The 57,671-nt window shown below is 72.3% G+C and carries 44 protein-coding genes (2 of these 44 cut by a window edge); 31 read left to right on the forward strand and 13 right to left on the reverse strand.

Annotation, left to right across the window (positions count from 1 at the left end; genetic code table 11):
* The 14 genes from ABZ374_RS06490 to ABZ374_RS06555 form a co-directional block, all read left to right on the forward strand.
* A protein-coding gene (locus ABZ374_RS06490) for an AMP-binding protein (RefSeq protein WP_360307023.1) crosses the window boundary here: on the forward strand, positions 1-1,433 show its 3' portion. It extends 568 nt beyond the left edge of the window; 1,433 of the gene's 2,001 nt are visible here — the last part of the coding sequence; the start codon falls outside the window, past its left edge; its stop codon occupies positions 1,431-1,433.
* A complete protein-coding gene (locus tag ABZ374_RS06495; RefSeq protein ID WP_360307026.1) occupies positions 1,430-2,929 on the forward strand; it encodes an AMP-binding protein in 1,500 nt (499 codons plus the stop codon). The genes ABZ374_RS06490 and ABZ374_RS06495 overlap by 4 nt, the downstream gene beginning before the upstream one ends.
* Positions 2,926-4,143, forward strand: a complete 1,218-nt coding sequence (locus ABZ374_RS06500; RefSeq protein WP_360307029.1) for a beta-ketoacyl synthase N-terminal-like domain-containing protein — start codon at positions 2,926-2,928, stop codon at positions 4,141-4,143. The genes ABZ374_RS06495 and ABZ374_RS06500 overlap by 4 nt, the downstream gene beginning before the upstream one ends.
* Positions 4,143-5,126, forward strand: coding sequence for a beta-ketoacyl synthase N-terminal-like domain-containing protein (locus ABZ374_RS06505; RefSeq protein ID WP_360307032.1), 984 nt, complete (start codon positions 4,143-4,145; stop codon positions 5,124-5,126). The genes ABZ374_RS06500 and ABZ374_RS06505 overlap by 1 nt, the downstream gene beginning before the upstream one ends.
* Positions 5,123-6,328, forward strand: coding sequence for a beta-ketoacyl synthase N-terminal-like domain-containing protein (locus tag ABZ374_RS06510; RefSeq protein ID WP_360307035.1), 1,206 nt, complete (start codon positions 5,123-5,125; stop codon positions 6,326-6,328). Before ABZ374_RS06505 ends, ABZ374_RS06510 begins: the two co-directional genes overlap by 4 nt.
* Positions 6,325-7,395 (forward strand): beta-ketoacyl synthase N-terminal-like domain-containing protein, encoded by a 1,071-nt coding sequence (locus ABZ374_RS06515; protein ID WP_360307038.1) that lies wholly within the window; start codon positions 6,325-6,327, stop codon positions 7,393-7,395. The genes ABZ374_RS06510 and ABZ374_RS06515 overlap by 4 nt, the downstream gene beginning before the upstream one ends.
* Positions 7,392-7,643: an acyl carrier protein gene (locus tag ABZ374_RS06520; RefSeq protein WP_360307041.1), complete on the forward strand. Its 252-nt coding sequence runs from the start codon at positions 7,392-7,394 to the stop codon at positions 7,641-7,643. The genes ABZ374_RS06515 and ABZ374_RS06520 overlap by 4 nt, the downstream gene beginning before the upstream one ends.
* 2 nt (positions 7,644-7,645) lie before the next feature.
* Positions 7,646-8,392 (forward strand): 3-oxoacyl-ACP reductase FabG, encoded by a 747-nt coding sequence (gene fabG / locus ABZ374_RS06525; protein WP_360307044.1) that lies wholly within the window; start codon positions 7,646-7,648, stop codon positions 8,390-8,392.
* A 49-nt stretch (positions 8,393-8,441) separates the two neighbouring features.
* Entirely contained in the window at positions 8,442-9,662 is a 1,221-nt protein-coding gene (locus tag ABZ374_RS06530; RefSeq protein WP_360307047.1) for an NAD(P)/FAD-dependent oxidoreductase, read from the forward strand.
* Positions 9,659-10,651: an ACP S-malonyltransferase gene (locus ABZ374_RS06535; RefSeq protein ID WP_360307050.1), complete on the forward strand. Its 993-nt coding sequence runs from the start codon at positions 9,659-9,661 to the stop codon at positions 10,649-10,651. Before ABZ374_RS06530 ends, ABZ374_RS06535 begins: the two co-directional genes overlap by 4 nt.
* Complete coding sequence (locus ABZ374_RS06540) at positions 10,648-11,886, forward strand: thioester reductase domain-containing protein (RefSeq protein ID WP_360307053.1); 1,239 nt, start codon at positions 10,648-10,650, stop codon at positions 11,884-11,886. Before ABZ374_RS06535 ends, ABZ374_RS06540 begins: the two co-directional genes overlap by 4 nt.
* 65 nt (positions 11,887-11,951) lie before the next feature.
* Complete coding sequence (locus ABZ374_RS06545) at positions 11,952-13,076, forward strand: helix-turn-helix domain-containing protein (protein WP_360307056.1); 1,125 nt, start codon at positions 11,952-11,954, stop codon at positions 13,074-13,076.
* Positions 13,073-15,136 carry an aldehyde dehydrogenase family protein gene (locus ABZ374_RS06550; protein ID WP_360307059.1) on the forward strand — a complete coding sequence of 688 codons (2,064 nt, stop codon included), beginning with the start codon at positions 13,073-13,075 and terminating at the stop codon, positions 15,134-15,136. The genes ABZ374_RS06545 and ABZ374_RS06550 overlap by 4 nt, the downstream gene beginning before the upstream one ends.
* Complete coding sequence (locus tag ABZ374_RS06555; RefSeq protein WP_360307062.1) at positions 15,105-16,148, forward strand: zinc-dependent alcohol dehydrogenase family protein; 1,044 nt, start codon at positions 15,105-15,107, stop codon at positions 16,146-16,148. The genes ABZ374_RS06550 and ABZ374_RS06555 overlap by 32 nt, the downstream gene beginning before the upstream one ends.
* 64 nt (positions 16,149-16,212) lie before the next feature.
* Here the strand turns inward: ABZ374_RS06555 and ABZ374_RS06560 are convergent, their stop codons facing one another.
* Positions 16,213-16,791: a VOC family protein gene (locus ABZ374_RS06560; protein WP_360307064.1), complete on the reverse strand. Its 579-nt coding sequence runs from the start codon at positions 16,789-16,791 to the stop codon at positions 16,213-16,215.
* A 19-nt stretch (positions 16,792-16,810) separates the two neighbouring features.
* A complete protein-coding gene (locus ABZ374_RS06565) occupies positions 16,811-17,770 on the reverse strand; it encodes a phosphotriesterase-related protein (RefSeq protein WP_360307067.1) in 960 nt (319 codons plus the stop codon).
* Between the two features lie 219 nt (positions 17,771-17,989).
* Here ABZ374_RS06565 and ABZ374_RS06570 point away from each other — a divergent pair, with 219 nt between their 5' ends.
* The 6 genes from ABZ374_RS06570 (at position 17,990) to ABZ374_RS06595 (ending at position 25,583) form a co-directional block, all read left to right on the forward strand.
* Entirely contained in the window at positions 17,990-19,711 is a 1,722-nt protein-coding gene (locus tag ABZ374_RS06570) for an acetolactate synthase catalytic subunit (protein WP_360307070.1), read from the forward strand.
* 29 nt (positions 19,712-19,740) lie between these two features.
* Positions 19,741-20,529 carry an IclR family transcriptional regulator gene (locus tag ABZ374_RS06575; RefSeq protein ID WP_360307073.1) on the forward strand — a complete coding sequence of 263 codons (789 nt, stop codon included), beginning with the start codon at positions 19,741-19,743 and terminating at the stop codon, positions 20,527-20,529.
* Positions 20,530-20,726: 197 nt separating this feature from the next.
* Positions 20,727-21,482 (forward strand): alpha/beta hydrolase, encoded by a 756-nt coding sequence (locus ABZ374_RS06580; RefSeq protein ID WP_360307076.1) that lies wholly within the window; start codon positions 20,727-20,729, stop codon positions 21,480-21,482.
* Between the two features lie 152 nt (positions 21,483-21,634).
* On the forward strand, positions 21,635-22,156 hold the full coding sequence (locus tag ABZ374_RS06585; RefSeq protein WP_360307079.1) for an ATP-binding protein: 522 nt from the start codon (positions 21,635-21,637) through the stop codon (positions 22,154-22,156).
* Positions 22,157-22,368: 212 nt separating this feature from the next.
* Positions 22,369-24,681 (forward strand): collagenase, encoded by a 2,313-nt coding sequence (locus ABZ374_RS06590; RefSeq protein WP_360307082.1) that lies wholly within the window; start codon positions 22,369-22,371, stop codon positions 24,679-24,681.
* A 287-nt stretch (positions 24,682-24,968) separates the two neighbouring features.
* Positions 24,969-25,583: an isochorismatase family cysteine hydrolase gene (locus ABZ374_RS06595; RefSeq protein WP_360307085.1), complete on the forward strand. Its 615-nt coding sequence runs from the start codon at positions 24,969-24,971 to the stop codon at positions 25,581-25,583.
* A gap of 17 nt (positions 25,584-25,600) precedes the next feature.
* On the opposite strand, the gene ABZ374_RS06600 is transcribed toward ABZ374_RS06595, so the two are convergent.
* Positions 25,601-26,599: a hypothetical protein gene (locus tag ABZ374_RS06600; protein WP_360307088.1), complete on the reverse strand. Its 999-nt coding sequence runs from the start codon at positions 26,597-26,599 to the stop codon at positions 25,601-25,603.
* Between the two features lie 17 nt (positions 26,600-26,616).
* Here ABZ374_RS06600 and ABZ374_RS06605 point away from each other — a divergent pair, with 17 nt between their 5' ends.
* Positions 26,617-27,024, forward strand: coding sequence for a substrate-binding domain-containing protein (locus ABZ374_RS06605; RefSeq protein WP_360307091.1), 408 nt, complete (start codon positions 26,617-26,619; stop codon positions 27,022-27,024).
* Between the two features lie 96 nt (positions 27,025-27,120).
* Here ABZ374_RS06605 and ABZ374_RS06610 read toward each other — a convergent pair whose 3' ends face one another.
* Positions 27,121-28,584: an aminobutyraldehyde dehydrogenase gene (locus ABZ374_RS06610; RefSeq protein WP_360307094.1), complete on the reverse strand. Its 1,464-nt coding sequence runs from the start codon at positions 28,582-28,584 to the stop codon at positions 27,121-27,123.
* A 159-nt stretch (positions 28,585-28,743) separates the two neighbouring features.
* Here ABZ374_RS06610 and ABZ374_RS06615 point away from each other — a divergent pair, with 159 nt between their 5' ends.
* Positions 28,744-30,060 (forward strand): TetR/AcrR family transcriptional regulator, encoded by a 1,317-nt coding sequence (locus tag ABZ374_RS06615; protein WP_360307097.1) that lies wholly within the window; start codon positions 28,744-28,746, stop codon positions 30,058-30,060.
* A gap of 217 nt (positions 30,061-30,277) precedes the next feature.
* Here ABZ374_RS06615 and ABZ374_RS06620 read toward each other — a convergent pair whose 3' ends face one another.
* The gene (locus ABZ374_RS06620) at positions 30,278-30,460 is read right to left on the reverse strand and encodes a hypothetical protein (RefSeq protein WP_360307100.1); all 183 of its coding nucleotides are present in this window, start codon (positions 30,458-30,460) and stop codon (positions 30,278-30,280) included.
* A gap of 462 nt (positions 30,461-30,922) precedes the next feature.
* On the opposite strand from ABZ374_RS06620, the gene ABZ374_RS06625 reads away from it, so the two are divergent.
* The gene (locus tag ABZ374_RS06625; protein ID WP_360307103.1) at positions 30,923-31,639 is read left to right on the forward strand and encodes a DUF3152 domain-containing protein; all 717 of its coding nucleotides are present in this window, start codon (positions 30,923-30,925) and stop codon (positions 31,637-31,639) included.
* A 99-nt stretch (positions 31,640-31,738) separates the two neighbouring features.
* Here the strand turns inward: ABZ374_RS06625 and ABZ374_RS06630 are convergent, their stop codons facing one another.
* The 3 genes from ABZ374_RS06630 to ABZ374_RS06640 form a co-directional block, all read right to left on the reverse strand.
* A complete protein-coding gene (locus ABZ374_RS06630; protein WP_360307106.1) occupies positions 31,739-33,418 on the reverse strand; it encodes an FAD-dependent oxidoreductase in 1,680 nt (559 codons plus the stop codon).
* 133 nt (positions 33,419-33,551) lie between these two features.
* Entirely contained in the window at positions 33,552-34,964 is a 1,413-nt protein-coding gene (locus ABZ374_RS06635) for an APC family permease (protein ID WP_360307184.1), read from the reverse strand.
* Positions 34,965-35,553: 589 nt separating this feature from the next.
* Positions 35,554-36,432, reverse strand: a complete 879-nt coding sequence (locus tag ABZ374_RS06640) for an alpha/beta hydrolase (RefSeq protein WP_360307108.1) — start codon at positions 36,430-36,432, stop codon at positions 35,554-35,556.
* Positions 36,433-36,545: 113 nt separating this feature from the next.
* Between ABZ374_RS06640 and ABZ374_RS06645 the strand changes: the two genes are divergently transcribed.
* Positions 36,546-38,483, forward strand: coding sequence for an AfsR/SARP family transcriptional regulator (locus ABZ374_RS06645; RefSeq protein ID WP_360307111.1), 1,938 nt, complete (start codon positions 36,546-36,548; stop codon positions 38,481-38,483).
* Positions 38,484-38,532: 49 nt separating this feature from the next.
* Here the strand turns inward: ABZ374_RS06645 and ABZ374_RS06650 are convergent, their stop codons facing one another.
* Positions 38,533-39,561: an alpha/beta hydrolase-fold protein gene (locus ABZ374_RS06650; protein WP_360307114.1), complete on the reverse strand. Its 1,029-nt coding sequence runs from the start codon at positions 39,559-39,561 to the stop codon at positions 38,533-38,535.
* A 189-nt stretch (positions 39,562-39,750) separates the two neighbouring features.
* Between ABZ374_RS06650 and ABZ374_RS06655 the strand changes: the two genes are divergently transcribed.
* Positions 39,751-40,182, forward strand: coding sequence for a MarR family transcriptional regulator (locus tag ABZ374_RS06655; RefSeq protein WP_360307117.1), 432 nt, complete (start codon positions 39,751-39,753; stop codon positions 40,180-40,182).
* A gap of 175 nt (positions 40,183-40,357) precedes the next feature.
* Positions 40,358-40,774 carry a hypothetical protein gene (locus ABZ374_RS06660; RefSeq protein ID WP_360307120.1) on the forward strand — a complete coding sequence of 139 codons (417 nt, stop codon included), beginning with the start codon at positions 40,358-40,360 and terminating at the stop codon, positions 40,772-40,774.
* A 307-nt stretch (positions 40,775-41,081) separates the two neighbouring features.
* Here the strand turns inward: ABZ374_RS06660 and ABZ374_RS06665 are convergent, their stop codons facing one another.
* Together ABZ374_RS06665 and ABZ374_RS06670 are read right to left on the reverse strand one after the other, a co-directional pair.
* Entirely contained in the window at positions 41,082-41,585 is a 504-nt protein-coding gene (locus ABZ374_RS06665) for a GNAT family N-acetyltransferase (protein ID WP_360307123.1), read from the reverse strand.
* A 5-nt stretch (positions 41,586-41,590) separates the two neighbouring features.
* Positions 41,591-42,997: a DHA2 family efflux MFS transporter permease subunit gene (locus ABZ374_RS06670; protein ID WP_360307126.1), complete on the reverse strand. Its 1,407-nt coding sequence runs from the start codon at positions 42,995-42,997 to the stop codon at positions 41,591-41,593.
* Between the two features lie 161 nt (positions 42,998-43,158).
* Between ABZ374_RS06670 and ABZ374_RS06675 the strand changes: the two genes are divergently transcribed.
* From ABZ374_RS06675 to ABZ374_RS06685, 3 genes are all read left to right on the forward strand, one after another.
* Positions 43,159-43,674, forward strand: coding sequence for a helix-turn-helix domain-containing protein (locus ABZ374_RS06675; RefSeq protein ID WP_360307129.1), 516 nt, complete (start codon positions 43,159-43,161; stop codon positions 43,672-43,674).
* 342 nt (positions 43,675-44,016) lie between these two features.
* The gene (locus ABZ374_RS06680) at positions 44,017-44,727 is read left to right on the forward strand and encodes an FCD domain-containing protein (RefSeq protein WP_360307132.1); all 711 of its coding nucleotides are present in this window, start codon (positions 44,017-44,019) and stop codon (positions 44,725-44,727) included.
* Entirely contained in the window at positions 44,724-45,965 is a 1,242-nt protein-coding gene (locus ABZ374_RS06685) for an MFS transporter (RefSeq protein ID WP_360307135.1), read from the forward strand. Before ABZ374_RS06680 ends, ABZ374_RS06685 begins: the two co-directional genes overlap by 4 nt.
* 143 nt (positions 45,966-46,108) lie before the next feature.
* On the opposite strand, the gene ABZ374_RS06690 is transcribed toward ABZ374_RS06685, so the two are convergent.
* Positions 46,109-47,488: an aminotransferase class I/II-fold pyridoxal phosphate-dependent enzyme gene (locus ABZ374_RS06690; RefSeq protein ID WP_360307138.1), complete on the reverse strand. Its 1,380-nt coding sequence runs from the start codon at positions 47,486-47,488 to the stop codon at positions 46,109-46,111.
* 390 nt (positions 47,489-47,878) lie between these two features.
* On the opposite strand from ABZ374_RS06690, the gene ABZ374_RS06695 reads away from it, so the two are divergent.
* Together ABZ374_RS06695 and ABZ374_RS06700 are read left to right on the forward strand one after the other, a co-directional pair.
* Positions 47,879-56,323, forward strand: a complete 8,445-nt coding sequence (locus tag ABZ374_RS06695; protein ID WP_360307141.1) for a type I polyketide synthase — start codon at positions 47,879-47,881, stop codon at positions 56,321-56,323.
* Positions 56,324-56,452: 129 nt separating this feature from the next.
* The gene (locus ABZ374_RS06700; RefSeq protein WP_360307144.1) at positions 56,453-57,346 is read left to right on the forward strand and encodes an alpha/beta hydrolase; all 894 of its coding nucleotides are present in this window, start codon (positions 56,453-56,455) and stop codon (positions 57,344-57,346) included.
* A gap of 43 nt (positions 57,347-57,389) precedes the next feature.
* Here the strand turns inward: ABZ374_RS06700 and ABZ374_RS06705 are convergent, their stop codons facing one another.
* Positions 57,390-57,671, reverse strand: partial view of a helix-turn-helix domain-containing protein gene (locus ABZ374_RS06705; RefSeq protein ID WP_360307147.1) — the final stretch only. Its footprint extends 1,344 nt past the window's final position; only the last 282 of its 1,626 coding nucleotides appear in the window; its start codon lies off the right edge, out of view; it ends in the stop codon at positions 57,390-57,392.

Here is a 57,671-nt window from a genome sequence, read left to right on the forward strand (position 1 = left end):
GCCACTCCTCGGGTACCACCGGCCGGCCCAAACTGGTCACCTGGACTCACCGGCAGAGCGTCGCGGGAACCCGGTTCCGGCTCGCCACCCAACCCGAACCCGAGGATTCGCTGCTGCTGTGCGCGGCTCCCCAGAGCCACGGGGCCGCGATCGCGATCACCTTCTTCGCGCTGGCGGCCGGTCTGCCGGTGGTCTCCTCGGCCGACCGCAGCGCCGCCGGCCTGGCCCGCGCCGCCGCCGCGCACCGGCCGACGACGATCTTCGCGTTCAACCACACCCTGGCCGAACTCGCCGTCTCCGACCCGGACCCGGCGTGCTTCGCGTCGGTGGCGGACTGGGTGAACGTCGGCGACTCCGCCCACGAGGCGCACGTGCGTCCCCTGGTGCGGATGGGCGGGCGCACCGTGGCGGGCCGGGCCGCGGCGGGCTCGGTCTTCAACGACATCCTCGGCTCGTCCGAGCTGGGCTGGGCGGCACTGCGTCGCTCCACCACACCCGACACACCGTCGTCCCCACGCCACCTCGGCCGACCCGGCTCGGCGATGAAGGTGGCGGTGCTGCGCGAGGACGGCAGCCACGCCGACGTGGGGGAGGTGGGCCTGCTCGGGGTCCGCGGCGAATCGGTGACCACCGGCTATTGGAACGACTCGGACACCTACCACCGCAGCTTCCTCGGCGGTTGGTTCCTCTCCGGGGACCTGGTGCGCCGGACCGCGGCGAACCACTACTTCCACGTCGACCGCGTCGTCGACACCATCCACACCGCGGGAGCGCCCGGTCACTCCGTCCTGATGGAGGAGGTGATCCTGCTCGCCCTGCCCGAGGCGGCCGACTGCGCGGTGGTGGGCGCGGGCGATCGCGGTGCGGAGGTGCCGGTGGCGGTGGTCCGGCCGCGGGAGGACGGCGCGGATCCGGCGGCCCTCCTCGATCGGGCCAACACCGCGCTCGCCGCGGCCGGCCAGCCCGCCCTGGCCGCCCTGGAGATCGCCACCGCCGACACGGACCTGCCCGTCGGCGCGACCGGCAAGGTCCTCAAACGGCAACTGCGGGAGAAGTACCGCGACTTGCCCGGCCATCTCGCCACCGTATCAACGCAGTTCGTGGCGGCCGTCGACGAATCGGGCCGCCCGACACGGCAGGAGGAAGCCATGACTCGTCGAACCACCCCGGACGCCGCGGACGTGCGCGCGATCGTCGCCGCGGTCCTGGAGACGGAGGCCGAACGCATCACTCCCGACGCGGCCTTCCACGCGCACCTGGAGATGGACTCGCTCCAGAAGACCGAACTCGTCGCCCGGATCGAACGCGCCTTCAGGGTGCGGTTTCCGGCCGAGGAAGCGGCCGGGCTGGACTGCCTGGCCGATGTGCTCGCCGCGTTGATGCGGCACGGCGTCGACAACGACCCGAAGACCGAACGAGGAGACTCCCGATGAACCCCGTCGACCTGCTCCTGTTGCGGCACCTCGCGGCCGGCCGCGGCGCCCGGACGAGCGTCACCGACCGCACCGGCTCCCTGACCTATGCCGAACTGACCGACGCGGCACGCGAGTACGCCGGCGCACTGGCGGCCGGCGGAATCCGCCGGGGTTGCCGCGCGCTGGTGGTCACCGACGACACGGCGGACGCGATCGTCGCCGTCCTGGGCCTGTGGTGGCACGGGTGTGTGCCGGTCGTGCTCAGCCCGATGCTCCGCGACGCCGAACTCGCCTTCATCGCCCGGGACTGCGCCGCCGAATACGCCGACCTCGACCTGCCGCGCGAGCGCCGCGACGAACTGGCCGCGGCCCTGGGCCCGCTCGGCTTCCGGCACGAACACCTGGACCAGGAAAGGGGGTTCGTCGATCCGGACGCACCGGCGAGGTTCGCCGAGGAAGCCGAGGTATTGGTGCAGTACACCTCGGGCAGCACCGGCCGGCCGCGCGGCGTCCGGCACTCGACGGGCGGCCTGCGCGCCGTATCGACCGGCTTCGGCGGCGTGCTCGCGCTGACCGAGTCGGACACCGTCCTGTCCACCGCCAAACTCTCCTTCGGCTACGGCTTCGGCAACTCGCTGCTGTTCCCCCTCGCGGCGGGCGCCCGCTCGGCGCTGCTCACCGGCCCGGTCGACGCGTTCACCGTGACCGCCGCGATCGACCGGTACCGGCCGACCGTGTTGTGCGCCGTGCCGAGGGTGTACGAATCCCTGTTGGCCGCGGTCGCCGACCGAGGAGCGAGACCGGACACCTCCTCCGTTCGCGTCGCGGTCGCCGCGGGCGAGCACCTGCCCGCCGACCTGGCCCGCCGGGCGACCGAGACCTTCGGATTCCCGCTGGTCAACGGCCTCGGAGCGACCGAGGTCCTGCACATCGTGCTGGCCACCGCGCCGGACGCCCCACCGCACGGATCCACCGGTCACCCGGTACCGGGCGTGACGGCGACCGTGCGGGACGACGACGGACGGTCGGTGCCGACCGGGACCCACGGCCGGCTGCACATCGCGTCCGCGTCCGCCGCGATCGGCTACCTCGACCGGCCCGAGGCCCAGGCGCGCACGTTCGCCGACGGCGGCGTCTACCCGGGGGACGTCGTGTACCGCACCCCCGAAGGGGACTTCCGGCACGTCTGCCGTACCGACGACCTGCTCAACATCGGTGGCCACAAGGTCGCGCCGGCGGAAATCGAGGCACTGCTGAAGGCGACCGAGGGCATCGCCGACTGCGCCGTCGTCGCCGACCGGGACCCGGCCGGCCTGCAACAGGCCGTCGCCTACGCCGTTTTGGTACCGGGCGCCGTGCCGGCGCAGGTCCGCCGGAGCGCCTTGCAGGCCATCCGCGACCGATTGCCGCCGCACCGGCGCCCCTCAAGGATCGAACTCATCGACGCGCTCCCGACCACCTCCACCGGCAAACTCGCCCGCTTCCGGCTGGGCGCCCCCGAGGAGGCCCGATGACCTGGGACATCGTCGGCATGGGTGCGGTCGCCTGCCTCGGGAACGAACCGGAGGCGATCCACCGGGCACTGTGTCGCGGCGAGAGCGGAGTCGCTCCGCTGCGGGCCTTCGACCGTGCCGCGTTCCGGGTGCAGAACGCGTACGAGATCGACGATCGCGCGGTTCCGGGCCGCGACGAGCCCGGCCGAGCCACCCGTTGGCTGCGCGCCGCGGTCGGCGCGGCGCTCGCGGACGCGGGACTGACCGAGGGGGGAGCGGGCGGCGTCGAACGCGGGGGCGACACCGAACGCGCGGGCGGCGGCGAACCGTTGCGGGGTGTGCCGGTCGGCGGGATCGCGGACGTCCCGGTGATCGTCGGAACCACCCTGCGCGAACTGCGCTCGGCGGAACTGTGGTGGCGCGACGGCACCGAACTCGAACCCGCCGACCTGCACTTCGCCCGGGCCATGCGCGAGGCGTTCGGCACCACCCGAACCGAGACCGTGGCCGGCGCGTGTGCCGCGTCCCTGTACGCCCTCGGCATGGCCACCGACCTGATCACGCTCGGCCTGGCCGAGACCGTCGTGGTGGCCGGTACCGACTCGATCACCGAAAGCGCCTTCGGTGGACTCGACCGCGTGCAGCACCCGGCGCCGCACTCGATCCGCCCGTTCGATCGCGACCGCAAGGGCATGGTGATGGGCGAGGGCGCGGTGGCCGTCGTGCTGCGCCGCGCCGACACTCACCACCGCCCGGCGCTCGCCCGGCTGCGCGGCGTCGCGATGAACTGCGACGCCGCGCATCCGACGGTGCCCGACCCGGCGGGCGTGACGGCGGCCGTGCGCGAGGCGCACCGGCGCGCCGGGGTCCGGCCCGAGGACATCGACCTGGTCGTCGTGCACGGCAGCGGTACCCGACACAACGACGTGGTCGAATCCCGGGTCCTGGGCGAGGTGTTCGGGCGATCCGGATCCGGCCCGCGGATCACCTCGATCAAATCCGGGCTGGGACACACCTGCGGTGGCTCCGGCTTGATGAGCCTGGTCGTCGCCGTCCTGGCGCTGCGGTCGGGGGAACTCCCGCCGATCGCCGACCTGTACGACCCGATTCCCGAGGCCGGCAACCTGCGCCTGGTCGTGGGCGAACCGGCCGTCGGCAGCTTCGCCACCGCGCAGATCCACGCGATCGGCCTGGGCGGCATCAACGCCGTCGCCGTGGTGGGGAAGGCGCCGTGATGCCCACCGGAACGCCGCACGAGATGTCACCCGTGATCACCGGCTGTGGGCTCGCGGTCTCCGGCCTGCACGACGAATACGACCTGCTGGAACCGGCCGAGGCCGGGGTCGGGTCCCCGGCCGGAGCCGACCGCGACGGCGACGCCGCTCGCGCCGATGCCGGGATGCGGCACAAGGACCGGGCCTCCCGCCTGGCCCTGCACGCCGTGCGCCGGGCCCTGGCCGGCGCGGCGCTGCGCGACCCCGCGACCACCGCCGTCATCGTCAGCAGCAACTTCGGCAACCTCGACACCGTCTGCGACTTCACCGACACCATCGCCGCGGAGACCGTCACCGGCCTGAGCCCGATCCGGGTCCCGCACATGTCGAGCAACGTCACCGCCGGCTGGGTGGCGATGGCGCACGGCCTGCGCGGACCCAACATCACCCTGTGCAGCGGCACGACCGGCGGCCTGGACGCCGTGTTCTGGGCCGCGGCGCTGCTCGCCGCCGGCCGTGCCGAGGCCGCCGTCGTGGTCGGCGTCGAACCGGACACCGCGCCGGTGGCCCGGTTGCACCGCGAGCACGGCGGCGGGCGGTGGTTGGACGGCGCGGCCTGCCTGGTCGTCGAGCGGCCCGAAGACGCCCGCGGCGTGCGAGCGCGGGCCGTGATCGCCGGATACGGCCGAGCGGCCGGCCGGGCCGAAGCGGTCGGGCAGGCGACGAAGGCCTACGACGGCCCGCTCGGGCTGTGGGTGGCGCCCGGCCACCCCGCGTCGACGCTCGATCTGACCGCCCGACTGGGCCGGTGTTCCGGCGCGCTGGGCGTGCTGCAATGCGCGGCCGGGGCGGCCCGGTTCGACCGGTCGCAGGACGACTTCGTGCTGGCCGTCGCCGGCGACGACCACACCGGCGCGGCCGACGGCGAGGGTGATCCCGGTGGTGTGGCGGCCGTGCTGCTCGGCCGCCCCGGCTCCGGGCCCGGCGGGAGGTGGTCGGCATGACCCCCGGGTCCGACGAACACCGGGCCGTGATGACCGGCCTGGGCGCCGTCTCCTGCCTGGGGGCCGGGCTCGGCGGGTACTGGAACGCGCTGCTCGCCGGTGGCGCCGCGCCGCGCGAGGTCGACTTGCCGCACCTGAACATGCGGGCCAGGCGGATGTATCGGGTGCCCGAGGCCGCCGTCCCCGAGCACCCGCGCCGGCATGCGGGCGTCCCGCTCGGCGCGGTGCCGCGAATGGCGGTGGCGGCTGCCCTCGAAGCGCTCGACGACGCCGGGATCGAGCACCGCGACCGCGCCGACGTGCCGGTGGTGCTGGGCTGCGAAATGGGCAACGCGAGTGTGCAGGAGGAACGACGCGGCGCCGACGGGGCCGGCCATCCGCAGTGGACACCGCTCGCGGTCGCCGCTGCGGCCGTGGGATCGGCCATCGGCTCGCGGCGCGGCAACATCAGTGTGGGCAACGCCTGTTCGGCGGGCGGATACGCGCTCGGCATCGCCTCGGACCTGATCCGCTCGGGCGAGGCGTCCGTGGTCCTGGTCGGCGCCGCGGACGGGGTGACCCGGGTCGGCATGGGCGGCTTCGACCGGCTCGGCGCGGCCGACCCGCACAGTTGCCGCCCGTTCGCCCGGGACCGGGCCGGCACCGTGTTCGGTGACGGCGCGGCGATGGTGGTACTGGAATCGGCGGCGCACGCCCGACTTCGCGGTGTCCGTGCGTACGCCGAACTCGCCGGGGTGGCCTGGAGTTGCGACGCCCGACACCCCACCGCGCCCGATCCGGACGCGACCCAGCTCGTGCGCGCGATGCGCGAGGCCCTCGCCGACGCGGACTTGGCTCCGGACCGGGTGGGCTGCGTCCTGCCGCACGCGACCGGGACCCCGCTCAACGACGCGGTGGAGAGCCGTGCGCTGCGCCGGGTGTTCGGCCAAGTGACGGACCGGCTGCCGCTGTTCGCGCTCAAGGCGATGATCGGGCACACCTCCGCGGCGGCCGGGATCTTCGCCTGCCTGACCTCGGCGTTGATCCTGTCCCGAGCGCGGATCCCCGCGAACGCACCGGTGGAGCAGGACCCGGATTGCGAGGTGTGGCTGCCCCGGGAGGCCGCGCTGCGGCCGGCACGCCCGGCGGTGCTGGTGAACACCTGTGCCTTCGGCGGCAACAATTCGTCCTTCGTGCTCGCCGGGCGGGGGTGGCCGGCATGACCGCCCCGGCGCGGATGCGCGTCACCGGCCTGGGAGTGATCGCTCCCGGCGTGGACCGACCCGATCGGGCGCTCGGACCGCGATCCGCGCCCCAGCCCGGCTGGTTCGAGGTCGCCGCGGCCCTGCCCGGACGCGGCTATCGTCGGTTGCCCGCCGGCTGCCTCCACCTGCTCGCCGCGGCCAGGGCGGCCGTGATCGACAGCGGCCCTCGGTTCGCCGAGGTGCCCGCACACCGCCGAGCCGCGATCGTGGGAACCAACAACGCCGGGGCGGCCCTGATCGAGGAGTTCGACCGGACGATCATCGATCTCGGCGCCGCGGAACTGCCGCCCGGCCGCGTCCCGTACATGGCGACGAGCATGTTCGCGGCCCGATTGGCACCCGAACACCTGCTGCGCGGCTTCGACCTCACCACCAACTCACCGGCCGTGGCGGGGCTGGACGCCCTCCAGAGCGCCGCACGCGCGCTCGCGGCGGGGCGCGCCTCGGTCGTCCTGGCCGGCGCGGTGGAGGAACCGCCCTCGGCCACACAGCGGTCCGGGGCCCGGTTCGCAGCGGCACCGGTCGACATCGGCGCCGCGGTCCTGGTGTGCGAGCCCGAGGAGGTGCCCGCGGGCGGTGCCGCGGGGTACGGCTGTTGCTCGACGTACAGCGCGTTTGTTCCCGGCGCCGGCGCGGGCGCCGATCCCGACCGCGCGCGGGCCGTCCTCGCGGGGTTGTGGAGCCGACTCGCCGACGACGGCCCGCCGCGCCGGATCGATGCCGTGCTCGACGACTCCGCGCTCGGCGCGGCCGTCGCCGCCTGGTTGCCCGCATGCGCCCCCGACAGCGAGATCACGGCCGTCCCGGCGGCGATCGGCGGCGGTTGCCTGACGCCGGTGCGCCGTGTCGCCGGTCGGCTCGCCACCCCCGGCGGCCTCACCGATCGCGTCGCGGTCGTCGCCGCCTCCGCCCACGGCCACCTCTCGATCACCGACCTCACCCCGGCCGCCGCCGGCCCCGGGCACCGCACGCCGCCGGTCGACGACCGGACGACACCGGCCACCACGAAGGGACACCGATCATGACCAGGCCCACCCCCACCCGCGAGGAACTGCGCGACTTCTTCGTCGAGGAACTCGAACTCGCCGACGAGATGGTCGCCTACGACAGCGAGTTCGCCGTCGACCTCGGCATCGACTCGCTCACCACGATGGAGCTGATGGTGCAGTTGGAGAAGCGCTACGGCGTCCGGCTCGCCGAGTCCGAATTCGCCGAACTCACCTCGGTGAACGCCGTACACGAATTCCTGTCGGCCCGACTCGGGGCGGCCTGAGCATGGCGGACACCCGGCGGCCGGTCGCGCTGGTGACCGGAGGATCGCGCGGCATCGGACGAGCCGTGGTGAACCGGCTGGCCGCGGACGGATTCGACGTCGCCTTCTGCTACCGCTCCCGGTCGGACGCCGCCGCGAAGGTGGTGGCCGAGGCGGGCGCGGCCGGCGCGACCGTGCTGGCCCATCGGGCCGACGTCTCGGCCGCACCCGAGGCCCGCGCCTTCGTCGCCGTCGCCGAGGCGCGACTGGGACCGCCGTCGACCCTGGTCACGTGTGCCGGCGTCGTTCGGGACCGGCCACTGGTGCGGATGTCCGACCACGATTGGGACGAGGTGATCCGCAACAATCTCGACGGGACCTACCACGTGTGCCGTGCCGCCGCCCTCGCGCTGATGCGGCACGGCGGCGGCTGCATCATCACCGTGTCCTCGGTCGCCGCCGCGCACGGCAGCGCCGGACAGAGCAACTACGCCGCGTCCAAGGCGGGCATCGTCGGCTTCACCACGTCGCTGTCCCGGGAACTCGGCCGCTTCGGGGTGCGCTCCAACGTGGTCGCCCCCGGCCTGATCGGCACCGACATGACGGCGGAACTACCGGCCGCGGCACGGGCGGCCATCATCGACCGGATCCCGCTGCGCCGACCGGGCAGCCCCGAGGAGGTCGCCGACCTGGTCTCCTTCCTCGCCTCCGACCGGGCCCGCTACATCAACGGACAGGTGATCGGCGTGGACGGCGGGCTGATCCTGTGAGCGCCCGCCCGACCTTCTTCGAGTGCCGCCCGGGAGCCAGGAGTTCGCCATGTACGACGTGATCGTGGTCGGTGCCCGCTGCGCGGGCGCGCCGACGGCCATGCTGTTCGCCCGCGCCGGATACCGGGTCCTGCTGGTGGAACGGGCCCGGTTCCCCCGGGACACGCTCTCCACCCTCTACATCCATCAGCCCGGAGTCGCGCTGCTCGACGCGTGGGGCCTGCTCGACCGCGTCACGGCCACCGGCTGTCCGCCGATCACGGCCGTGACGCACCGCCTGGGGGAGGTGACCCTGGCGGGAGCGCCGACGCCGATCCGGGGAATCGCTGCGGCCTACGCGCCGCGGCGACATCTGCTCGACCACATCCTCGCCGAGGCGGCGACCGCCGCCGGAGTGGAACTCCGCGAGCGCTGCCGGGTGACGGACGTGGTCTTCGACGGCGACCGAGCCGTCGGCGTGCGCTGGCGTGCCGGGACGAGCACCGGTACCGACGCCGCCACGCTCGTCGTCGGCGCGGACGGCATGCGGTCCGTCGTGGCGGAATCGGTACGGGCCCCGGTGACCCGGGAGGACCCCGTGCTCAGTTGTGTCTACTACGGCTATTGGGAAGGGGTGCCCGCGAACGGATTCGAGGCGTACGCCGTGCGCGGACACTGGGTGGGCTGTGTCCCGACCAACGACGGGCGCACGCTGATCGGGGTCTATCGGCCGCAGGCCGCGTACGCGTCGCTGCGGGCCCGCCCCGAGGCCGGCTACCTCGACGGCCTCGCCGCGGCGGCGCCCGAACCGTACGAGCGGGCCCGCGCCGGCACCCGGGTGGAGCGGTTGTTCGGCTGCGGCGCGCAACTCAACTACTTCCGCCGCGCGTTCGGCCCGGGGTGGGCACTGGTCGGCGACGCCGGGCACCACAAGGACTCGATCACCGCGGACGGCATCACCGCGGCCTTTCGCCAGGCCGCCCTGCTCACCGCCTGTGTGGGCGCCGACCTGCACGACGAACCGCTGCTGCGGGCGGCATTGCGGCGCTTCGCCGGACACCGGGACCGGCTGCTCGCCGACCGCTACACCGACGCCCTCACGCTCGCGCGGCTGCGCCCCGACCGCGGGCAGCGCCTCCTGGCCACGATCGCGGACGATCCGGTGTCGACCCAGCGGTTCCTGGACCGGGCGGCGGGTCCCGCCGCGGAGCCGACGGAGGCATCGGTCCCGGACCCGACGGACGTCCCGGACCCGACCGACGTACTACAGGAGGGTGGGGTACGCGGATGACCACCGGATTCGGTATCGCCTTCCCCGGCCAGGGCACCAAGGCGGCGGTGCTCACCGCGGCCCTGCGCGCGCACCATCGGCACGCGCTCGTGGCCCGGCTGCTGGACACCTTCGACGCGGCCGACCCGGACGCCCTGGACCTGACCGACACCGCCGTCAACCAACCGGCCACCTGCGCCGTGGGCATCGCCGCCGTCGAGGCGGCCTTCGGGCCGGGCGTCCGGCCGCCCGCGGCGGTGGGACACAGCCTGGGCGAACTCACCGCCGCCGCGTGTGCCGGATTCGTGGACGTGCACGACGCGTTCGACCTGGCGGTGGCGCGCGGCGCGCTGTGCCGGGCGCAGCACCTTCGCCGGCCCGGTGCGATGGTCGCGGTGGTGGGCGCCGGACCGGCCGACATCGAGTGGCTCCGCCGCCGCGTGCTGGCCGAGAACGGTGGCATCCTGGAAATCGCCGGCCTCAACAGCGCACGCCAGGTCGTCCTGTCGGGCGATCCGGTCGCCGTCCGGGAGACGGTGCGATTGGCCGCCGAACTGTGCCTGCGCGCCGAGCCGTTGCCCATCGCCGGAGGCTTTCACAGTCCGCTCATGATGGACGCGGTCCCGCGCTGGCGCCGCCGCCTGGAGGCGGTGCGGTTCCGCCCGGGCGGCGCACGGTTCGTCTCGGCGATCGACGCGCGAGCGCACACCGACCCCGACGAGGTCCGCGAACGACTGGCCCAGGGGCTGGTACTCCCGGTCCGCTGGCACGAGGCGATGCACGCGGTCCGCGACCTGGGGGTCCCCGGGCTGATCGACGCGGGGCCCGGGGACACGCTGCTGCGACTCGGGCGCAGGGATCGGGCGACGCCGTTCGTCGGGATCGGGGAGGTGGCGGTGCGGTCGACGGCCGCGACACCCCTCGGCCACGACGACCGGACCGACCGCCGGCCCGATCCGCCACCCTCGGATGCGTCGACGCGCCGCCGGTGCTCGGGAGGTGTCGGATGATCCGCGAAGACGGCCCCGGCGCGGCCCGAACCGGCCCGGTGCGGCGCGGCGCGGATCCGGGTGCGGACGCGTTGCTCGACCCGGACATCGCCCCGACGGCGTCCCCCGTGTCCGCGCTCGGGCCGGCCGGGTCCGATCGCCGCGTGCTGCTCACCGGCGCGACCGGCTTCCTCGGCGCCTTCCTCCTGCGCGAACTCCTGGACCGCACCGGCGCGGACGTGTGGTGCCTGGTCCGCGCCGACACGCCGCAGCACGCGCGACATCGCCTCCAACAGACGATGCGGCGCTACCTCCTGTGGGACACCGACACGGCCGCCCGGATCGTTCCGATCGCGGGCGACCTGACCCGACCCCGACTCGGCCTGACCGCGCGACAGTGGTCCAGACTCGCCGAGCGGGTCGACGTCGTCCAGCACAGCGGGGCCCGGGTCGGTCATGTGGCCCGCTACGAGTCGCTCCGCGATGCCAATGTGCTCGGCACGGCGGAGGTACTGCGGCTGGCCTGCGCGGACCACGTCAAGCCGGTGCACTTCGTCTCCACCGCCGCGCTGCCCACCGATCCCGCCGATCCCGCCGGAGAACCCCCTCGGCCCGGGACGGCGGGGGCCGGCTACGTGCTGAGCAAGTGGGTCGCGGAGCGCCTGGTGCACCAGGCCGGCGCGCGGGGCGTGCCGGTCGCCGTGTACCGCCCCGGGCGCATCGGCGGCCACTCGGTCACCGGCGCGTGCCAACTCGACGACGCCATCTGGAACTTCGTGCGCGCGGTCGTGCTGCTGGGAGCAGCCCCGGAGGTCACCGGCTCCCGGGTGTCCTTCATGCCGGTGGACCACGTGGCCCGCGCCATCGTGCGCGGGCAGGCCGCGGATGCGCCCGCCGGGCCGGTGCGACACCTGCTCGACCCCTCCGGGATGGCGCTGCGCGAATTGCTCGGGTACGTGGCGGAGCGTTTTCCGGTCGGGTTGGTGCCGCCCGAGGTGTGGCTCACCCGCCTGTGGGACGCGCGGCACGGGTACGACGGTGCCCTGACCAGGGCGAGCCTGTTGCTGGCGTCCTACCGGGCCCTCCTGGACGGAACCGCGCAGCCGCCCGTCGGCAACGTCGGGGGCAGCCCGGGCGGGGCGGGCGGTGCCGACGTCGCATGCCCGCCGATGGACGGCGGATCGATCAACGCCCATCTCGACTACTTCGAGTCCGTGGGATTCCTGCCGTCCGCCGCCGCTCGATTCCCGGCATAATGGGCAACCAAATCTTCGGATACGGTCCGAGCGTCGATCCTTTGCGGCGGTGCCGGCCATTTCGGATGGGTCTGCACCCGCGCCATATTGTCGGTGTAAAGAAACACGCAGGCCGATGCCAAGAATCCTCACACGGCTTTGACGCGCGTCTCCCTAGTGTTATCCGGACACGATCCACAGGGAGCTCGATCATGGTCCAGTCGCTCGCATTAACGATTCCCCCCGCCGTTCTCATCATCAGCGACACCCCGGAGTATTCCGCCGGCGGAACGCAGCTCTTTCCGGGCCTGCGCACCATGATCGGCACGGTCGCCGGCCGCCGACCCGAGTGGCTTCGGGTCGGACCGGCCGGTCACGACGCGGTGCCCCGCGAGCGACTTCGTGCCTCGGCCGCCGGCGCGCACGCCCTGGTTCTGCTGACCGCCGTGCGCAACAACTCCTGTTCGGGCGAGATCAAGCTCGCCCTCGATCAGCTCGCGGACGGCCCGGTGCGCCGCAAACCGGTGGGCCTGGTCTCGGTCGGCGCGGTCCAGAGCAGCCATGCGGTCGACCATCTCCGGGTCGTATTGGCCGCGTTGGACGCGGTGGTCATCCCCGGCACGCTGACCGTGCCCGGTCCCTCGGCCGTCACCCGGCTTCCCGAGACCCGGGTCGCGCGGCAACACGGCATGCTGAGCGGCTTCGTCGAGGAACTCCTTTGGTTCACCGGTCGATTGCGCGCGGACGCGCCGAGCCCGACCACGCGGCCCGACCCCCCCGAGGCCGACGCGGTGGCCGAGCAGGTCGACACCGCCGTGTCCTTCATCCGGGAACGATTCGCCGACAACGAACTGACCCTCGGCCTGGCCGCCCGAGCCGCCCACATGAGCAAATACCACTTCTCCCGGACCTTCAAAAGACGAACCGGTCACAGATTCATCGATTTCGTCACAGAGTTGCGTATGGAGCTCGCCCGTTCGCTCCTGCTGGAAAGCAACCTGCCGGTGGCCGATATCTGCGTCAAGGTCGGCTATCGCGACCTCAGCCATTTCCAGCGCACTTTCAAGGCGACCTACTCGTTGTCGCCTTCCGTGTTTCGCTCCGCAGCGCAGGCCGGGCTCGCGCCGGTCGGCAGTGAAGCGCCCGAAAAGCAGCATTTCGGGGCACGACAACCCGTCCTGTGCGCGCCGGGTGAGGGAAGCCGACCTTGACCGGCCCGATACCGCACTACCTCTGTGGCCGCCGGCACCCGCCCGCCGACGCCGGGGTCGTGCGCCGACACGCCGTGCACGGACACGAGGTCTTCCGGGTCACCGCGACCGGGATCGACGCCGGCCCGGCGTTCGAGTACGCCCGCTCGGTGGGGCTTCCCGCGTTGCGCCGTGCCGACTTCGCCGAGCGGGCCCGATGGATCACTCGGCTGGCACGCCATCTGGCAGGCCACCGCGAGGAGTTCGTCCGACTGCTCGCCCACCTGGGCACCTCCCCGGCCGACGCCGCACGGGACGTGGACGGCGGATTGGCGACGATGCGGCACTGCGCGGCGGCGATCGTGCGCCGCTCGGCCGGCGGCGCAGCCACGGCGGACGGCCGGCTCCTGGTGGAAGGCGGGCTCCCGTGGGAAGACCGAGCCGATCCGCCCACCGGTCGGGCGAGTCGCTCCCTCCTCGACGGGCCGCCCGGTGTCGCGGTGCAGATCAGCGGCTTCAGTCTGCCCGCGGCCACCATGCTCGGCGCCTTCGCCCCCGCGTTCATCGCGGGCATGCCCGTGATCGTCCGGCCCTCGCACCGCACCGCCCAGGTGGTGGCGCAGCTGGTGCGACGTATCGTCGAGTGCGACGGACTCCCGGATGGAGCACTCCAGTTCGTGTCCGGCCCGACCCGCCTGGCCGACCACCTCACCGCCCACGACCTGCTTCGCTTCACCGGGACATCGGCCACCGCGCGGCGGGTGCGCGATCGGCTCGCGACGCCGGCGGTCGCGCCGCACCAGGACTTCGGCACTCAGGCGCTGGACTGCGCGGTGCTGGGCGCCGACGCCGCGCCGGGCACGGCGGCCTTCGCGATGTTCGTGGACCGACTGGTGGCCGCCATGACGGCGTACACGGGTCAGACCCGGGCGACGGCGCGTCGGATCTTCGTACCGGCGCCGTTCCTGGACGCGGTGGCGGATGCGGCGGCCGCCGCCCTGGACGAGATCCGACCGGGTGACCCGTACACGCCCGGCGTCGGCATGGGGCCGCTGATCGACGCGGCCCATCGGCGCCGCGTCCTGGCCGGCGTCGCCCATCTGCGGGGGGCGACCCGCACGATTCGCGGGACGCCGGCCCGGATCGCCGCGATGGCCGACGAGCGCGGGTTCGGCGCGTTCCTGCCGCCGGTCCTGCTCGTCGCCGACGAGCCGGGGCGCCGGGAGGTGCACGAGGTGGAGGCGTTCGGGCCGGTCGGCACGCTGGTGCCGTACCGCTTCTCGGCCGACCTCCGCGACGCGCTCGCCCTGGGCGGTCGCGGCCTGCACGGCTGGGTGGTCACCGAAGACCCGGCAACGGCACGTGAGTTGGTCCGGGGACTGGCGCCCACACACAGCCGCATCGAGGTCGTCGATCCGCAGGCTCCGTCCGCCGGCCCGAGCGCGCCGGACGACGCGGAATGCCTGCGTGCCGTCGACCGCCACCTGAACACCGCCGGCGTGCACGCCGCGCCCGGACACCTGGCGGCGGTCACCGATCGATGGGAACCGGGCGCCGCGCGCGTGCACGGTCCGACGCATCCGCTGCGGCGGTACCTGAGCGACCTGCGCGCCGGCGACGCGGTGACGGTCGGCCCGCGCACCGTCACCCGGGCCGACATCGACCGGTTCGCCGAACTCACGGGCGACCACTACTACTTGCACACCGACGAGGCCGCCGCGACCGGGCATCCGCTCTATCGCGGGATCGTCGCCCACGGCTACCTGGTCCTGTCCCTCGCGGCGGGCATGTTCGTGCCACCCGAACCCGGGCCCGTACTGGCCAACCGGGCACTGGAGAACCTGCGCTTCCTGGCCCCGGTACGGCCGAACGACGCCCTGACCGTCACGCTGACCGCCCGGCGGGTCATCACCCGGCCCGGTGCCCGACACGGCGAAGTGCGCTGGCACGTCGAGGTCGTCAACCAGGACGCGCGGCCCGTCGCGGACTTCGAGCTGATCACCCTCACCGCCGACCGGCCCACCGAGGCCGGGGACAAGGACGTGCCACATGCGCGCCACCACCATTCACGGCCCCTATGACATCCGCGTCGAGGACGTCCCCGACCCGCGCGTGGAGCAGCCCGGCGACGCGGTGGTCCAGGTCCTGCGTGCCTGTGTGTGCGGCAGCGATCTGTGGGCCTACCGGGGCGAGTCCGCCCGGGTGCCCGGACAGCGCATCGGGCACGAATTCCTGGGCACCGTCGTGGAAACCGGCTCGGAGGTGCGCACGGTGCGCCCCGGCGACCTGGTCATCGCGCCGTTCACCTGGTCCGACGGGGCCTGCCTGTTCTGTACGGAGCGGCTGCCCACCTCGTGCACGAACGGCGGCATGTGGGGCGCGGTCGGGTCCGACGGCGGCCAGGGCGAGGGCGTTCGGGTTCCCTATGCCGACGGCACCCTGGTCGCGGTGCCCGCCGAGGCCGCCTCGGACGATCGGCTGATCGGTGCGCTGCTCGCGCTGACCGACGTCATGGGCACCGGCTACCACGCGGCGCTGAGCGCCGGCGCACGACCCGGTGCGACCGTCGCCGTGGTGGGCGACGGCGCGGTCGGGCTGTGCGCCGTCCTGGCCGCCCGCCTGCTGGGCGCGGAGCATGTCATCGCGCTGGGCCGACACCCGGACCGCCTGCGGCTGGCCCGGGAGTTCGGCGCCGCCGGCACGATCACCGAACGGGGCGAGGCGGCCGTGACGGCGGTCCGCGAGGCGACGGGCGGCCACGGCGTACACGCCGCGATCGAGGCGGTGGGCAGCGAGGAGGCGATGCGTACCGCCGTCGGCGTCACCCGCCCCGGCGGTGCCATCGGCTGGGTGGGTGCCCCGCACGGAAGCGGCGACGGACTGGACGTCGGCACCCTGTTCATGAACAACCTCACCCTGCGCGGCGGTATCGCCCCGATCCGTGCCTACCTCCCCGAACTGCTGCCGCGCGTGCTCGACGGCACGCTCGACCCCTCGCCGGTGTTCGACGGCACGATGGCCCTCGCGTCGATCGCCGACGGATACCGCGCCATGGACGACCGCAGCGCACTGAAGGTGCTGATCACCCCCTGAACCTCGCAACCCGCCGCACCGAGGAAGCGCGTACCGAAATCGCCGCCGGGATACGGCGGTTCGTTCAGGGCGACCGCGTCGGACCGGTGCCGGCCCAATGCCGGATCGGTTCCGCACCGTCCCGGTTCGCCGCCGCCCGCATGGTCGCGTAGAAGGCTTCGCCCTCAGGGGTGAGCTCGATGTACTCTTCGAGCCCGCCGTGGCCGATGACGTCCTCGACCATGACGATCCGGGCGCCGCGCGGCGTGATGCTGCTGAAGACGGGGACCCGACCGCGGTCGGCCAAGTCCCGAAGCGTGGCGTCGAGGTCGGTACTGCCGAAGCCGAAGTGGTGCAGTCCGGGACCGCTCTCGGCCAGCCGTTCCGAGAAGACGGTGGCCGATCCCGGCAGTGGCTCGACGAGTTCGATCATCAGCCCGCCGGTGTAGCTCAGCGCGATCCGGGCACCCAGGGGAGTCGGGACCCCACGATGGACGGTGCCGTTCGGCTCGGCTGTCGGTTCCGGTCCCAGGAACCACGGACCTGCGCCGAAGCACGCGCCGAAGTCGGCCATGGCCGAGTCCAGATCGTCGACGACGAAACATATCTGCAGGAGCGGGGTCGCCCCGGCAAGTCGGGGAACCGGAGCAGGAGTTCGGGTCATGGCGTTCTTCCTCCTCGCCCTACTCGAAGTAGCGGCGCGGGTTGTCCACGAGGATCGTCTCGAGTTGCCGGTCGGTGACGCCGCGGCGCCGCAGTTCGGGGAGCACGTCGTCGCTGATGTGACGGTAGTTCCAGTGCGGCAACTGGGCCTTCTGCGCCGCCGGATCCCAGAAATCGATGAAGCAGGACGCGTCGTGCGAGATCACGATGTGGTCGAGGTAGCCGCGTTCGATCAGGGCGACCACGGTGCCGACGCGATCGTCGAACGAGAGGAAGCTGTCCAGGCCGAACCGGTCCAGGCCCAGCAGCGACCCGGCGTCCGCGAGCCGGGTGAGGTAGTCGAGGTCCTTGGTATCGCCGGAGTGACCGATGATCACCCTGCGCGGATCCACACCCTCCTCGCGGAATACCTGCTGGGCGATCAGGCCGGTCTGTTCGGCGGCGTTGGTGTGCACGGTGATGGGAGCGCCGGTTTCCGTGCTCGCCCGCGCGACCGCGCGCATGGTGCGCTCGACGCCGGGGGTCAGCCCCGGTTGGTCTATCGCGCATTTGAGGAAGGCCGCGCGCACTCCGGTGTCGGCGATTCCTTCGGTGAGGTCGGAGACGAAGAGCTTGGTGAGCGGTTCGGGTTCGTCGAAGAGGAGCCCGGGGCCCTTGTAGTGGAACTGCATGGGGATGTCGTTGAACGTGTACAGACCCGTGGCCACCACGATGTTGAGTTCGACGCGCCGGGCGATCTCCTGGATGCGCGGTAGGTAGCGCCCGAGGCCCAGGACGGTCGGGTCGAGGATCGTGTCGATTCCCCGGGATTTCAGATCGGTCAGATCGGACACCGCCTGGTGCAGCATCTCCGATTCACGCCAGTCGTGCTGGTAGTTGAGGCGGTGCTCCTCGCCGAGTACGAAGACGTGCTCGTGAACGAGGGTGCGCCCGAGGGCCGTGCTGTCGACCGAGCCACCCGCCGTGGGGATCGAACCCATGGTGCCTGCCTTCTGTGTCGTGGATGTGTCGTCGTGGATGTGTCGCGGCGGCCTCTCGGCACTGCCTTCGCCGAGGCCGGCCGCACGCCGACGACCATGTCAGATAGTGAACTTGTGGTCAATAAATGAAATCCGTGACCCGACAGGTCTTGCCGCGACCCCCGGCGGAGGCTAGGTTCAGGATTTGAAATCTGCTTCAGATAGTGAAATGGAGGAGTCATGGGACGTACCGTGGCTGATGTCATCGCGGCGGCCCTCGCCAGGCACGGGGTCACGACGATCTACGGCCAGAGCAACCCGACGGCACTGTTGTTGGCGGCGGAGCAGATCGGCATCCGCCAGGTCTTGTACCGCACGGAGAACGCCGCGGGTGTGATGGCGGACGGCTTCGCCCGGATCTCGCACCGCATCGGCGTCGTGGCGGCGCAGAACGGACCGGCGGCCACGCTTTTGGTGGCGCCGATGGCGGAGGCCCTCAAGGCGTCCATTCCGCTGCTCGTTCTGGTCCAGGAGGTGCCCGCGGCCGCGCGCGATCGCAACGCCTTCCAAGAGCTGGATCACACCGCCCTCTTCGGCGGCGTGTCGAAGTGGACCCGGCGCATCGCCGACCCCGCGCGGGCCGAGGACTACGTCGATCTCGCGATGACGGCCGCGACCGGCGGACGTCCCGGACCGGTGGTGCTGCTCCTGCCGAGGGACGTGCTCGATCTTCCCGAGGAGCCGAGCCGATTTCCCCGGTCGGCGACGCTCGGCAGCTTCCCGCTGGATCGCCCGCGCCCGGCGGCCCGAGCGGTACGCGAGGCGGCCGAACTGCTCGCCTCGGCTCGTTCGCCCATCGTGATAGCCGGTGGGGGAGTGCACGTGTCGGGCGCGGTGGCGGAACTCGTTGCCCTTCAGGAACTGGCACAACTCCCGGTGGCGACCACGCACATGGGCAAGGGCGCGGTCGACGAGACCGCACCGCTGTCACTTGGGGTGGCCGCGAACATCACGGGCCTCAACGGCCCGGCGCACTTCCACCTGCCGTTGATCGCGGAAGCGGACGTCGTCCTGCTCGTCGGCACCCGCACGAACGAGAACGGGACGGACGCGTGGACACTCACCTCGCCGACGGCCCGCTACATCCACATCGACGTCGACCCCGAGGAGATCGGCCGCACCTACGAGGCGCTGCGCCTGGTCGGCGACGCGCGCTCGGCGCTGAGCGATGTGTGCGAAGAGCTGAAGCACCTCGACCTGTCCCGGCGAACATCGGCCGCGGCCGGCCTCGTCCGCACGATCGCCGAGGGGCGTGCGGCGCACCGCACGCGCCGAGACGCCCTGGCGTGCTCCGCCCACACGCCGATCTCCCCCGAACGTGTGCTGGTGACCCTGGACCGGCTGATCGGGCCCGACGACATCGTGGCGGCCGACGCCAGCTACGCCTCGATCTGGGTCACCGGTTACCTCACCGCGCGTCGGGCCGGTCAGCGGTTTCTGCTGCCACGGGGTCTGGCGGGCCTCGGCTGGGGCCTCCCGCTGGCGCTCGGCGCGAAGATCGCGGCACCGTCCTCGCGGGTGATCGCCATCGTCGGCGACGGCGGCTTCGCCCACGTGTGGTCGGAGATCGAGACCGCCGTTCGTGCGGACATCCCCGTGGTCGTGGTGATCCTCAACAATTCGATCCTCGGATATCAGCGGCATGCCGAGAACTACTTCTTCGGCGCCACGACCACGGCGATCACCTTCGCTCCCGTCGATCACGCGGCCGTGGCCAGGGCGAGCGGCGCCCGGGGCAGCACCGTCAGCGCACCCGAGGAACTGGAGGAAGCCCTCCGCGCAGCCCTGGAATCGCACACCACCACCGTGCTCGACGTCATCGTCGACCCGGACGCCCATGCCCCGGTGAAGGCTTGGGACGCCCGCGCCGACCGGCTGAACCTCCCCTCGGCGGAAGGCTGATCCATGATCGCCTGTGATATTTTCCGACGGTGAATCCCGCTGACAGGACGCCCAAGCAACCCACCCTGCAGACGGTTGATCGCGCACTCACCTTCCTGGAATACGTGGCATCGGCCCCCGAACCGCCGACCGTGCAGCAGGTGTCGGAGGCCCTGGGGCTGAACATCACCACCTGCTACCACCTGTTGCGCACGCTGGTCGCCCGCCGGTACATCGCGCGCCACGAGAACCTCACCCTCACGCTGGGGGACGGGGTGGGCGCACTGTTCCGCTCGTACCAGCAGCGCTTCGACATCGACGACAACCTGAAGGCGTGGGTCGACAAGCTCGCGGCGAAGACCGCCGAGACGTCGTACTTCTCGGCGCTCGAGGGAAATCGCGTGATTCTCAAAATACTCGTCGAGGGCTCGCAGCCGCTGCGCGTCAGCGGATTGTTCGTCGGTCAGTCCGGGAATGAACACCTGCGGTCGTCGGGTAAAGCGGTGCTGGCCCATCTCGACGACGAGCGACGCGCCGCGCTGCTGGCGAAGATCGTCGACGGCCATTCCCGCTCCGAGGAATCCGCACTCCTGGAGAAACTCGACCTCGATCTGCGGATGACCCGCGAGCGCGGCTGGTCGATGGACGAGCAGGGCTCGGACATCGGTATTTCGAGTGTCGGCGCGCCGATCTTCGACGCGCGTCAGGACGTCTACGGTGCCGTGGGAATCGTGGTTCCCACCACGCGGATGGCCAAGCATCGGCAGCGCTACGTCGAGTGCGTGACGGCGACGGCGGCGGCGATGACGTCCTTCCTCGGCACTGCCGGCGTGCGGTAGCAGCCGACCCGTTCCCGATCGGTGCGGCAAGGGTCGACCGAGGTCATTCGGTGGCCCGGTGGTCGACCCCGAATTTCGTACGCACTGTGTTCGTTTCGCTATATGAAACGAATCCCGGATATCGACATCCAATTCAATGTGCGGCCATCCTCCGACGACGGCCGCATCGTCTCCCGAATGCAAAAGGATGTTCTTCGATGACCCCACCAACGCCGGCCCCCGTGGTCTGCCTCCATTCTCTTTTTCTCGACCCGCGAATGTTCGACGGCCTCGTGGCCGCGGGGGAGGGCCGAATCCGGGCGATCGTGCCGGAACTCCCCGGGCAGGTCTCCCGGGTCGGTGAAGTCTCCCGAACGGTGACGATGGACGACGTGACGGAAGACGTCCTCGGCACCATCGACGAATTGGGACTCGAGCGCTATTCACTGGTCGGCCAGTCGATGGGCGGCGACGTCGCCGTTCGCATCGCCGCCCGGCGCCCCGAGTCGATCGACAAGATCGTCCTGCTCGGTTCGTCGGCGCGGGCCCAGAGCCGGGAGGACCTCGGAGAGTTCGCCGACCTGCCCGACCGGATCGAACGCGAGGGCTTCACCCCCGAGATCGTCGATATCGTGATGACGATCATGTTCGGCGCCACCACGCTCGCCGACGACGGCCGCCGGGACATCCACGGGACGTGGCGGAGCCGGATCGGCGAACTGTCACCGCGCCTCGTGCACGCGGTGCGCGGCGTCTTCGAACGGGAGGGATGCACCGAACTCCTGCCGTCGATCACGGCGCCGGCGCTGATCGTCTCCGGCACCGAGGACCTCGGTCGGCCACCCGCCTGGTCGGACGAACTTTTCGACGGCATCCCCGATGCCCGACTGCTGCGCTACAAGCAGGGCCACAGCCCGGTCCTCGAAGCACCGGCACTGGTCGTCCCGTTCGTCCTCGACTTCCTGACGACGTGACCGCCGCGCCGATCGGCACATAGCCGGGTGCGCCCCGACGCGCACCCGGCCGCCGACGAAGTCTCGCCCGCTCCGCCACACCGCCGCCGGGCCGCAGGGTGGCGGAGCGGGCGTCACACCCGGGCGGCGGGCAGGCGTTAGCCTCGGGTGCCATGATCGTATGGCTCAACGGCACCCACGGTGCGGGCAAGACCACCACCAGTGCCCTGGTGCAGCAATTGCTTCCGGATTCACGGGTGTTCGACGCCGAGAAGGTCGGCGAGACGCTCATGGACATCACGCCGGGGTTGCCCGCGACGGACAACTTCCAGCATTGGCCGCCGTGGCGGCCCCTCGTCGTCGAGACCGCCCGCCGCGTCCTCGACTACACCGGCGGCACGCTGGTGATGCCGATGACCGTCCTGGTCGAGCGGTACTGGCGCGAGATCAGCACGGGCCTTGCCCAACACGCCATTCCCGTACGGCACTTCGTGCTCCACGCCGACCAGGAAACGCTCCGCGGGCGGATCGAGGGGGACACCGTCCTCGGCCCCTCGCTCTTTCGTCTCCGCTACCTGGAGCCCTACGCCGAGGCGGCCCGCACCTGGCTGCACGGTGCGGCCGAGGTCGTCGACACCACGCACCTCACGCCGGCCCAGGCCGCCCGGCAGATCGCGGAGGCCGTCCGGGGCTGAGGTCCGGCCGGCACGCGAGGACCGGCGCGGAAGGCCCGCGTCGCACGATTCCGTCGACCGCGACCTGGCGATATGACGGTGTTTCAGGTGTGGTGGTCGGCAATTCCGGCCGAGACCCTTCCGGCGCGCTGCGACATGTGCAATGTTACATGTCGCATATCGAGAGGCCGTGTGCTCCCACGCGGCCAACAACGGCTCCGGAGGCCCCACAAATGCGTTCCTCCCGGATATCGAAGGCCAACCTGCGCAGACTCCCCGCGTTCGGCGTGGCCTTCTTCCTAGCGCTCGGCCTGTTCGCGCCACAGGGCCAGGCCGCCGCTGCCGGCGCCGCGGCCCCGACCGCCGCGAGCGTCGGCAAAACCGCGGCCCCCGCGCCGCGGGCGATCCCGGTCCCCAGGTCGCCCGACGCCAGGACCGACATCCTCGGCGCCAAGATCTCCTCGCAGGAAGGCGCCGAGGAGTCGCCCCCGCCGGCCGCCCCGACCGCCGAGGCCGGCCGGCAGTTCTCGGCCGCCGCGGACGAGTGCGGCGACCTGTCCGGCGTGATCAACGCGACGGGCGGCACGCTGATCCAACAACTCAAGGCGCTGCCCAGGGTCACCTGTACCTACCCGCTGTTCAACCTCACCGGGGCGAACGCGGGCACGGCCTTCAACGAAGCCAAGATGGTGACCGTCGCCGACGCGCTGCGCGATGCCGCCGCGACGTATCCGGGCAACAACACCACCTCCATCGGGCAACTGGTGATGTTCCTGCGCGCCGGCTACTACGTGCAGGACAACAACGCGGACGCCGTGGGCGCCTACGGCCCGGCACTGGACACCGCGGCCCGCGGCGCGCTGGACGCCTTCTTCGCCTCCCCGCACAGCAAGGACGTCACCGACGCCAACGGCGAGACCCTCAACGAGGTCGTCACGCTGATCGACAGCACCCACACGGCCGGCCGGTACGTCGGTGTGGTCAAGTGGCTGCTCACCGGCTACGACGCCACTTGGCCCAGCCGGATGACCCTCTCGGTGGAGCACGTCGAGTGGGTCGTCGAGAACGGCTTCAAGGCCAAGAACGACAGCCGCGGCTGGCGGGCCGCACTCAAGGCCGACCCCGCCATCCTGGACACCTGGGCCGCCTTCATCACCCGCAACAACGCCCAGTTGAACCGCCTGGACGTGGTCGGCAACGTCGGCCGCTACCTCGGCTACGCCCTCGACATCCCCGAGCTCAAGGACCGGGTCCGGCCGCTGCTGAAGGACCTGATCAACCGCTACCCCAACGTCGGCCCCACCGCACCGCTCACCATGAACCTGGCCTGGTACACGCGCCAGTTCGACCGGAACAACTGTGCGGCCTACGCCATTTGCGATCTCGCCGACCGGGTGCTCCCGGTGGTCCTGCCGATCCAGCACACCTGCAACCCGAACCTGAAGTTCCGCGCCCAGGACATGTCTCCCGGGCAACTCGCCACCGCCTGCGCCGGCCTGGTCAACCAGGACGCCTACTTCCACCGGGTGATCGGTGACAAGGGCGCGATCCCCGGCGACGTGAACACCAACCTCGAGGTCGTCGCCTTCGACGACTACACCCAGTACGCGCTCTACGCCTGGGCCATCTACAACATCGACGTCGACAACGGCGGCATGTACGAGGAGGGCAACCCCACCCAGGCCGGCAACCAGGCCCGCTTCATCGCCCACGAGGCCGACTGGCTGCGTCCTTCCTTCGAGATCTGGAACCTCAACCACGAGTACACCCACTACCTCGACGGTCGCTACAACATGTACGGCGACTTCGACGCGAGCCTGACCACACCGACCATCTGGTGGGTCGAAGGCATCGCCGAGAACATCTCGTACGGCTACCGCAACGAGCGCAACTCCGCCGCCATCGCCGCGGCCGGCAGCAAGACCTACAAGCTCAGCGAACTGTTCGACACCGTCTACGGCCAGGACGAGGACCCCGACGTCAACTCGGACCGGGTCTACCGCTGGGGCTTCCTGGCCGTCCGCTACATGCTGCAGGCGCACCCCGCGGACGTCGAGACCGTGCTCGGCAAGTACCGCACCGGCGACTGGAACGGCGCCCGCACCTTCCTGAAGCAGACCATCGGCACCGGTTACGACGCCGGCTTCGCCACCTGGCTGACGACCACCTGCGCCACCGACGACTGCGGCCCGCTGCCGGAGGCGTCGGTCACCCCGCTCTGCACCATCGCCGACCCCCGTCAGTTCGACAGGAACTGCCGCCGGGAAAACCTCGCCGCCACCGCCGGCAACTACAGCTACCACTTCCTGTACCTGCCGGCCGGCACCAAGGAACTGACCATCACCAGCAGCGGCGGCACCGGCAACGCCGACCTGTACTACGGCGGCGGCACTTGGGCCACCACCGGCAATTACCAGGCGAAGTCCACCAACGCCGGCAACGGCGAAACCCTGACCGTCACCGCCCCGCCGTCCGGCTGGGTCTACTTCAGCCTCGCCGCCACGCAGACCTTCGGCGGCGTGAGCGTCACCACGCAGTACAAGTAACCCGGATCCGCCGAACCCCGCCCCCGACGGGGGCAAACCATGGCCGAGGCCACCCGACGCTCGTGTCGCCGGGGCCTCGGCCATGGCGGCGCAACGATGCCGACGGACGCGCACCTTGCTGGGCGCCGAGCCTCCCGGCCCTACCTCGCCGGGGCCGGGAAGCTCGGCGCGCGCCGCCGGGCCGCCCCCGGCGCCGTCCGCCCGTGATCCCGAACGGGGCGCCGAGGGTGGTCGGGTCGGGCAGACTGGCCGGTGACGTTGATGTTGCCGTTCGGCAAGGAGCTGCCATGTCCGAGACCTTCCGCCTGGACCCGGCGAAGACCGCGCTCGTTCTGATCGAGTATCAGAACGACTTCACCAGCGAAGGCGGGGTGCTCAACGAAGCCGTGGCCGCAGTGATGGCGAAGACCGGCATGCTCGCGAACACCGTGGCCCTGGTCGAAGCCGCCCGCGCCGCAGGCGTGACCATCATGCACGCCCCCATCACCTTCGCCCCCGGCTACGGCGAACTCTCGCGTCACCCGTACGGCATCCTCAAGGGAGTCGTGGAAGGCTCGGCATTCGTCAAGAACACCTGGGGCGCGGCGATCGTGGACGATCTCGCCCCGGCCGAAGGCGACATCGTGATCGAAGGCAAGCGCGGCCTGGACACCTTCGCGAGCACGAACCTCGACTTCATCCTGCGCAACAAGGGGATCGACACGATCATCCTCGGCGGCTTCCTCACCAACTGCTGCGTCGAGTCGACGATGCGCACCGGGTACGAGAACGGCTTCCGCGTCATCACCCTGCCGGACTGCCTCGCCGCCACCTCCCAGCAGGAGCACGACAACGCGCTCACCTACGACTACCCGATGTTCTCGGTGCCCATGACGTCGGCCGAGGTCATCGCCTGCCTCTGAGCCCGTGCGGCGGACCGTCAATCGGGACGCGTGTCGGCGAGGCGGTCCAGGTGCTCCTGCGCGGTACGCGCGACGGTCGACGCGTCGTGGGCCGTGCGCTGCGCGCGGGCCAGTTCGGCCTCCGCCTCGTCGGCCGCTTCGTCGAGGCGGGCCGCTTCCGTTCGGGACTCGTCGAGTCGACGGGCCAGTTCCTCGGCGGCGGCGTCGGCCTCGCGGTGGCGCTCCCGGGCGGCCTCGGCGTCCGCGCCGCGTTCTTGGGCCGCGCGGGCGGCGCGGTGTGCGGACTCCCGGGCGGTCTCGGCGTCGGCTCGGGCGCGGGCGAGGTCGGCCTCGTACCGTTTCCGGGCGCGTTCATCGGCACGCCGATCCGCCGTGCGGGTGGGTTCGGCGCCCGCTTCCTCGGCCTCGGGAGTGCTGCCCCGGCCGCGTTCGGCCGTTCGGTGCGATCCGGGGCGCTCGGCGACGGCGGGCGTGCGTGCCGCCGGCTCGGCGGTCGCGGTGGGACCGAAGGCGCCGTCGGGGTGCAGTGGGCCGGTGAGCCTGCCGTCGGCGAGCATCCGTGCCGCGTCCGGGTCGGCGAGGGCCGTGTTCAGGGTGTCCTGGAGGTCGCGGCGGGCGGCGTCGCCGACGGCGGGGTGTCCGCGGGCCGCGGCGAGGGCGAGGGCCTCGCGTTGGAGGGCGTCGATCACCCGGTGGCGCCGGCGGGAGAGGTCCCGCAGTTCGGCGCCGTGCAGCTGCTCCTGGGCGGCGCGCATGGCGGCACCCAATTCGAGGAACGCGTCGATCTCCTCCCGCTGTTCGCGGACCAGGAGGTTCGCGAGCCAGGCCGCGAGCACCGGTCGCCGCAGCCCGCCGATCCGCCCGGCCGCGGCCCGGTCCCCGGCGGCCCGGGCCGTGCGGGCACGCGCGTCGCGGGCGGCGACGAACTCCTCGGGGTCGAGCCCGTACAACTCGTGGACGACGGCGTCCTCGTCGACGCCGTCGCCGTCACGACTCGGCGTCTCGCGCGTACTCATGACCCCATGGTGGTCCTTTGCCCACCGCCACGCCCGCCGTCGGGCGGAAGCCGGCGTGTCGTGAACGCCGCCGGGAACACCCGACCGAGCCCGGTCCGCTTTGCGGCCGGCTTCTCGGGGACGCCGGCGAGCGGCCCGACGCGATGATCGTGCTCACCGAGGTCAGTCCACTCCTGGTGTTGGACGCCGCACGGCGGCTCGGTTGCCGCGTCCCGGACGATCTGCTCGTGGTCAGCGCGAGCGAGGACGGCGTGGCCGCGCACACCGACCCCGCGGTGACCACGCTCAGCATGCAGCCCGCGCTGATCGCCGAGGCCGGCATCCACCTGCTGGTGGAGGTGCTGGATCTGGGCATCACCGAGTCGCGCGGCGTCGAGGTGCCCACCCGGCTGGACATTCGGGCGTCCTCGCTGCGCGCCCGGTAGGCCCGGGGGCCGCCGGGGGCACCTCCACCGACGCGTCGGGCCCGCGGGCATGGGGTGCCCGCGGCGGATTCGGGCCCGGCGTATCGGCGTTGCGGCTCACCCGTTGGCGAACGCCTCCATCGGCAGGTAGGCGCCGCCGTTGAAGGTCATCACGTGCTTGATCTGCGTGTACTCCTCCAGGGCGTACACCGACATGTCCTTGCCGTAGCCGGATTGCCCGAAGCCGCCCTGCGGCATCTCCGAGACGAGCGGCAGGTGGTAGTTCACCCACACGCAGCCGGCCGCGAGTTCGCGGGTGAAGCGGTTGGCGCGCACCAGGTCGTTGGTCCAGACCGACGCGGCGAGACCGTACGGCGTGCCGTTGGCGAGGGCCAGCGCCTCGTCGTCGATGCCGAACGGCTGGATGGTGACGACCGGTCCGAACACCTCGTTCTGGACGATCTCGTCGTCCTGCCGGACGTCGGCGACCACGGTCGGCGGGAAGAAGTAGCCCGGGCGGGGCATGCGTCGGCCGCCGGTCAGCACGCGCGCGTGGCTCGGGAGCCGGTCGATGAAGCCCTCGACGGCCGCCAGGTGGTCCGCGGTGCTCATCGGCCCGTAGAACACGCCCTTCTCGTGCGGTGCGCCGCAGGTGATCCGGTCGGTGGCGGCGACGAAGCGGGCGGTGAAGTCGTCGAAGACGCGTTCGTGGACCAGCAGGCGGGTCGAACCGGTGCAGTCCTGGCCGCCGTTGTAGAAACTCGACATGGCGAGCGGCTCGACGATGGTGTCCAGGTCCACGTCGTCGAACACCACGGCCGGGGCCTTGCCGCCGAGTTCGAGGTGCAGCCGGGTCAGTTGCGCGCCTGCCGCCGCCGCGACCTGGCGGCCCGCGCGGACCGATCCGGTCAGCGACACCAGGCCGGCGACGGGGTGCCGGGCCACCGCCTCACCGGTCGCGCGGTCGCCGGTGACCACGTTGAACACCCCCGGCGGCAGCACCCGGGCGGCGAGTTCGGCGAGCAACAGCGTGCTGGACGGGGTGGACTCGGCCGGCTTGAGGACCACGGTGTTGCCGGCCGCGAGCGCGGGGGCCGCCTTCCATACGGCCATCGGAAGCGGGAAGTTCCACGGGGTGATCTGGCCGACGACGCCGATCGGCTCCCGGCGTATGTAGGACGTGAAGCCCTCCAGGTATTCGCCGGCCGCCCGACCTTCGAGCACCCGCGCGGCGCCCGCGAAGAACCGCAGGTCGGTCATGGCGGTGGCGATGTCCCACTGCTCCAGGGTGTCGCGCGGCTTCCCGGTCTCGCGCGATTCGAGGTCGGCGAACTCGCCCGCGTGCCGTTCGACGGCGTCGGCGAGCAGGTGGAGCGCGCGCTGCCGCGCCGCCGGGGTGGTGCGGTTCCACTGCTCGGCTGCGGCTTGGGCGGCCTGGTAGGCGGCGTCGACATCCGCGGCCGAGGACAGCGCGGCACTGCCGAAGACCTCCTCGGTCGCCGGGTCGACCAGATCGCTGGTGCGCCCGTCGAGTGCCGGGGTGTACGCGCCGTTGATGAAGTTCTCGCGCCGGATCGTCATTTCCTGCTCCGTTCGGTGCCTACGAGTGGTCGGTCGACTACTTGTACCGCAGTCGTGACGACAAGTGCTACCACTTGGTCTAAATTGAGGGGTGGGGATGCGGGGCAGCCTGCGCGGCTTGATAGCTTTGCCGCCCGTCGCCTGCCAAGAGGGTGTGCAATGGCTGTCCGCAAGGCCGCGCGTCACTACGCGACCGGGTTGTCCCGCCGCGCGCAGATCCTCGACGCCGCGGACGGGTTGTTCCGCGAGTCCGGCTTCGGCTCCCCGTCGCTGCGGGAGATCGCGAAGGCGGCCGGCTTGTCGCACCCGGGCCTGTTGCGCTACTTCGCCTCGAAGGAGGAACTGCTCGACGCGCTGCTCGACCGCTACGAAGGGGCGACCCGGGCGCCCGGCGGGCCGATCGCCGGACGGCCGCCGCCCCTGCTCGGCGACGGGCCGGCTGCCGAACCGGAGGCCGGGACCCCCGCCGAGCCGCCCGGCCCGGACCGCATCGTCGCGGCCGCCCGCCGCAACGCCGCCGTCGCGGGGTACCCGGACCTCGTCACCGCACTGGGGGGCGAGGCGACTCGGGCCGACCACCCGGCACATGCGCGGATGGGCCGCCGCTACCGCGAACTCCGCGCGTGGACCGAGCAGATGCTGAGTACCGCCGTCCCGGCCGGCGGGCTGCGCGCCGAAGCCGATCGGGTGGTCGCAGGCTGGGAGGGCCTGCAATTGCTCGCACTCTACGACCCGTCCGGAATCGACGTCGCCGCGTGCCTGGAACGCTACCTGCACGGGCTCGGGCCCGAGCCCGCGGCGAACACCGCCCCCGCCGCGCCACCGCGCTGGACCCTCGACGAACTCGTGGCACGTGACGCCGAGGAATTCGACCGGCGCACCGGCTATGCCTCGGGCCGGGAGCGCCGCGCCCGCATCCTCGACGCCGCGACCGCGTTGTTCGGCGCGCGCGGCTTCCACGGCATCAGCATGCGCGAGGTCGCCAAGGCGGTCGGAATCTCCCACTCGACGTTGCTCTACCACTTCGACGGCAAGGACGAGTTGCTGCACGCGGTCCTCGCCCGCCAGGACTATTTGACGATCAGCCTGGGCGCCGTCGCCGGCGAAACCGGGCTGCCCGGCCGGTTGAGCGCCGTGGTCGAGGCGTCCCGGCGCGTGGCCTACGAGACGCCGGGGCTGCGCGAACTGTTCTCCGTCCTGTCCGGCGAGGCGGTCGCCCCCGGCCATCCCGCACACGCCTACTTCGAGAAGCACTTCGCGGTGAGCCGCCGGTACTTCACCACCATCTTCGAACACCTGGCCGCCCGGGGGGAGTTGGCCCCGGGACGCGACCCGGAGCAGGAGGCGGTGTGGCTCCTGGCGCTGTGTGAAGGGTTGCAACAACAACGGCTCTACGACCCGGAGATCGACCCGCCCGGACTGCTCGCCACGAGCATCGGACGGGTGCTGGACGTGCCCGCGCCGCCGGCCGGCTGAGCGGGTCGCGCCGTCTCGGGTGACCTGCCGGCGACTTCGGCGCCCCGGTCCGCCGGGGTGCCGTCGGCCGAGTGGGGTCGGCACCGATCAGATCCGGCGCCGACCACGACCACGCGCGGGTCGCCCGCCGCCGACGCAGCCGAGGGCGAGAGCAGTCCGCCGGGGAGCGCGGACACCGCCGCCACCATGCCGGCCGCGCCGAGGAGTCGACGCCGGTTCAGGACGGCCCTTCCTGCGCCGCGCTCGCGGCGGCGCTCGGTGTTCTCGGCGATGGTGCCCGCGAGTTCGGCGGCGGGCAGCCGCGGCGGCGGGCCTCGCGGCGCAGCGAGATGGCGGCGCCGAACGGATCGGGGGTGCCGACTCGGGTGGTGGAACGCAGCAGCGATTTTTCGGGCTTCACGGAAGAGTCTCCCTTCATCCGGGAACGCAGAAAACGCACGCGGGCCATGCCAAGAGGAGGGCAATTCCCAACGCTACAAAGGTGGTTCGCCCAGTGGTCGCAACGTGTGTGCGGACCCATTCGGCGGAGTGAATCGTGTACTTTCCACGATGTCAACGGCGTTCCGGCTCGCGCCATTGGAAGACTCTTCCCACACTCGAAAACTGTGCCCTTTTCGATGCCGTCGACGCTTTCCCTTCGCACCGGTCGGCAATCCGCGCGATCTCCTGCACCGTGTCGCGACCCCTGCCGCAGCCGTCGCCGCGGAACGACTGCCGAGCCCGCCTGCGCCGTCGCGTCCCCCGCTCGCGAGCGGCATCGGTGGGTACGAGAGAATATTGCTCGTCCCGGACGAGAGCAGCGGCTCGCCTTCGGTGATCGACGGATGTCTGGACCAGGAGACGACGGGGAGTCGGATCGATCGTGAACCGGGTACGCGGAACTCTCTCGCCGGCCGTTCTGGTTTCGGCCCTGCTCTTCGCGATGGTCGGCTGTCAACCGGGGGACAAGGAGGGCGAGGAGTACTTCACCGGCGTGACGGATACGCGGCCGTACGACCAGTGGCTTGCCGCGCGGTCGGAGATACCGGCCGATCTCGCGCTCGGCGGGCAATTCCGCACCGTGCCGGGTCATGACGCGGCCAAGGGCGGGGATCGGGTGCTGCGTTATCGCGTTCAGGTCGAGAAGGGCCTCGAACTCGACGGACGAAACCTCGCCCGCGCGGTGCACGAGACGCTCAACGACGCGCGCAGTTGGGGTGGCGACGGCACGATCGGCCTGGAGCGCGTGAGTTCGGGTGCGTCTTCGTTCACCGTGACCGTGGCCAGTACGGGAACGGTCAATTCGTGGTGTGCGAAGGACGGTTTGGATACCGGTGAGCAACGGGTCTCCTGCAATGTCGCCTCCACCCGCCGGGTGATGCTCAACGCGTGGCGCTGGGGGAAGGGATCCGCCACCTACGGCGACGATCTGGCGAACTACCGACGCATGTTGATCAACCACGAGGTCGGTCATCGCCTCGGTCACCTGCACGAGACGTGTGCCCGATCCGGCGCCCCCGCACCGGTCATGATGCAGCAGACCCTGACCCTGGTCACGGGCGGCGCCACGTGCCGGCCCAACCCGTGGCCCCGTCCGTAGTCGGTGCCCGGGAGCACCACCGCGCAACGGGACGACGGCATCGGCCCGTTCGGCACCGAGCGCGGCCGTAGGGGCCGCACCGGGTGCCGAAGACCCGGGTCAGCTCTGCCCCAGGACCTCCTTCGCCGCCCGCTCGCCCTCGGTCGCGCCGCCCTCCATGAAGCCCTGGAAGTCGTACGACGTGTGCTCGCCGGAGATGTGTATGTTGCCCTGGCGGGTGCCCTCGTAGCCCGCATGGCGGTGCAGGTAGCCGACCGGCCAGTACGAGTAGGCACCCAGCGAGTACGGGTTGTTGGTCCACGAGGAGAGCTGGGCCTTGCCGGTCCACTGGGCCTTCGTGCCGGGGAAGAGGTTGTCGATCTGCCCCAGGTAGGTGCCGGCCAGGTTCGCGACGTAGGCGTCCTGCTCGGCGGTGTTGAACGGGCCGGCCGGGTGGAGACCGGAGGCGCGGGTGCCGCCGCCGTACTGGATGAGCACGCCCTTACCGCCCGGCTGGCCCTTGGTGGTGTCCCAGGTCTGCTGGAAAGGCAGGTCGGTGAAGGCGTCCCCGGCGGCCACGCCCGGCCAGGGTCCCAGGCCGTTGCCGTTCGCCCCGAGCCAGGTGCGCTTGGCGAACTGCATGTTGAGCTTCGAGACGTGGCCCATGCGCGCGTCGCGGAGCAGGTTCGTCATCGGCGGGTCGAAGTTAGCCCGGGTCGGATCGAGGCCCTGGAGGATCGGCAGCGGCACCGCCAGGATCGTGTGGTCGGCCGTCACCGTCGTCGTGGTGCCGTCGTTGTCGAAGGTGAGCGTCTGGGTGCCGTCGCCGTTCGCCCGGACGGCGACCAGCCGGTGTCCCATCCGCACGGTGCCGGGCGGGAGCGCGGCGTTGATGGCTTGCGGCACCTGGTCGTTCCCGCCGACGACGTGGTACCGCTCGTTGGAGCCGCCCCAGATGTTGAAGTGCCCCGGGTTCGACTGCCAGCCGAGCATGCACACGGCGGCGTAGGCGGACTGGTCCACGGTCTCCGCGCCGTATTCGACGGTGTAGGCCACGTCGAGGAACCGGCCGAGCTTCGACGAGGAGCCACCCGGCGTACGAGAGTCGATCCAGTCCCGCAGGGTCGTGTTCGAGATCGTGGTGCCGGCGGGGGTGGTCCGGTTCCAGGTGACGTCGCCGCACTCCTGGTAGTCCCGGCGGACCGCCTGGTACATCGCCTTGAAGTCCTCGTCGGCCTGCGCACGCGGGTAGTAGGTGTTGTCGAACCACAGGGTCTCGACGGCGCCGTTGGGCCCGGAGCCGGCGAAGTCCACGGTGGTCAGCCCGAATCGACGGCACAGTTCGAGCATCTTCTTGTGCCCGGTGTCGATCAGCTCGCCGCCGATCTCCGAGGTCTGGCCGCCGCCCCAGTAGGTCTGTTGCGAGTACATCCGCCCGCCGATACGGGTGGGATTGGCCTCGTAGACCGTGCACTTCACCCCGGCGTCGGCCAGGGTCAGCGCTGCCGTCAGGCCGGCGATGCCGGCGCCGACGACGACCACCCGGCCGGGGTTCACCGGCGGTCTCGCGGCGGTTTCGCCGGCGATCGCCGGCCGGGACATCCCGGCGCCGGCCAGGCCCAGGCCCAGACCCACCACGCCGGCGCGCTTGATCAAGGTACGCCGGCTCGGTCCGGTCGGGTCCGCGGCGGCCTCGGCACGGATCTCCCGGAGCTCGCCGACGGGCATGCGCAGGGCCGCTGCGGCCCGGTGGTCGGCGGCCATGCCCTGCAGGGCGGCCATGGCACGGGTTCGGCTCATCGTGATGCTCCTTGGCGAGAGGTCGGTTGCCCGGCCCGGAGGCCGGATGTTCCGGGCATGGCGAAGCCCCCGGGTTGTACGCGGAACCGGAGGGGAAGTACGTACGGCCCGGGGGCGGTGGGGCGGGCGGGGCTCAGCGTTCGGCTGCGTCGTCCAGGATGATGCGGCCCATCTGCTCGTAGCGTTCCGGGCGTCGGTGCTTCATGTAGAGGGCGAGGGCGATGCCGGCGAGGAAGAAGCCGCCGACGATGTAGGGGATCAGTTCGAAGAGCAGGGTGTCCGCCGCCGCGCCGGCCGCGGTGTCCATGTTGTAGACGAGCAGTCCGACCACCACGCCCATCGCGAGGCCGCCGGCGATCGGCGCGGTGAGGGTGTTGAACCAGTGTTTGGTTTCCGGGTGTTTGTGCTGCACGTGGAAGTAGCCGACGACGGAGAAGGAGCACAACGTCTGGACGATCAGGATCGCCATCGTGCCCAGCAGCGCGAGCAGGCCGTAGAGGTGCACCGACGGGTCCATGTCCGCGACGATGAACGCCGCCACGAGGATGATCGCGATGACGGACTGGACGAAGGACGCGATGTACGGCGAACCGTGCCTGGGGTGCGTCCGGCCGAGCGCGGGATGGATGAAGCCCTCACGGCCGATCGCGTAGAGGTAGCGCGAGGCACACTGGTGGAAGGCCATCGCACAGGCGAAGGAGCCGGTGACGACCAGCCATTGGAAGATCTTGACCGAGGTGTCGCCGAAGTGCTCGCCCAGCGGCGCGAAGAACAGCGTGCCCTTCGAAGCCGCATCGGCCAGACCGGACTTGCCGGCCGCGGAGACCATCATCCAGGACACGAAGATGTAGAACAGGCCGACGCCGACCACCGAGATCAGGGTGGCACGGGGAACCACCTTCTTCGGGTCGCGGGATTCCTCCCCGTACATCGCCGTCGACTCGAAGCCGACCCAGGACCAGAAGGCGAAGAACAGCCCGAGTCCGGCCGCGCCCATGCTGCCGTTGACCCCGTCGAACGCCTTGAGCGGGTTGACCGCCTCGCCGATGATCCCGTCCGGGCCGCCGCCGGTGAACAGCACCGCGAAGGAGACGACGGCGAGCACCGCGATCTCCAGGACGAGTGCGACGCCGAGGAACTTGGCCGTGAGGTGTATGTCGAAGAACGCCATCGCCGCGATGACCACGAGCCCGAACATCGCGTAGTAGCCCCAATGCAGGTCGAGCCCCCATTGGTCGCTCGCGAGCTGCTTGAACGAAGCGGCGAAGAAGCCGATGATCGAGGCTTCGAAGACGACGTACGCCAGGACCGCGAGCAGGCCCGACGCCATGCCCGCGACGCGCCCCAGGCCGTGCGAGATGAAGCCGTAGAACGCCCCGGCCGCCGTGATGTGCTTGGCCATCGCGACGTAACCGACGGAGAAGACGGTCAGTACGAGGGTGGCGAAGAGGTAGGCGGCGGGGGCGCCGATGCCGTTGCCCGAGCCGGCGATGATCGGCAGGTTGCCGGTCATCGCGGTGATGGGGGCGGCGGTGGCGACCGCCATGAAGACGACGCCGAGCAGGCCGACGGAGTTCGCCTTGAGCCGGTCGACCTGTTCGCCGGGAACCGGGACCGCCGCGTCGACCTCGGCGCTGTCGAGGGGCTGTTGCTGGGTGGACATCCCACCTCCGTGAAGGGTGTGGCCGCGCACGGCACAACACGTGTAACGGACGCCTGTTCCCCGGTTTCCTGGTGATCAGGGTGCAATCCGACGGGCCGTCAGCTTCCCGTCGAAGCGGAACACCCCGCAACCGGCAATGCGTCAGAAGAAGACCCAAGGCATCGACACTGTGACCGTTGCCACGGCCGACCGAAGACCCGGGTGTCGACCCCCTGTTCCCCCACATGTCCACTCGTCCGGGCGAACGACGATGCGTCCATCCGGTTGTAAGGGTGCCCCGGTTCCGGACGGGAAACCCGCGGCCACCCTCGGGCACGCCGGCGGGCCGACTCGGCGACCGCCGCGCCGCATCGCGGCGGTCCACCGAGCGCGGCCGGCGGGAACGGCCCACGCACGTCCCGATCGGCCGCCTCACCCCGCACCGGCCACCCGCCGACGTCCTTTGACGCACCCCCGGACGACCTCCGGAAACTCAGCGGGCCAGCAGATCCCGGATCGCCGCGGTGATCTCGTCGGGGGCCTCCTCGGCCATGAAGTGGCCCGCCCGGGTCAGGCGGTGGTCCAGGTCCGGGGCCCAGGCTCGCCACAGCCCGGCCGCGTCGTAGGCCAGTCGGGCGCCCCAGTCCTGCTGGACGACCGTCACCGGCATGGCCAGTTGCGACCCGGCGTCCAGGTCCGCCCGGTCGTGCGTGACGTCGATGCCGGCCGAGGCCCGGAAGTCCGCGACGATCGACGGCACCGCCGCGGCGCTCGCCCGCAGGTACTCGGCGCGCACCTCCGCCGGCATGGCGGTCGGGTCGTCCGCCCAGGCGTCGAGGAACGAGCCGTGGAAGGCGTCCGCACTGCCCGCGATCATCGTCTCCGGCAGGCCCGGCGGCTGCGCCATGAGGAAGAGGTGGTAGCCGACCGCCGCCGAGACGCCGCGCAGGACGTTCCACATGTCGAGCGTCGGCACGATGTCGAGGATGCCCAGGTGCGTGACGGTCTCCGGGTGGTCCAACCCCGCCCGGAAGGCGACCAGCGCGCCCCGGTCGTGGCCGACCAGGGCAAAGCGCTCGTGGCCGAGTGCGGCCGCCAGGGACACCACGTCCGCGGCCATGGTGCGCTTGGCGTACACCTCGGGGTCGTCGGCCGCCGGCTTGTCGCTCGCGCCGTAGCCCCGCAGGTCGGGGCAGATCACCGTGTGCTCGTCGGCGAGCCGCTCGGCGACGTGTCGCCACATCAGGTGGGTCTGCGGGAAACCGTGCAACAACACGACCGGGCTGCCACTGCCGCCGACGGCGACGGCCGACCGCACCCCGTTGGCACCGGGCAGGCGCAGGAGATCGAAGCCGGGAATGGTGAGCGTCATGAAAGGCCATCCGTTCGGGTTGGGGGGAGCGACCGGATCAGCCTGTACGACGTCGATCAGCAGCCGATCAGTACGGCTGGCCGCGGCCGACCACCGGCACCGAGGATGAGGGCATGCGAATCGACGTGCTCGGTGCCGTGCGAGCCCTCCGCGACGACGGCAGCCCGGTCGACCTGGGGGGACCACGCCACCGCGAGGTACTCGCCCGGCTCGTCGCCGCCGAGGGACGCATGGTCGCCACCGACACCCTCGTCGACGACCTGTGGACCGATCCGCCGGCCCGCGCCGTGGGTGCCTTGCGTACCTTCGTCGCCGCGCTGCGCCGTGCCCTCGAACCCGACCGGCCGCCCCGTGACCCGCCGCGCGTACTGGTCACCGAAGGTCCCGGGTACGCGCTGCGCCTGCCCCGCGAGGACGTGGACGCCCATCGGTTCCAGGACACCCTGGCCCGCGCCCGACGCGACCCCGACGCGGTGACCGAGCTCGGCGCGGCACTCGCGGACTGGCGCGGGCCCGCCTACGCCGACGTGCCCGGCTCCGCGTGGGCGCAGCGCGAGCGGACCCGGCTGGAGGAGCTGAGGTTGGCGGGGGTGGAACTGCGCGCCCGGATCCTCCTCGACTCCGGGCAGGGAGCCGACCTCGTCGCCGAACTGGGTGCCCACGTCGCCGAACACCCGTGGCGCGAGCCGGCCTGGGGGCTGCTTGCCCGCGCGCTGGACCGCGCGGGGCGCCGGGCCGACGCGCTGGCCACCCTGCGCCGCGCCCGCGCGATGCTCGTCGAGCAACTCGGGCTCGACCCCGGCGCGGACCTGCGGCGGCTGGAGACGGACATCCTCACCGGGGCCGTGTCGCGCGAGGGCGCACCGGACGGGTGGACCGGTCCCGGTGTCCGGCTCGGCCCGCGCACCACCGTGGATCTGGCCCGTACCCTCGCCCTGGCCGGCGGCGACGCCCTCGTGCACTCGCGGCGCGATCGCCTCGCGGCCATCCGGGCGGCGGAACGCACGGGAGACCTCGCGCTGACCGCCCGGGTCATCGGCGCCTACGACGTGCCCGCCATCTGGACCCGCGCCGACGACCTCGAGCAGTCCCGCGCCGTCGTCGCGGCCGCCGAGCGCACGCTCACCGCGCTCGGCCCCGACGGCCCCGCCGACCTGATCGCCCGGCTCCTGGCCACGGTCGCCGTGGAGAGCCGCAGTGCCGAGTTGTCCGCGCCCGAACTGCAGCGCGCGCGGCAGGCGGCCCGGCAGGCCGAGGCGTCGGCAAGGGACCTGGCCGATCCCGCGCTGTTGGCGTTCGCCCTCGACGGGGTGTTCCTACAGTCCTTCACCCGCCCCGGGCTCGCGGCGGTACGGGATCGGATCGGCGTCGAGATCCTGGATCTGGCCACCCGGCACGAGCTGCCGAACTTCGCCGTACTCGGCCGACTCGTCCGCCTGCAATCGGCCTCGTCCCTCGGCGACCTCGACGCCGCGACCGCGCACGCCGAGGCCGCCGAACGGCTCGCCGCCGGCACCGAGGCGCCCCTCGTCCTCGTCCTCACCGCGTGGTTCCGGGCCCGGGTCACGGCCGCCCGCAGCACCGAACCCGGCGGACCGAGCGCCGCCACGGCCGCGGCGCACTACCGCGCCGCCGAGGACGCCCTGCGGACGGCCGGCATGCCGGGGCTGCACCGCGGCCTGTTCCCGCTCGCCCTCCTGGGGCTGCGCCTGCTGCACGATCGACCCGCGCCCACCGACCCGCACCTGGACTGGGGTCCGTACCGCCCCTGGGCCCAACCCCTGGTACTGCTCGCCCGGGACCGGCGCGAGCAGGCCCGGGCCGCCCTGGCCGCGCTGCCCGAACCCCCGGGTGACCACCTGCAGGAGGCGCTGTGGTGCCTGACCGCCCGCGCCGCCGTACGCCTGGGCGAACGCCGCATCGCCGCACACGCCGCGACCGTCCTGCACGATGCCCGTGCGGAACACGCGGGCGCCGCCTCCGGCATGCTGACCCTGGGCCCGGTGGCGCGCTACCTGGCGGAGGCGCAGGCGTGCGCCGGAGGTGGGTAATCGGCGGGGGCACGTGCTGCCGGGACGGGGCCCGCTCCGGCCCGGGAGGTCACGGTCGGTCGGCGATGCGGTGCGCCAACCAGGCGAGGGCGGGCGGCATCCGGTATTCGACGGCGTGGTGGCCGCCCTCGAACAGCTCGAAGTGCACGACGTCGTCCGGCACTTCGACTGCGGCCAGCGCATCGCGGAAGGCGAGTGCGCCCAGGTCGAGGAACCACTCGTCGTGGGTGCCGGCGTCGATCCGGATGCCGCGCTGGGAGCGGAGGGCGTCGGCGTGCGCGCCGGCCATCCGGACCGGATCCCACGCCAGCCAGCGCCGCCACTCGTGCTCGCGCAGCGCCCCGGTGCGGGGATCGAACGGCAGGGTGGGGGAGCCGTCGGGGCCCGGGGAGAAGCAGGCGGAGACGCCGAGGATCTCCAGGAGGTTCAGGTCCTCCGGCTTGGTGAAGGCGACCCGCGAGCGGAAGTCGTCCCACCAGCGGAGGATGTCGCCGTCGTAGGCCCGCAGTTGGCGGGCCGCCATGAGGAAGTGCGGCTGGTACTGGGCCTCGGACAGCGAGTCGCCGGAGTGGGTGGCGAAGGCGCCGAACAGATCCGGGCGGAGCATCGAGGTGATCGCGGCACCGAGTCCGCCGCTGGACTTGCCCGCGATGGCTCGGTGGTCGCGCGAGGGGAGCGTGCGGTAGTGGGCGTCGACGTACGGCACGATCTCCTCGCACAGGTAGGAGTGGTAGCGGCCGGTGCCGGGTGAGTCGATGAACTGGCTGCCTCCGTACCTGGTCCAGGCGTCCACGAAGACCAGCAGCATCCCGGGTGCCTGGCCGCGGGCGAAGATCTCGTCGGCGAGTTCGGGGACCGGCTTGCGAAAGGCCGTGCGATTGCCCCAGACCGGGAGCGTTCCCGCGTAGCCGAGCAGCAGATACGTGACGGGGTAGCGGCGTCGGGGCGCGTCGTCGTACCCGGGTGGGGTGTAGACCCACAGCGGGCGTCGGGTCGGGTCGTCGAGGGGATTGCCGTGTAGCAGCGCGCTGTCGACGACGTGTTCGTCGATGCGGCCGGCGAGGGTGAAGTTCGACATGCTCCGGGACAGTACTATGATTTCAAAATATTTGAATCCATAGTTTCCGGAAGATGGGGTGACGCCGTGACAGCACGGCATTCGGCGGCGGAATCGGCCCGGCCAGGGGACTCGATCGATCGGCACATCGCCCGCTGGGGGCACGAAGTCCCGGGCCTGGAGCCGGACTTGGAAGGTGCCGTCACCCGCATGCAGCAGCTCGTATCGCATCTGCGGCACCGAAAGGAGGCGGCGCTGGCGCGGCACGGCCTGAAGCTGTGGGAGTACGAGATCCTGTGGCGCCTGCGCTCGGCGGGGCAGCCCTACCGAATGGCACCCACCCGCCTCGCCCAGGGACTCGGCGTGCATCCCGCGACCCTCACCCACCGCCTCGACCGCATGCAGGCGGCGGGCCTGATCACCCGTGAGCACACGACGGAGGATCGCCGCAGCCTGCTCGTCGGCCTCACCCCCCGAGGGGCACAGACCTGGGCGGCGGTGATCGACGACCAGCGGGAGGCCGAGGCCGCCTTGCTCGCCCCCCTGGCCAAGGAGGAACTGGGCCACTTGGCCGCCCTCCTGCGCACCGTGGCCCTCGCCATCGAGGAACACGGCCCACCACTCATGCCGGACGTCGACTGACCCCGACCGAAACACGCCGAAGGCGTCGGCGGAGCCGGGAGTGGGCGTTCGTACCCGGGCGTTGTCGTGCCCGGTCGGGGCCGCCTCGGTGTGGTTCTTGTCCGCGTGGGGCGGTACGTTCCGTACGCCTGAACGGGGGCGTAGGACGGACCCATCGTCGAGAGGTGCCGGAGCCGTGTCCAGCTGGTTGACGTTGGTGAAGATCGAGCCTGCGCTGCTCGGCGAACTGCGGGAACGTGCCGATCCGGTGGGCGAGTTGCTCGGCACGCGCGGGCGGGGCGGGGACGGTGACGCGCACGGTGAGGACTACCGCTCCCTGTGCGGTGTTGCCGAGGGCCGGGCCGAGGTCGAGGAGGGGACGGCCGACTGGACGGCGGTGTATCCGGCCCTGGCCCGGGCGGTCGGCGACGGGGGCGGCGCCGGTGAGGTGCTCGATCCGGGCGACGGGACCGCATTCGTCCTGACCCCGGAGGAGGTCGCGCGCGTTGCCGCCGGGCTCGCCGACGAAGGCTGGATCCGCTTTCTCGACATCGCCCGCTTCTATGTTGCGGCCGCAGCCGAAGGCCGAGCCGTTCTCGGACAGGTGAACTAGGCGGCCGGCCGCGGCGGCTCGCGGGCGCGTTCGCCGGTCGCGCGCCGGGAACCGGGCCAGGGCCTGCGCGGGTGCCTCCAGGCCGGCGAAGGCCACACCGCCTACCTGAACCTTGCCGCCGTACCCACCCGCACCGCGCTCGTCTTCGTGGCCACGGTCCGGGAACGACCCGCAGCCGCTCGACCGCGCGTCCTCGGTGCGGCCCGGGCCGTTGTGCGCCACAAGCACCCGGCCACGCCCGCCCCGGCGGGGCGGGCGGTCGGCTCACCGTCGCCGGCCGGGCGTCGGTTGTTCGGCCGTGTGTCGTTCAGGTCGGGGCGTCCGGCAGGTGCATGACGTAGTGCCACTGTCCGTCCTGAAGTCCCGTATACCGCAGGTTCGCAAACGCCGCGTGCAGTGCCTTGCGTGCGGCCTGGTTCCCGACCCGGATCTGGGCGTGCAGCACCCGCACCTCGGCTGCTCGGGCCAACGACGCGACTTCCTTTACCAGTCGGGGGCCGAGGCCGCTTCCCTGGTATCGGTCGAAGACCAGGGCGGCGAGGTCGGCCTCGTGCGGGTCGCCGTTCAGGCCGTACTCGGCCCAGCCCACGATGCGGCCGCCGCGCTCGGCCACGTACGCGTTCCAGGTGTTCTGCGCCCGGCCTTCGGTGATTCGGGCCAGGTACCAGTCGGGGATGCCGGCGCCGGGTACGCCGAACCGTCGGGCGAGTGCGTCGGGTGAGATGTCGGCGGCGGCCCGGCCGAGTCCGTCGATGTCGTCCGGGTGCCAGGAACGCAGGTGCACGGTGTCGGGGGCAACCACGGCGGTCATGGTGATCAGCTCCGGGTGCGGCGGGTGATGCCGAGGGCGGCGACGGCGGATCCGGCGGCGGTGGCGGCGATGAACCACCAGGCGTGCCGGAAGGTGGGCGTCGGATCCGGTGCGCTGCCGGCCGTGCCGAGGACGGCGACCAGGATGGCGACGCCGAGGACGTAGCCGAGTTGGCGGCTGGTGTTGACCACCGCGCTGCCGGTGGCGGCCTGGGCGCCGGGCAGTTCGGTGGTGGCCCGGGAGAGCATGACGGGCATGGCCAGGCCGATGCCGACGCCGATGACGAGCCAGCCCGGCAGGATCTGCGTCGCGTACCGGGGATCGGCGGACGCACTCGCGGCCAGCAACACGGCACCGCCGGCGAACAGCAGGTTCCCCGCCGCCACCAGGGCCCCGGCTCCGACGCGGGTGGCCAGGTGCCGCCCGACGATCGCGAACAGCGGCACCATCAGCGGACCCGGCGCGATGGCCAGGCCGGTGACCAGGGTGGAGTAGCCGGCCGGACCCTCCAGCCACAACACCACGGACGGGAAGACCGCGCCGAAGGCGGTGCAGAAGGTCAGGACCGTGATGTTCGCCCAGACGAACTCCGGTGTCCGGAACAGGGCCGGGTCCACGACCGGTGCCGGGTGACGCAGTATTCGCACGACGAACACGGCGATACCGACGGCGGCGACGGCGAAGGTGGCGAGGGTCGCCGTTCCGGTCCACGCCCACTCCTGGCCCTTGACCAGGCCCAGCGAGAGCGCGCCGAAGGCGACGATCAGCGCCGCCGTGCCGAGCGGGTCCGGCATCCGCACGGCCGAGGCGTCCCGCAGGTCGGGGAGCAACCGCCGGGCCACCACGAACGCCGCCACGCCGACCGGGATGTTGATCAGGAACACCCAGCGCCAGGACAACTCCACCAGGCCGCCGCCGACCACCGGGCCGACCGCTGCGGCGAACGAGCTGGTGGTGGCCCAGATCCGGACCGCCCCGGCCCGCCGCGTTTCGGGCAGCGTGGTGAGCAGCAGCCCGAGGCCGGCCGGGGTGAGCACGGCCGCGCCGATCGCCTGTATCCCGCGGAAGAACACCAGCCACCACAACTGGGGCGCCAGCGAACAGGCGGCGCTCGCAGCGGTGAACAAGGCCAGTCCGGCGAGGAACGCCGGTTTGCGGCCGTACCGGTCGGCCAGGCGCCCGGCCGGGATCAGCAGCGCCGCGTAGACGATGGCATAGGCGTTGAGGACCCAGCTCAGCTCCGCGAGCCGCACGCCGAAATCGGTGCCGATGTCGGTGAAGGCGACGTTGACCACGAACACGTCGAGCATCGCGACGAATGCCGCGGCGCACACGACGAACGTGATCGCCGACGATCCGACCGGGTCCTGCCGTCGCACGCCCTCGGTGGCTGGTGTGGTCTGCGCGGCCATGGGAGTCCCCCTGCGATCCATGCGAGCTACCGGATATCCGTCGAAGACAGCGCTCCGCCGGCTGCTCCGTCGGAGCGAGAGGCAGGGCTGACTATCCGTGAGTATAGGTAGGTAGGGTCTGGCTATACAAGGAGCAAGCCAAAGCGGGTACGATGGGCGGCATGCCGGTTGTCATGGAGGGCGCGCTTGCCGACCTCGGCGCGTGGAAGACCGACCACTGCTCACTGGTCAAAGCGCTGGAGGTGGTCGGAACCCGCTCCGCGCTGCTGATCCTGCGTGAAGCCTGCTACGGCACGACCCGGTTCAGCGGCTTCGCCGGCCGCATCGGCATCACCGACCGGGCCGCCGCCCAGCAGTTGCGCCGTCTGACCGAGGCCGGCCTGCTCGCCAAGCGTCCCTACCGGGAGGACGGCGGCCGCACCCGCGACGAGTACGTGCTCACCGAGATGGGCAGCGACCTGTTCCCGGTGATCGTGGCCCTGATGCAGTGGGGCGACAAGCACCTACAGGACGGCCCCGCGCCCTTGCACTACGTCGACCACGAAACCGGCGCCCCGCTCCACGTCGAACTCCGCACCGAAACCGGCGACACGCTCGAACTGGAACAGGTCGGCGTCCGGAAGAACCCCGCCTGGCACGCACCGAACCGAACGCCGCAACCGAACTCGCCTTCCTGACCGCCGCCGCCCCCGGCGTCGGACGTCTCGGCCGGTCACGATCGGCGGCGCCGCGCGAGCGGGAAGGTGCGCTCCTTCTCGGTGCGGCGGTCGGGCCTTGTGGGGCGGTCGGGGCGGGAGTCCGCGGGGCGATCAGGACGGGAGCCAGGCCGGTTCAACCACACAGTTGAGTCGCGAAGTCGCCGATCACGCCGAAGTTCACCCCTTTCGCCCACCCCTGCGCCGCCCGCGTGCCGACTCGACTCGATGGCTCCATGCGGGCCGGTCGTGCGTGCGGGGCGTTGCCCGTGGCTGCATATGTGCGATGTTCAAATGTCTGACCTTTGTATGTATGCTGTTTGCATGAAACGCATCAGCACACCGCGTAGGTCGGCAAGCCTGTCCGCGCAGCTCGTGGACAGCCTTCGCGCGCACATCGAGGCCGGGGGATGGCCCGTGGGCACGCGGATCCCGCCGGAGCAGGCCCTGGTCGAGGAGCTCGGGGTCGGCCGCAGCACGTTGCGCGAGGCGCTCGGTGCGCTGGTGCATCTGGGGCTGCTGGAGGCCCGGATCGGCGATGGCACCTACGTCCGTTCGTCGAGTGAGCTCCAGTCGGTCATGGTGCGGCGAGCCGGTGCCGCGCAGCGGGACAACGTGCTCGAACTGCGTACCGTCCTGGAGGAGTACGCCTCGGGCGCCGCCGCCCTGCGTCGCAGCGAGGAGCAACTGCACCAACTGCGCGAGCTGTTGGCCGACGCCGACGCGGCCTGCGCGGGTGAGGACATGGCCGCGGCCGGGAGCGTCGACGCGTTGTTCCACCGGGCCGTCGTCCGGGCGAGCGGAAACGACCTCCTGATCGAGGTGTACGACTACCTCGGTACGGCTCTCGCCACCTCGCTGGGGGGCCTGCCCTGGGACGCCACCGGCGCCGAGGAGCACGCCGACCTGCACCGGCGGCTCGTCGACGCGATCGAGGCCCGGGACGAGAGCGGTGCCCGCGACGCGGCGGGTGCGATCGTCCGGCTCACCCGCGACCGCGAGGCCCGGGCGGCACGACCCGCGGAGGGACGGTGAGCGCACAGCCGTCGTCGATATCCGACCCGCCCGCCGCCTCGACCCCGCCGGCCGTCGACCACACCCGATCCGTCGTGTCGATCGGGCTCCTGTTCGCGATCTGCCTCGTGGCGGCGAACCTGCGTACCACCCTCACCGGCGTCGGCACGCTGTTGCCCGCGATCGAGCACGGCAGCGGTCTGACGGCGAGCTGGGGCGGACTGCTGAGCACCCTCCCGCTGCTGACGTTCGCCGCGACGTCGCCCCTGGTGGCCCGGGCCTCCCATTGCTTCGGCACCGCCCGCCTGCTGGTGGCCGCCCTCGCGGTGCTGGCCGTCGGGACCGTGATCCGGTCGCTGCCCTCCGTGATCTGCCTGTTCGCCGGGACCGTGATCCTGTCCGCCGCCATCGCGTTCGGCAACGTGCTGTTGCCCGCGCTGATCAGGCGGAGCGTGCCGGCACACCGCATCCAGGGCGTCAGCGCTCTCTACGTCACCGTCATGGGCGTCACCGCCGCGGTCTCCTCCGGTGTCTCCGCACCGCTTTCGCACACCCTGCCGGGCTCGTGGCACACCGCTCTCGCGTGGGGTATCGCCTTCACCGTCGCGGCGTTGCCGGTCTGGCTGCCCCGGATGCGGGGCGACCGGCCGCAGACCTCCGGCGGCGTCACCCGCAGCCCGGTTCCCTGGCGGTCGCGACTGGCGTGGCAGGTCAGCATGTTCATGGGCCTGCAATCCCTGGCCTTCTACACCGCCGTCGCCTGGCTGCCCAGCATGCTGATCGACCACGGCACGAGCAGCACCACGGCTGGATGGATGCTCTTCTACTACCAAGTGATCGCCCTGACCGCCGGCAGCCTCCTGCCCCTGCTCACCCGGGGTCGGCACGACCAACGATGGTTCGCGGCCGGGGCCTCGCTCCTGATGGCCGCCGGCTTCGTCGTACTGCTGTTCGCCCCCGCACTGTCCGTCGTGGCGTGCACGCTGCTCGGCCTGGGTGGCGGCGTGTGCCTCGTGCTCGCGCTGACCTTCCAGAGCCAACGGGCCGGCAGTGCCGGCGAAGCCGCCGCGTTGGCGGGCATGGCACAGTCCATCGGCTACCTGGTGGCGGCGGCCGGCCCCCTCCTCCTCGGCATCCTGCACGACGCCACGGACAGCTGGACCCTTCCGCTCGCGGTCCTGGTCGTCCTCGGCCTGCTCATGGCCGGTGCCGGATACGGCGCGGGACGCGACCGCCAGGTACGGCCCGGCGCCGGCTGACGAGTGTGCACCACGGGGACCGTTCCCCGCGCCGGAGCCGCAACGTTTCGGCGCCGGCGCGGGTCGACCGGCCTGCCGTCGGGACACGGGAGACCGCCCTGCCGCGGGTGTGGTCCCGCCGTTCGTGGGGGTTTCGTCGGGGTTCAGAGTTTCCGCAGGGAGGTCGCGATGTTGGTGATCGCCTCGCCGACCCGCTCCATCGTGTCGGCGGTGTAGCACAGCCGGAAGTAGCCGGGCGAAGGACAGTGCATCTCGCCGCCGGGAAGGAGCAGGACCCTGGCGTCCGTTCGCAGGAACGCTTCCAGGAGCGCTTCGCGTCGGTCGATCTCGTGGTTGATCAGGACCAGGTCCTTGGGGAACTTGGCGCTGTCCAGGTAGGCGCTCAGGTCGAGAAGGAAGAACTGGGTCGCGTTGCGCGAGACTTCGCTCATGCCGACATAGGGGATTCCCGCCTCGCGGAGTCGGTGGGCCGCGTCGTCGTGGGCGGATTTCAGTCGTGCCGGGTAGTCCTTCATCAGTGTCGTGGGGAACTCGCTCGGCCGGTCGGTGGTGCCGAACAGTTCGCGCACGTACGCGCACTTGAGCGAGTCGAGGGGGCCGAACCAGGACAGCGACTTCCACGTCTCGTCGCCCTGCATGACCCTGCGTACGTCGTTCGACTTGGAGACCAGGAAGCCGATCCGGAATCCGGACAGTCCGAAGTCCTTGGTCAGTCCGTACACGAGGTGGATGCGGTCGGGGGCGGCGGCGTAGGCGTCCAGGGAAAGGACGCTGGTGAACGCGTCCTGGCCGGTGCTCTGGGCGTGCGAGTAGATCTCGTCGGAGACGATGTGCATCTGGCGGTCGAGCGCCCAGCGACAGATGTCCTCCAACAGTTGCCTGTCGTAGTTGACGCCCAGTGGGTTGTGCGGGTTGGTGAGTACCAACAGCTTGGGCTTGGGGTCCGGGGCGGCGTCGTAGGCACGGTCCAACGCGGCGACGGTCAGGGTGAGTCGGTCGGCACCGTCCAGGCGCGCGGGCACGCATCGGAGCCCGGGTCGCTGTTCGAAACACCACAGGAAGCCGGGCCAGAAGGGCGCCGGCAGCAGCACGCGGTCGCCCGGGGTCAGTACGCCGCCGTGGATCAGCGCGAAGGCCAGCGACTCCAGTGCCCCCGACCCTCCGGCGGTGGCGTACACGTCGTACTCGGGGTCGATGCCGGCCGAGAACCTCTTCCGGAGGAATGCCGTGATCGGGCCGAGCAGTTCCGGCACCCCGTACGGGGGCGACGCGTATTCGGCGTCCGCCTCGGTCAGGACCACCTTGGCGAAGACGTTGTCGCGGAGCAGGTCGAACAACAGGACGTTGTTCGCGATGCCGAGGTTGAAGACGTCCTCGGTGGCGATCCGGGCGTAGGCGACCAGGCGTTCCTCGGGGTCGGTGATCCGGCGCAAGCGCTCCACCGCCACGGCGTGTTCGACGCCGGCGACGAGCGCGGCGTCCGCGTCCTGCCCGGTGGTCGTGCGTGCGGAGGTCGTCGTCATGTCGGACTCCTTGTGGTTGCGGCGGATCGGGGCTTCCGGCCGCGAGGTCGCCGGGTCCTCGGGCCCTTCGACCGTGCGTCCGCCGGACGCCGGTCGGCCAATCCGGACAGCCACTCGGACCATGAAACCAACTCGTTGTGATGGCGTTCGCCGGGTGCGGCGACGCCTTCGGTGCGGCGCCGACTCGAATGGACCAGCCAATTGGTTCGAGTGTCCCGCCGCAGACCCCGATGTGGGGGCGGCCACGGTGGGCGAGGGGAGTGCGATCTGTCGGATGTCGACGCCCGGCCGGGGTTCGCCCGGGGCGACGCGATTCGCCGATCGGCGGGAGGGAATCCAAACAACCGTACCGTCGTCCTTGACGACGGGTCGTCCCAGGGAGGTCACGCGGTGGGTACGCACGTCGACATCGTCAAGCCACTGCCGGAACTGCTCGGGCAACACGCCCGGCGACTGGGGGACAAGGTCTGTTTCCGGGACCCGTTCACACGGGTGACCTACCGGGAGTTGGAACGAAGGACCGCACGGCTGGCCGGTCACCTGGTCGGGCTGGGTGTGGCCCGTGGCGACCGGGTGGCCGTACTGCTGGGCAACCGTGTCGAGATGGTGGAGAGCCTGCTCGCGATTACCCGGGCAAGCGGCGTGGGTGTGCCCCTGGATCCCGGGAACTCGGAGCAGGAGTTGGCCCGTTTGCTGGACCACAGCGGCGCGCGGGTGCTCGTCACCGATGTCGGTTGCCTGACCCGGCGGCCGGCGGCGGCGCGATCCGGGCCGAGCGTGGTGGTGGTCGACGGCGGCGACGAGGACGGGGACGGCATGGCCGCGGTCGCGGAAGGGGTCTTACGGTACGAGGAGTTGGCGGGTACGGAGCCGCGGACGCCGGCCCGGGACGACCTCGCGTTGGACGAAGTGGCTTGGCTGCTCTACACCTCGGGCTCCTCCGGCACGCCCAAGGGCGTCCTGTCCACCCAGCGCAACCGCCTCGCGCCGATCGCGACCGGCCTCGTCGGCATTTTGGGTCTGTCCGAAGGCGACCACGTGCTCTGGCCGTTGCCCCTGCACCACGCGATGAGCCAGGTGGTGTGCTTCCTCGGGGTGACCGCGGTGGGGGCGAGCGCGGTGCTGCTGCCCCGGTTCTCGGTGGCCGGGGTGCTCGGCGAACTCCGGCACGAGGACGCCTCGTTCACCCTGCTCGGCGGCGTCCCGACCACGTATTCGGCGCTGCTCGACGCGATCCGGGGGGAGGAGGGCGACGGGGACGGCGGCGGTCTGGGCGCCCCCGCGCTGCGCGGTTGCGTCAGCGGCGGCGCCGCGGCGGGGCCCGGCTTCCGCGAGTCCTTCGAGGCGATCTGCGGTGTGCCCTACCTGGAACACTACGGCAGCACGGAGGCGGGCCCGGTCACCATGCCCGCGCCGGGCGAGGCGACGGCGTCCGGGGAATGGGGGCGTGTGCTGCCCGATACCCGGGTCCGGGTCGGCGGGGGCCCCGACGGCCGGGACACGGGCGAGGGCGAGTTGTGGGTCAACGGGCCCGGGGTGATGGCCGGTTACCACGACAGACCACAGGAGACCGCGGCCGTACTGCGAGACGGCTGGTTCCGCACGGGTGACCTGGCCAGGATCGATGCCGTCGGTGGGTTTGCCGTCACCGGCCGGGCGAGTGATCTGATCATTCGAGGCGGGGTGAACATCCATCCTGCCGAAGTGGAGGCGGTGCTGCGGCGGTTGCCGGGGGTGGCGGACGCCGCCGTGGCCGGACGCGCGCATCCGGTCTTCGGCGAGGTGCCGGTCGGCTATCTGGTTGCCGCAGCCGGTCGCGATCTGCCGGACCGAGGGCGCATCCTCGCCGCCTGCCGAGCGGAACTGGCCGGTGTCAAGGTCCCCGTCGAACTGTTCGAGGTGGCGGACCTGCCCCGTACTGGGTCCGGGAAGATCCTGCGACGCGAACTCCCCGGCGGTCCGGCGCGGGCACTGGGCGCGGAGGCGACCGGGAAGCCGGCGCCGGACCTGTTGGCCCTGGTACGCGGCGAGGTGGCCGCGGTGCTCGGCCGCACGGTTCGAACGGTCGAGCCGGGCACGGCACTTCGGGACCTGGGCATGGACTCCCTGACCGCGACCGTGCTGCGCGAGCGGTTGTCGGCGGCGACCGGCCTGCCGCTCTCCGAGGCCGTCGCCTTCGACTTTCCCACGGCCGCCGCGCTCGCCGCCCACCTCGGGGCCCGGAACGCCGCCGCGCCGGCCGGCGTCGCGCCCGGGCGACGCAGTGCCGCCCGGTCCGACCAGGACCCCGTGGTGATCGTGGGGATGGCCTGTCGCTATCCCGGAGACGTGACCTCCCCCGAGGAACTGTGGCGGTTGGTGGCCGACGGGAGGGACGCGATCGGTCCCTTCCCCACCGACCGGGGCTGGGACACCGGGGCGCTGTACGACCCGGACCCCGGGCGATCGGGGCGCACGTATGTGCGCGAGGGCGGCTTCCTCACCGGCGCGGACCGCTTCGATCCCGGCTTCTTCGGCATCTCGCCTCGCGAGGCGTTGGCGATGGACCCGCAGCACCGACTGCTGCTCGAAGTGGCCTGGGAGACCTTCGAACACGCCGGCCTCGTCCCCGACACCCTGCGCGGCTCGGCGACCGGGGTGTACGTCGGGCTGATGTACAGCGACTACGCCCGGCACCTGACCAGGACGCCCGAGCAGGTCGAGGGATACCTCGGTCTCGGCAACGCCGGCAGCGTCGCCTCCGGGCGGATCGCCTACACGTTCGGCCTCGAAGGCCCGGCCCTCACGGTGGACACGGCGTGTTCCTCGTCCCTGGTGGCCCTGCACCTGGCGGCCCAGGCGCTGCGCCGGGGGGAGTGTGCCTTCGCGTTGGCCGGCGGCGCCACGGTGATGTCGGGACCCTCGTCGTTCGTGGAGTTCAGTCGGCAGCGGGCACTGGCTCCGGACGGCCGCTGCAAGGCGTTCGGCGCGTCCGCCGACGGCACGGGATGGGCCGAGGGCGCCGGGATGTTGCTGCTGAGCCGGTTGTCCCGGGCACGCCGCGCCGGACTTCCGGTACTGGCCGCGGTGCGCGGCTCGGCGGTGAACCAGGACGGGGCGAGCAACGGGCTGACCGCACCGCACGGCCCGGCGCAGCAGCGGGTGATCCGACAGGCACTCGCGGACGCCGGCCTCGACCCCGGGGACATCGACGCGGTGGAGGCGCACGGCACCGGCACCCGGCTGGGCGATGTCATCGAGGCGGAGGCGTTCTTCGCGACGTATGGGCGGCAGGCGCGCCGACGTCCCCTCCACCTGGGCTCGGTCAAGTCGAACATCGGTCACACCCAGGCCGCCGCCGGAGTGGCCGGCGTGATCAAGATGGTGCAGGCGATGCGGCACGGGGTGCTGCCGCGGACGCTGCACGCGGACGAGCCGACGCCCCGGGTCGACTGGTCGACGGGGCGGATCGCGCTGCTGACCCGCGCGGTGGAGTGGCCTGCGGGGGAGTGTCCGCGCCGGGTTGGCGTGTCTTCGTTCGGTATCAGTGGGACCAATGCCCACGTGGTGCTCGAAGAGGCTCCGGTCGACGGGGCGGCCGTGGCGCCGGGTGCCGCGGCGGACGGCGGGGCGGTCGGTGGGCGGGTCGGGGTCGGGGCGGTGCCGGCAGGTGTAGTCGTTGGGCCGGAAGGTGCGGCTGCGGCGCCCGAAGGCGCGCCCGCAGCGCCGGAGGGTACGGCGGCGGTGCCGGAGGGTGTGCCTGCGGTACCGGAGGGTGTGCCTGCGGTGCCGGAAGGTACGGCGGCGGTGCCGGAAGGTGCGCCCGCCGTGCCGGTGGTTGCGCCCGCCGTGCCCGTTCCGGTGTCCGCCAGGAGCGCCCCGGGGCTGCGGGCCCAGGCGCGGCGGCTGTACGACCGGGTGGCCGCCGCCCCCGACCTGGCCCCGGTGGACGTTGGCTACTCGCTCGCCACCACGCGGGCGGCCTTCGAGCACCGGGCCGTGGTGGTGGCCCGCGACCGGGCCGAACTGCTCGACTCCCTGCGGGCCGTCGTGGAGGGCGGCGACCGGCCCGGAGTCCACACGGGCACGTCCCGCCGGCACGGCCCGCTGGCCCTGTTGTTCACCGGCCAGGGCAGCCTGCGGGTCGGCATGGGCCGGGAGCTGTACGAGTCGCGGGACCGGTATCCGGCCTTCGCGGGTGCGTGGGACGAATGTGCCGCCCTGTTCGACCCGCTGCTGCCGGTGCCGCTGCGGGACGTCGCGTTCGCCGGGCCCGATACGGAGACGGGTGCGCTGTTGCAGACCACCCGGTTCGCGCAGCCGGTGTTGTTCGCCCTGGAGACGGCCCTGTTCCGGCAGTTCGAGGCGTGGGGGGTACATCCCGACCTGTTGGCCGGGCACTCGGTGGGCGAGGTGACGGCGGCACACGTCGCCGGCGTGTTGTCCCTCGCGGACGCGTGCACCCTGGTGGCGGCCCGGGGCCGATTGATGGACGCACTGCCGCCGGGCGGCGCGATGGCGGCGGTGGCCGTCGGCGCGGACGAGATGGCCGCCCATCTGGCCGAGACGGGAGGCGCGGCGGAGATCGCCGCGGTCAACGGGCCCGCCTCGGTGGTCGTTTCCGGTGACGAGGCCGCGGTGGGGGAGGTCGCCGCGTACTTTCGCGAGCGGGGTCGTTCGGTGACGCCACTGCGGGTCGCCCACGCCTTCCACTCCGCGCGGATGGAGCCCGTGCTGGCCGACTTCGCGGACGTGGTCCGGCGGTTGTCCTTCGCCGCGCCGCAAGTGCCCCTGGTCACCGCCCTGTCGGGTCGGGTGGCCACCGACGAGGATTTGGGCACACCGCAGTTCTGGGTGGACCACATCCGCCGTCCGGTCCGCTTCGCCGATTCGGTGGCGCGACTGGGCGAGCGCGGCACGGCACACTACGTCGAACTGGGGCCGGAGGGGGTGCTCACCGGCCTGGTCCGGGATTGCCTCGCCGGGTCCGGACGAGCCCAGGCGGACCCGGGTGAAGCGGGCGGCGGCGAGCACGGCCCCGCACCGCTGGTCCTGCCGACCCTGCGCGGGAGTCGGCCGGAAGCCGATGCCCTGCTCGACACGCTGGGCGCGCTGTACGCCCACGGCGTGCCCGTCGACTGGCGGGCCGTCTTCGCCGGACGCGGCGGGCGGCGTGTAACCCTGCCCACGTACGCCTTCCAGCGCCGCCGCTTCTGGTTGGAGCCCGACCCGGAACCGGCGCCCGGGTCCCCGACGGTCGAGGCCGCCGCACATCCGTTCCTGCGGTCGGGCACCCGCACGGCCGACGACGACGGGTTGTTGCTGAGCGGGGTGCTCTCGGTGCGCGAGCAGCCGTGGCTTGCCGACCACGTGGTGGCCGGGGAGATCCTGCTGCCGGCGGCCGCCCTCGTGGAAATGGCCCTCTACGCCGGTGGGTTGGTGGGTGCGGACGTCCTGGACGAGCTCGTCCTGACCGCGCCGCTGCCGCTCCCCGCGGACGGTGCCGTCGCGGTGCAGGTGAAGGTGGCCGGGGCGGACGACGCCGGACGGCGGACGCTGCTCTTCCACTCCCGGCCGCACCCTCCGGCCGGTGACCGGCCCTGGCTCCGGAACGCCACCGGCACGCTCTCCCCGGCGCGGCCGGCCGCGGACCACGAAGAGACCGACGGCGCGTCCCGGCCGCACGTGTCCCGGCAACACGCGTCCCGGCCGCCGGCGGCGGCGACGCCACTGCCTGCCGACGGCCCGGGAGCCGGACCGTACGAGCGACTGGCCGCCGCCGGGCTGCGTTACGGCCCCGCCTTCCAGGGCATGCGCGCCGTCCGGCGGCACGGGGACGAGCTGTACGCGGACATCGCGCTGCCCGAAGCGGCCCGCGCCGGGCATCCGGAGCCGGCCGGGCCGGAGTTCGTCCTGCATCCAGCCCTGTTCGACGCGGCGCTGCACGCCCTGGCCCTGGACGGCCTGGTCGGCAACGCCTCCGGGACGGCTGGCTGCGGGTTGTCCCTGCCGTTCGCCTTCGGCGGAGTGCGTGTGCACGCCACCGGCGTACGGCGTGTGCGGGTACGGACGAGTCCCGGGCCCGACGGGCAGGCCGCGGTGGAGTTGACCGACGAGCAGGGCGCACCGGTGGCGACGGTGCGTTCGCTGACGCTCCGGCCCCTGCCGGCGACCGGGGCGGCAACGCCGGACGCCGTCGCCGGTGCCCTGCACCGGACGGACTGGGTGCCGCTGTCCGAGCCGCCCGCATCCGCGGCCATGCCCCGCTGGGGAGTGCTGGGTACGGCGGGCACATCGCCGGTGGACGCCCTCGCGCCCCCCGGTTCCGGCGTCCCGGTGTACCCCGATCCGGCGGCGTGCGACGCGGCGCACACCGTCATCATGGCCGTGTGCCCACCTGCCGACCCGAGCGGCGACGCGCGGGACCGGGCCGCCGCGATGCTGCGGGCGGCGGACCGGGCGCTGAGGCTGGTGCGGGAGTGGCTCGCCCAACCGCACCTGTCCCGCTCCCGGCTCGTCCTCGTGACGTCCGACGCCGTCGCCGTCGCCCACGAGGATCCCGCCGCGACCGGCGCCGGGTTCGGCGAGTCCGGCCGATCCGGCGAAACGGCGTCCCTGCCGTCGCATGCGCCGGTGTGGGGACTGGTGCGCTCGGCCCTGCGGGAAAACCCGGGCCGCTTCGCCCTGATCGACGTGGACGACCACCCCGCCTCCCGGACCGCCCTACCCGCCGTGGCGGCCGGCGCGCTGCCGGAGGCGGCCGTACGCCGAGGCACGGTGTACGTGCCGAAGTTGGTGCCGCTGGCCGAGGGGGCATCGCAGCCGCGCACGCGGCGGCCGCTCGACCCGGAGGGCACCGTCCTGGTCACCGGTGGTACCGGTTCGCTGGGCATGCTGGTGGCACGGCACCTGGTCGCCGCCCACGGCGTCCGGCACCTGCTGCTCGCCGGCCGACGCGGACCGGATGCCCCCGGGGCCCGGGAACTCGTCGCGGAGCTACGCGAGGCGGGCGCCCGGGTGGCCCTGCACGCCTGCGACGTCGCGGACCGGACCGCGCTCGCCGCCCTGCTCGACGCGGTACCGGCGGCCCACCCGCTGACCGGCGTCGTGCACACCGCGGGGGTGCTGGACGACGGCGTCGTCACCGCGCTCACCACCGACCGGCTCCGGCGGGTGTTGTACCCCAAGGCGGACGCCGCGCTGGCCCTGCACGAACTGACCCGGGGGCACGACCTGGCCGTGTTCGCGCTGTTCTCCTCGGTGGCGGGCACCTTCGGCTCCGCCGGCCAGGCCAACTACGCGGCGGCCAATTGCGCGCTGGACGCCTTGGCCCGGCACCGCGACCGGCTCGGGCTGCCCGGTACGTCGATCGTCTGGGGCCCCTGGTGGCAGCACGACGGCATGATGGCGCACCTGGGCGACGCGGATCGGCAGCGGATGGCCCGCTCCGGGTTCGTCCCGCTCAAGCCGGCGGAGGGGCTGGCCCTCTTCGACGCCGCCGTGGCCGGCGACGAACCCGTCGTCGTGGCGGCCCGCCTCGCCCCGACCGCTCGCCGCGGCGGCGACCCGGCCGCGACCGGGCGGCGAACTCCCGCCGCCGACACGGGCAATCGAGGCGGCGCGGCGACGGCTGCTCGCCCCGGCGAGCGGGGCGAGGTGCTGCTCACCCGGGTCCGGACCCTGGCGGCCCGCGTCCTGGGCCACCGGGACGCGGCAGGCGAGGTCGACGAGGACACCCGGCTGGCGGACCTGGGACTGGACTCCCTGGCCGCGGTCGAACTGCGCAACGAACTCGCGGCGTGGACAGGTCTGGTACTGCCGTCCACGCTGCTGTTCGACTTCCCGACGCCCCGTGCGCTCGCCGCCGAGCTGACCCGGCGCCACGCCGCCGAGGCACCTCCCGGGGGCGCCGAATCCGACCGCCCGGCAGGGCCCGAGGCCGCCGACCCCGCAGGCACCTCGGGTCGACCGGCGCACGACGGCACCGGCGTCGGTCCGCAGGCGGGCGCCCCGGCGCGAGCCGCCGGCACATCGCCCGCCGGGGGAGCGCCGGACACCCTGGGCGCGCTCTTTCGCACCGCGTGCGCCCGGGGACAGCACTGGGACGGCATGGCGCTGCTCACCATCGCCGCGCGGCTGCGCCCGGCCTTCGACGATGCCGACGCGCCCGGTGCGACGCACGAACCCGTCCTGCTCGCGGCCGGCGGCGCGGCGGCCCGGCTGATCTGCACCCCCGCGCTGAGCGCGTTGTCCGGACCGGGGGAATACGCGCGCCTGGGCGCCGCGCTGCGCGGCCGGCGGCCGGTTTCCGCCGTGCGGCACCCGGGGTTCGAGCCCCGAGAGGCCCTGCCCGCCACCCTGGACGCCCTCGTCACCGCCCAGGCCGGCGCGGTCCGCGCCGCCGCGACCGACGGCCCGCCGGTCCTGCTGGGCTGGTCGGCCGGCGGCTGGGTGGCCCATGCCGTAGCCGAGCGTCTGGAGTCGGAAGGCGCCGCCCCGACGGCCGTCGTCCTGGTGGACACCCACCCCGCCGTGCACGCCGACCAGGACCGGGCCTTCTCCGCGATGACGGCGGGCATGCTGCGCCGGGCGGCGGAATTCGCCGGCACCGACCCCGCTCGGCTCACCGCCATGGCCCGATACTTCGAACTCTTCAACGACTGGAAACCCGCGCCGCTCGCCTGTCCCACCCTGTACGTGCGTGCCGAACGTCCGCTGCCCGATACCGAACCCGCCCCCGCCTGGAGCCTGCCCCACACCGAAGTCACGGTGCCCGGCGACCACTTCACCATGCTGGAGGAACACGCCCACACCATCGCACTCGCCATCCGGGACTGGCTCGACAGCCACACCTGAGCCCCGCCGGCGGCGCCCGATCCGGTACCCGCCCGATCCGATCGAGGCGTTCCGGCGAGCCCACCGCCCTGTTGTCCGCTTTGTTCGTTAGCTTCGTGGTATCTGCTCAGCCACGAGGGAGCCGGGACCATGGGATCGCGCACCGCCGGCCGGGAGGAACTCGTCCGGCTCGGCTACCGGGGGTTCGCGTACAAGGCGCGGATCGTGCACCAACCGAACCCCCGGATCGCGCCCGTGGTCCTGCTCGGCGGCGCCTTCCAACAGCGGACCGCCTGGGGGCGGATCGAGCAGGGACTGAGGCCGGCGGCCACCGTCATCACGATGGACCTGCCCGGCGCCGGCGATGCCGATCGGCTGCCCGCCGACTACGGGTTCGACTTCCTCACCGGGGCGTTCGACCACCTCCTGGGCACGGTCGCCGCCGGTCGGGTCAACGTGGTCGGCGCGTCGTACGGCAGCGCCGTCGCGCACCGTTGGGTCCAGCTCAACCCCGAGCGGGTCGACCGGATACTGCTCATCGGCACGATGTCGGGGATGACCGAGCACGTTCGGGCGGCGTTTCGGCGCACCGCCGATCTCGCCGAGCAGGGCCGGCGCGGAGAGTTCGTCGACAGCGTGCTGGAGTCGCTCCTGTGCTCGGATCCGAACGCCGCGGTGGCGCGACAGGCAACCGTCGCGCGCTGTTTGAGCCGGCTGCTGAACGCCCTCTCCGACGGCGACGTCGCCAGGTACCTGGACAACACCCACCGCCTGCTGCGCCACGATCCCGACCCGGGCGGGGCCACCGTGACGACACCCGTCCTGATCACGACCGGCGAGCACGACCCGCTCACCACGCCCCGGCTCAGCCGGGAGGCCGCGGCGCGGTACGCGAACGCGCACTTCACCACCATCAAGGGCGCCGACCACCTGGTGCACCTGGAGCGCCCCACCGAACTCGTGGACCTGGGGCTGCGCTATTTCTCCGGCCGCCCCCTCACGGGACTGGACTATTGCCACCCGGTCGAACACCTGACGCACTGAGGGGTCGTCACTTGTCGAGCGGCCGCGGCCGCGCCGCCTGGGCCTACCAGCCGAGCCGGTCGCCGAGTTGATCGCCGAGCCGCAACCGCAGCCACAGGACCAGACGTTCGTCCGGCTCGGCGAGATCGAACCCGAAGATCTCCCCGGCGCGGGAAAGTCGGTACCGGATCGTGTTCGGGTGCACGGACAACCGCTGGGAGGCGGCGGCCACATCGCCGTTGGCGTCCAGGTAGGCGAGGATGGTGGACGCGTACGTGGTGCCGTGTTCGAGATCGTGCGCACGGATCGCCGGTCCGAGCCGGCGGGGGAGCACCTCGTGCGTGGC

It is taken from the genome of Embleya sp. NPDC005971 (assembly GCF_040629175.1).
In the GTDB taxonomy this organism is placed as follows: Bacteria; Actinomycetota; Actinomycetes; order Streptomycetales; family Streptomycetaceae; genus Embleya.

Excerpts from the sequence above, each read along its gene's own strand:
- ABZ374_RS06495 (WP_360307026.1), top strand. The coding sequence starts at position 1,430 with ATGAACCCCGTCGACCTGCTCCTGTTGCGGCACCTCGCGGCCGGCCGC.
- ABZ374_RS06500 (WP_360307029.1), top strand. The coding sequence starts at position 2,926 with ATGACCTGGGACATCGTCGGCATGGGTGCGGTCGCCTGCCTCGGGAAC.
- ABZ374_RS06505 (WP_360307032.1), top strand. The coding sequence starts at position 4,143 with ATGCCCACCGGAACGCCGCACGAGATGTCACCCGTGATCACCGGCTGT.
- ABZ374_RS06510 (WP_360307035.1), top strand. The coding sequence starts at position 5,123 with ATGACCCCCGGGTCCGACGAACACCGGGCCGTGATGACCGGCCTGGGC.
- ABZ374_RS06515 (WP_360307038.1), top strand. The coding sequence starts at position 6,325 with ATGACCGCCCCGGCGCGGATGCGCGTCACCGGCCTGGGAGTGATCGCT.
- ABZ374_RS06520 (WP_360307041.1), top strand. The coding sequence starts at position 7,392 with ATGACCAGGCCCACCCCCACCCGCGAGGAACTGCGCGACTTCTTCGTC.
- fabG (WP_360307044.1), top strand. The coding sequence starts at position 7,646 with ATGGCGGACACCCGGCGGCCGGTCGCGCTGGTGACCGGAGGATCGCGC.
- ABZ374_RS06530 (WP_360307047.1), top strand. The coding sequence starts at position 8,442 with ATGTACGACGTGATCGTGGTCGGTGCCCGCTGCGCGGGCGCGCCGACG.
- ABZ374_RS06535 (WP_360307050.1), top strand. The coding sequence starts at position 9,659 with ATGACCACCGGATTCGGTATCGCCTTCCCCGGCCAGGGCACCAAGGCG.
- ABZ374_RS06540 (WP_360307053.1), top strand. The coding sequence starts at position 10,648 with ATGATCCGCGAAGACGGCCCCGGCGCGGCCCGAACCGGCCCGGTGCGG.
- ABZ374_RS06545 (WP_360307056.1), top strand. The coding sequence starts at position 11,952 with ATGGGTCTGCACCCGCGCCATATTGTCGGTGTAAAGAAACACGCAGGC.
- ABZ374_RS06555 (WP_360307062.1), top strand. The coding sequence starts at position 15,105 with ATGCGCGCCACCACCATTCACGGCCCCTATGACATCCGCGTCGAGGAC.
- ABZ374_RS06560 (WP_360307064.1), bottom strand. The coding sequence starts at position 16,791 with ATGACCCGAACTCCTGCTCCGGTTCCCCGACTTGCCGGGGCGACCCCG.
- ABZ374_RS06565 (WP_360307067.1), bottom strand. The coding sequence starts at position 17,770 with ATGGGTTCGATCCCCACGGCGGGTGGCTCGGTCGACAGCACGGCCCTC.
- ABZ374_RS06570 (WP_360307070.1), top strand. The coding sequence starts at position 17,990 with ATGGGACGTACCGTGGCTGATGTCATCGCGGCGGCCCTCGCCAGGCAC.
- ABZ374_RS06580 (WP_360307076.1), top strand. The coding sequence starts at position 20,727 with ATGACCCCACCAACGCCGGCCCCCGTGGTCTGCCTCCATTCTCTTTTT.
- ABZ374_RS06585 (WP_360307079.1), top strand. The coding sequence starts at position 21,635 with ATGATCGTATGGCTCAACGGCACCCACGGTGCGGGCAAGACCACCACC.
- ABZ374_RS06590 (WP_360307082.1), top strand. The coding sequence starts at position 22,369 with ATGCGTTCCTCCCGGATATCGAAGGCCAACCTGCGCAGACTCCCCGCG.
- ABZ374_RS06595 (WP_360307085.1), top strand. The coding sequence starts at position 24,969 with ATGTCCGAGACCTTCCGCCTGGACCCGGCGAAGACCGCGCTCGTTCTG.
- ABZ374_RS06600 (WP_360307088.1), bottom strand. The coding sequence starts at position 26,599 with ATGAGTACGCGCGAGACGCCGAGTCGTGACGGCGACGGCGTCGACGAG.
- ABZ374_RS06610 (WP_360307094.1), bottom strand. The coding sequence starts at position 28,584 with ATGACGATCCGGCGCGAGAACTTCATCAACGGCGCGTACACCCCGGCA.
- ABZ374_RS06615 (WP_360307097.1), top strand. The coding sequence starts at position 28,744 with ATGGCTGTCCGCAAGGCCGCGCGTCACTACGCGACCGGGTTGTCCCGC.
- ABZ374_RS06630 (WP_360307106.1), bottom strand. The coding sequence starts at position 33,418 with ATGAGCCGAACCCGTGCCATGGCCGCCCTGCAGGGCATGGCCGCCGAC.
- ABZ374_RS06635 (WP_360307184.1), bottom strand. The coding sequence starts at position 34,964 with ATGGCGGTCGCCACCGCCGCCCCCATCACCGCGATGACCGGCAACCTG.
- ABZ374_RS06640 (WP_360307108.1), bottom strand. The coding sequence starts at position 36,432 with ATGACGCTCACCATTCCCGGCTTCGATCTCCTGCGCCTGCCCGGTGCC.
- ABZ374_RS06645 (WP_360307111.1), top strand. The coding sequence starts at position 36,546 with ATGCGAATCGACGTGCTCGGTGCCGTGCGAGCCCTCCGCGACGACGGC.
- ABZ374_RS06650 (WP_360307114.1), bottom strand. The coding sequence starts at position 39,561 with ATGTCGAACTTCACCCTCGCCGGCCGCATCGACGAACACGTCGTCGAC.
- ABZ374_RS06655 (WP_360307117.1), top strand. The coding sequence starts at position 39,751 with ATGCAGCAGCTCGTATCGCATCTGCGGCACCGAAAGGAGGCGGCGCTG.
- ABZ374_RS06665 (WP_360307123.1), bottom strand. The coding sequence starts at position 41,585 with ATGACCGCCGTGGTTGCCCCCGACACCGTGCACCTGCGTTCCTGGCAC.
- ABZ374_RS06670 (WP_360307126.1), bottom strand. The coding sequence starts at position 42,997 with ATGGCCGCGCAGACCACACCAGCCACCGAGGGCGTGCGACGGCAGGAC.
- ABZ374_RS06675 (WP_360307129.1), top strand. The coding sequence starts at position 43,159 with ATGCCGGTTGTCATGGAGGGCGCGCTTGCCGACCTCGGCGCGTGGAAG.
- ABZ374_RS06680 (WP_360307132.1), top strand. The coding sequence starts at position 44,017 with ATGAAACGCATCAGCACACCGCGTAGGTCGGCAAGCCTGTCCGCGCAG.
- ABZ374_RS06690 (WP_360307138.1), bottom strand. The coding sequence starts at position 47,488 with ATGACGACGACCTCCGCACGCACGACCACCGGGCAGGACGCGGACGCC.
- ABZ374_RS06700 (WP_360307144.1), top strand. The coding sequence starts at position 56,453 with ATGGGATCGCGCACCGCCGGCCGGGAGGAACTCGTCCGGCTCGGCTAC.